Origin of the sequence: Paenalicyclobacillus macrosporangiidus (assembly GCF_900116805.1) — a bacterium.
Classification (GTDB): Bacteria; Bacillota; Bacilli; order Alicyclobacillales; family Alicyclobacillaceae; genus Alicyclobacillus_H; species Alicyclobacillus_H macrosporangiidus.
Genome location: NZ_FPBV01000002.1, coordinates 230,687 through 273,187 on the forward strand (window position 1 = coordinate 230,687; position 42,501 = coordinate 273,187).

38 protein-coding genes (1 of these 38 running past the window's edge) are annotated in these 42,501 nt (G+C 65.8%); 16 read left to right on the plus strand and 22 right to left on the minus strand.

What is annotated here, in order from left to right:
* On the plus strand, positions 1-1,086 hold the 3' portion of the coding sequence (locus BM357_RS03400; RefSeq protein ID WP_074949610.1) for an MFS transporter. The gene continues 216 nt to the left of window position 1, outside the view; only the last 1,086 of its 1,302 coding nucleotides appear in the window; its start codon lies off the left edge, out of view; its stop codon occupies positions 1,084-1,086.
* On the opposite strand, the gene BM357_RS03405 is transcribed toward BM357_RS03400, so the two are convergent.
* From BM357_RS03405 to BM357_RS03415, 3 genes are all read right to left on the minus strand, one after another.
* Positions 1,058-2,080, minus strand: a complete 1,023-nt coding sequence (locus BM357_RS03405; protein ID WP_074949612.1) for a zinc-dependent alcohol dehydrogenase family protein — start codon at positions 2,078-2,080, stop codon at positions 1,058-1,060. The two genes, BM357_RS03400 and BM357_RS03405, sit on opposite strands and share 29 nt — an antisense overlap.
* Positions 2,077-4,746, minus strand: coding sequence for a beta-mannosidase (locus BM357_RS03410; protein WP_074949614.1), 2,670 nt, complete (start codon positions 4,744-4,746; stop codon positions 2,077-2,079). The genes BM357_RS03405 and BM357_RS03410 overlap by 4 nt, the downstream gene beginning before the upstream one ends.
* A gap of 101 nt (positions 4,747-4,847) precedes the next feature.
* Positions 4,848-5,900 carry a carbohydrate kinase family protein gene (locus BM357_RS03415; RefSeq protein WP_074949616.1) on the minus strand — a complete coding sequence of 351 codons (1,053 nt, stop codon included), beginning with the start codon at positions 5,898-5,900 and terminating at the stop codon, positions 4,848-4,850.
* Between the two features lie 139 nt (positions 5,901-6,039).
* On the opposite strand from BM357_RS03415, the gene BM357_RS03420 reads away from it, so the two are divergent.
* Positions 6,040-6,699 (plus strand): CBS domain-containing protein, encoded by a 660-nt coding sequence (locus tag BM357_RS03420; protein WP_074949618.1) that lies wholly within the window; start codon positions 6,040-6,042, stop codon positions 6,697-6,699.
* Positions 6,700-7,004: 305 nt separating this feature from the next.
* Positions 7,005-7,385 carry a hypothetical protein gene (locus BM357_RS03425; RefSeq protein ID WP_074949620.1) on the plus strand — a complete coding sequence of 127 codons (381 nt, stop codon included), beginning with the start codon at positions 7,005-7,007 and terminating at the stop codon, positions 7,383-7,385.
* A gap of 322 nt (positions 7,386-7,707) precedes the next feature.
* Here the strand turns inward: BM357_RS03425 and BM357_RS03430 are convergent, their stop codons facing one another.
* The 8 genes from BM357_RS03430 to BM357_RS03465 all read right to left on the minus strand — a co-directional run bounded on the left by BM357_RS03430 (position 7,708) and on the right by BM357_RS03465 (position 15,640).
* Positions 7,708-8,187, minus strand: coding sequence for a hypothetical protein (locus BM357_RS03430; protein ID WP_074949622.1), 480 nt, complete (start codon positions 8,185-8,187; stop codon positions 7,708-7,710).
* A 65-nt stretch (positions 8,188-8,252) separates the two neighbouring features.
* A complete protein-coding gene (locus BM357_RS03435; RefSeq protein ID WP_245783813.1) occupies positions 8,253-9,611 on the minus strand; it encodes a M20/M25/M40 family metallo-hydrolase in 1,359 nt (452 codons plus the stop codon).
* A 17-nt stretch (positions 9,612-9,628) separates the two neighbouring features.
* Entirely contained in the window at positions 9,629-10,297 is a 669-nt protein-coding gene (gene sdaAB / locus BM357_RS19690) for an L-serine ammonia-lyase, iron-sulfur-dependent subunit beta (protein ID WP_217647660.1), read from the minus strand.
* Positions 10,294-11,271, minus strand: coding sequence for an L-serine ammonia-lyase, iron-sulfur-dependent, subunit alpha (gene sdaAA, locus BM357_RS19695; RefSeq protein ID WP_175511431.1), 978 nt, complete (start codon positions 11,269-11,271; stop codon positions 10,294-10,296). The genes sdaAB and sdaAA overlap by 4 nt, the downstream gene beginning before the upstream one ends.
* Positions 11,272-11,422: 151 nt before the next feature.
* Positions 11,423-12,307 carry a complex I NDUFA9 subunit family protein gene (locus tag BM357_RS03450; protein ID WP_074949638.1) on the minus strand — a complete coding sequence of 295 codons (885 nt, stop codon included), beginning with the start codon at positions 12,305-12,307 and terminating at the stop codon, positions 11,423-11,425.
* A gap of 406 nt (positions 12,308-12,713) precedes the next feature.
* Positions 12,714-12,908, minus strand: a complete 195-nt coding sequence (locus tag BM357_RS03455; protein ID WP_074949640.1) for a YbdD/YjiX family protein — start codon at positions 12,906-12,908, stop codon at positions 12,714-12,716.
* Positions 12,909-12,921: 13 nt separating this feature from the next.
* The gene (locus BM357_RS03460) at positions 12,922-14,988 is read right to left on the minus strand and encodes a carbon starvation CstA family protein (RefSeq protein ID WP_074949642.1); all 2,067 of its coding nucleotides are present in this window, start codon (positions 14,986-14,988) and stop codon (positions 12,922-12,924) included.
* A 175-nt stretch (positions 14,989-15,163) separates the two neighbouring features.
* Positions 15,164-15,640, minus strand: a complete 477-nt coding sequence (locus BM357_RS03465) for a flavin reductase family protein (protein ID WP_029421587.1) — start codon at positions 15,638-15,640, stop codon at positions 15,164-15,166.
* Between the two features lie 227 nt (positions 15,641-15,867).
* On the opposite strand from BM357_RS03465, the gene BM357_RS03470 reads away from it, so the two are divergent.
* Positions 15,868-17,082 carry a multidrug efflux MFS transporter gene (locus BM357_RS03470; RefSeq protein WP_074949644.1) on the plus strand — a complete coding sequence of 405 codons (1,215 nt, stop codon included), beginning with the start codon at positions 15,868-15,870 and terminating at the stop codon, positions 17,080-17,082.
* A gap of 215 nt (positions 17,083-17,297) precedes the next feature.
* On the opposite strand, the gene lhgO is transcribed toward BM357_RS03470, so the two are convergent.
* Both lhgO and BM357_RS03480 read right to left on the minus strand, forming a co-directional pair.
* The gene (gene lhgO / locus BM357_RS03475) at positions 17,298-18,518 is read right to left on the minus strand and encodes an L-2-hydroxyglutarate oxidase (RefSeq protein WP_074949646.1); all 1,221 of its coding nucleotides are present in this window, start codon (positions 18,516-18,518) and stop codon (positions 17,298-17,300) included.
* Entirely contained in the window at positions 18,518-19,345 is an 828-nt protein-coding gene (locus BM357_RS03480) for a FadR/GntR family transcriptional regulator (RefSeq protein ID WP_074949648.1), read from the minus strand. Before BM357_RS03480 ends, lhgO begins: the two co-directional genes overlap by 1 nt.
* 301 nt (positions 19,346-19,646) lie before the next feature.
* Between BM357_RS03480 and BM357_RS03485 the strand changes: the two genes are divergently transcribed.
* Positions 19,647-20,900 (plus strand): MFS transporter, encoded by a 1,254-nt coding sequence (locus BM357_RS03485; RefSeq protein WP_074949650.1) that lies wholly within the window; start codon positions 19,647-19,649, stop codon positions 20,898-20,900.
* Positions 20,901-20,988: 88 nt separating this feature from the next.
* Here BM357_RS03485 and BM357_RS03490 read toward each other — a convergent pair whose 3' ends face one another.
* Positions 20,989-22,185, minus strand: coding sequence for an ROK family transcriptional regulator (locus tag BM357_RS03490; RefSeq protein ID WP_074949652.1), 1,197 nt, complete (start codon positions 22,183-22,185; stop codon positions 20,989-20,991).
* Between the two features lie 212 nt (positions 22,186-22,397).
* Here BM357_RS03490 and BM357_RS03495 point away from each other — a divergent pair, with 212 nt between their 5' ends.
* The 4 genes from BM357_RS03495 to BM357_RS03510 all read left to right on the plus strand — a co-directional run bounded on the left by BM357_RS03495 (position 22,398) and on the right by BM357_RS03510 (position 26,657).
* Positions 22,398-23,519, plus strand: a complete 1,122-nt coding sequence (locus BM357_RS03495) for a sugar ABC transporter substrate-binding protein (protein ID WP_245783814.1) — start codon at positions 22,398-22,400, stop codon at positions 23,517-23,519.
* 118 nt (positions 23,520-23,637) lie between these two features.
* Positions 23,638-24,429: an ATP-binding cassette domain-containing protein gene (locus BM357_RS03500; protein WP_245783815.1), complete on the plus strand. Its 792-nt coding sequence runs from the start codon at positions 23,638-23,640 to the stop codon at positions 24,427-24,429.
* Entirely contained in the window at positions 24,426-25,637 is a 1,212-nt protein-coding gene (locus BM357_RS03505) for a sugar ABC transporter permease (protein ID WP_074949654.1), read from the plus strand. The genes BM357_RS03500 and BM357_RS03505 overlap by 4 nt, the downstream gene beginning before the upstream one ends.
* Positions 25,638-26,210: 573 nt before the next feature.
* Complete coding sequence (locus BM357_RS03510) at positions 26,211-26,657, plus strand: hypothetical protein (RefSeq protein WP_074949656.1); 447 nt, start codon at positions 26,211-26,213, stop codon at positions 26,655-26,657.
* 56 nt (positions 26,658-26,713) lie between these two features.
* Here the strand turns inward: BM357_RS03510 and scpC are convergent, their stop codons facing one another.
* From scpC to BM357_RS03540, 6 genes are all read right to left on the minus strand, one after another.
* The gene (scpC, locus tag BM357_RS03515; protein ID WP_074949658.1) at positions 26,714-28,228 is read right to left on the minus strand and encodes a succinyl-CoA:acetate CoA-transferase ScpC; all 1,515 of its coding nucleotides are present in this window, start codon (positions 28,226-28,228) and stop codon (positions 26,714-26,716) included.
* Between the two features lie 329 nt (positions 28,229-28,557).
* Positions 28,558-29,220: a LytR/AlgR family response regulator transcription factor gene (locus tag BM357_RS03520; RefSeq protein WP_074949660.1), complete on the minus strand. Its 663-nt coding sequence runs from the start codon at positions 29,218-29,220 to the stop codon at positions 28,558-28,560.
* A 50-nt stretch (positions 29,221-29,270) separates the two neighbouring features.
* Positions 29,271-29,822, minus strand: coding sequence for a dihydrofolate reductase (locus BM357_RS03525; protein ID WP_281245555.1), 552 nt, complete (start codon positions 29,820-29,822; stop codon positions 29,271-29,273).
* Positions 29,819-30,613 (minus strand): thymidylate synthase, encoded by a 795-nt coding sequence (locus tag BM357_RS03530; RefSeq protein WP_074949662.1) that lies wholly within the window; start codon positions 30,611-30,613, stop codon positions 29,819-29,821. Before BM357_RS03530 ends, BM357_RS03525 begins: the two co-directional genes overlap by 4 nt.
* A gap of 121 nt (positions 30,614-30,734) precedes the next feature.
* Complete coding sequence (locus BM357_RS03535) at positions 30,735-31,670, minus strand: alpha/beta hydrolase (RefSeq protein WP_074949664.1); 936 nt, start codon at positions 31,668-31,670, stop codon at positions 30,735-30,737.
* 344 nt (positions 31,671-32,014) lie between these two features.
* A complete protein-coding gene (locus tag BM357_RS03540) occupies positions 32,015-32,848 on the minus strand; it encodes an exonuclease domain-containing protein (protein ID WP_074949666.1) in 834 nt (277 codons plus the stop codon).
* 563 nt (positions 32,849-33,411) lie between these two features.
* Here BM357_RS03540 and BM357_RS03545 point away from each other — a divergent pair.
* Positions 33,412-34,677, plus strand: coding sequence for a Gfo/Idh/MocA family protein (locus tag BM357_RS03545; RefSeq protein ID WP_074949668.1), 1,266 nt, complete (start codon positions 33,412-33,414; stop codon positions 34,675-34,677).
* A gap of 125 nt (positions 34,678-34,802) precedes the next feature.
* On the opposite strand, the gene BM357_RS03550 is transcribed toward BM357_RS03545, so the two are convergent.
* A complete protein-coding gene (locus tag BM357_RS03550) occupies positions 34,803-35,237 on the minus strand; it encodes a PTS sugar transporter subunit IIA (RefSeq protein ID WP_074949762.1) in 435 nt (144 codons plus the stop codon).
* A gap of 201 nt (positions 35,238-35,438) precedes the next feature.
* Here BM357_RS03550 and BM357_RS03555 point away from each other — a divergent pair, with 201 nt between their 5' ends.
* Genes BM357_RS03555 through BM357_RS03565 form a run of 3 tightly spaced genes read left to right on the plus strand, consistent with a single transcriptional unit; the run spans position 35,439 to position 38,766 of the window.
* Positions 35,439-36,269 (plus strand): DeoR/GlpR family DNA-binding transcription regulator, encoded by an 831-nt coding sequence (locus BM357_RS03555; RefSeq protein ID WP_083430140.1) that lies wholly within the window; start codon positions 35,439-35,441, stop codon positions 36,267-36,269.
* Positions 36,266-37,318, plus strand: coding sequence for a 1-phosphofructokinase (gene pfkB / locus BM357_RS03560; protein WP_083430141.1), 1,053 nt, complete (start codon positions 36,266-36,268; stop codon positions 37,316-37,318). Before BM357_RS03555 ends, pfkB begins: the two co-directional genes overlap by 4 nt.
* The gene (locus BM357_RS03565; protein ID WP_074949672.1) at positions 37,315-38,766 is read left to right on the plus strand and encodes a PTS fructose transporter subunit IIC; all 1,452 of its coding nucleotides are present in this window, start codon (positions 37,315-37,317) and stop codon (positions 38,764-38,766) included. The genes pfkB and BM357_RS03565 overlap by 4 nt, the downstream gene beginning before the upstream one ends.
* A 100-nt stretch (positions 38,767-38,866) precedes the next feature.
* On the opposite strand, the gene BM357_RS03570 is transcribed toward BM357_RS03565, so the two are convergent.
* Positions 38,867-40,108 carry an aminopeptidase gene (locus BM357_RS03570; protein ID WP_074949674.1) on the minus strand — a complete coding sequence of 414 codons (1,242 nt, stop codon included), beginning with the start codon at positions 40,106-40,108 and terminating at the stop codon, positions 38,867-38,869.
* A 1,592-nt stretch (positions 40,109-41,700) separates the two neighbouring features.
* Between BM357_RS03570 and BM357_RS03580 the strand changes: the two genes are divergently transcribed.
* The 3 genes from BM357_RS03580 to BM357_RS03590 all read left to right on the plus strand — a co-directional run.
* A complete protein-coding gene (locus BM357_RS03580; RefSeq protein ID WP_245783816.1) occupies positions 41,701-42,003 on the plus strand; it encodes an AbrB/MazE/SpoVT family DNA-binding domain-containing protein in 303 nt (100 codons plus the stop codon).
* Positions 41,996-42,331, plus strand: coding sequence for a PIN domain-containing protein (locus tag BM357_RS03585; protein ID WP_074949678.1), 336 nt, complete (start codon positions 41,996-41,998; stop codon positions 42,329-42,331). Before BM357_RS03580 ends, BM357_RS03585 begins: the two co-directional genes overlap by 8 nt.
* 8 nt (positions 42,332-42,339) lie before the next feature.
* The coding region (locus tag BM357_RS03590) for a transposase (RefSeq protein WP_425426509.1) at positions 42,340-42,501 on the plus strand (162 nt) is incomplete at its 3' end.

Consider the following 42,501-nt stretch of genomic DNA (forward strand, 5'->3'; position numbering starts at 1 on the left):
CCGTACATCCTGCTCTCCCTGCCCGCCGGGGTGTGGGCTGACCGGCGGGATCGACGGCGGCTCATGCAGGGGGCGGACGCCGGCCGCCTCGTCCTTCTGGCGTCGATCCCGCTGTCCCAAGCATTCCTCGGCCATCCGCCGCTGCTCCTGCTGTACGCGGCACAGGCGGGGGTGAGCGCGCTGTCGGCGATCTTTGACGCGGCATACGGGGCGTGCCTGCCCAATCTGGTGTCCCCCAATCATCTGCCCGCCGCCAACAACACCCTGCAACTGGGCAGCTCCCTCAGCCGCACCGTCGGGCCGGTGCTGGCCGGCGCCGCCGCAGGCGCCATGGGGGCGGCGAATACCATCGGGATTGACGTGGCGACCTATGGGGTGTCCATCCTCACCCTGCTCTGCATCCGCCGCCCGTTTGCGAGCGCTCCCGCCCGGGTCCGGCGCGGATTCGCCAGCGAGGTCAAGGAAGGGATGGCGGTGGTGTGGCACATCCGCCCCGTGCGATACCTGTGCCTATTTGCCACCCTCATCAATTTGGTCGGCCCCGGGATGGACGTGGCCCTGTTGTACCGCGTCCAGCACGAGTTACGTCTACCGTCCCTGTGGGCCGGGTGGGTCATGACCGGGCTAGGTGCCGGGATGCTCGCCGGATCTCTCGCGTACCGCGTGCTCGGCGGACGCCTCCGGTCCTGGCTCAGCGCCTCGGCGGCGGGACTGGTCGTCCCTCCGTTGTTGCTTGCGTTCATCCGCACGCCCGTGTGGATGGTCGTGGTACAGGGGGCCATCGGCGTCCTGCTCACGGTCTGGAACGTCCAATCCGTCACCCTGCGCCAGACCCTCATCCCGGATGAACTGCGCGGGCGCTGCAGCAGCGTGTTCCGCCTCTTCGCCTGGGTGTCGATCCCGCTCGGCGACGCCCTCGCGGGCATCGTGAGCGAGCGCTGGGGCACCGGTGTCTACTTCCTGTGGGCTTGCGCTGTGCTCGGAGCGATGGCGGCCTGGACGCGGCGCGCAAACCTCGAGCTGGCGGTGGATTCAGGCGGAGGCCCCGCGCCACCCGTCACTCGAACACCAGCAGCCCCTTCGTGACGCGCAGCCCGCCGTAGCTCGCCAGCACGTCCGGGATCTCCTCCAGGCTGAAGCGGTGGGACACCAGCGGCGACACCTGGATCTTGCCGTCCCGCGCGAGGGCGATGGCCCGGGCGTGCGTGTCCGGGTTGATGAACGACCCCCGGATGGTCAGTTCTCGCGCGAACACGTCGTAGGGGGACAGCTGGACGGCGGTCGCCGGATCGGCCACGCCGAACAGCAGAACCTGGCCGCCTCGGCCGGCGCAGCGCAGGGCCGCCTGCATGGTCTCGGGACGGCCAACGCACTCCACCACCAGGTCCGCGCCGCTGCCGAACTGCTCTACCACCAGTTGCTCCGGCGGCACGTCCGCCGGGTCCACCACCAGGCGGGCCCCGAACCGTTCGGCCAGCGCGCGCTTGGCCGGGTCCGGTTCGCTCACCACGATGGGCGAAGCGCCCAGCCGGTCCAACAACTGCACCATCATGAGGCCGATGTACCCGCCGCCGATCACGAGCGCGGACTGGCCGGGATGCACACTCAACCGCTCGATGCCGTGCAGGCAGCACCCGAGCGGTTCCATCAGGGCTCCCTCGATGAAGGACAGCTCGTCGGGTAGCCGGTAGCAGTTGGCCGCGGGTACCGTGCAGAACTCGGCCATTCCGCCATCACGGGTGACCCCGACCGCCTGCAGGTGCTCACACAGGTGCTGGCGACCGTCCCGGCAGTACCGGCAGTGGTGGCAGTAGATATTCGGATCGACGGTCACCCGGTCCCCCGGCCGCAAGTCGCTGACCCCCGGCCCCACCTCGTCGATCACGCCGGCCACCTCATGCCCCAGGACGATGGGCGGGCGCACCTCGGCGGAGCCCGGTTTGCCGTGGTAGATGTGCACATCCGTGCCGCAGATGCCGCAGGCCCGCACCTGAACGCGCACCTCCCCCGGGCCCGGCTCCGGCGTCGGCAGCTCCCGCATCTCCATCTGCTCCTTCGCCACCAAAACCACAGCTCTCACGCTTCTCCCTCCCCATTCAACGCTCGCACCCGCAGCCGGTCCCACCGCACCGGTTGCCCATCCAGTGTGCGCACGTAAATCGTCCGTGCCTCCCCCGCCGGCAGGTCGAAGTGGTTGTCGCTGCACAGCACCATCGGCTGCCCGAAGTCGAGCGTGACCATCCGAGCGTGTCGGTCGGCGGTGACGGTGACGGCGCCCCCGTCGCCAGCCACGTGCCAGGTCAGGCGCGCCGCGGGCAGGCGCACGTCCTTCGGATCGCGGAAGTAGTAGAAGTTGTCCGGTGCCAGGCCGCGGGCCGACCGAACCCGCAGCACCACCGTCTCGGGCGAAGCGCCACCCGCACCGAGCATCTCCGCCTGCTCCGCCTCGCCCACGCACAGCGCCGCATTGCGCAGGTCCTGAACCTTGAACCGGCGCGCCCACAACACGCGCCCATTGAAGTCCAGCACCTCCGCCACCAGTTCGTCGGTGTACGGCATTCTGCCGTCATGGACGGCCCAGAAGGTGACTCGGCCAGAGGCTCGGCCCGACTCCCGATCCGAGTCCCGGTCCGAGTCCCGGGCCGCCCCGCGGTCAGGCACCCGCCCCGCTGCCTCAAACCGGGCGCACAACAGCACCGGGCGGAAGAAGCGCCGGGCGTACGAGTACGCCGCCTTCGGCAGCAGGTCGTAGTCGATGATGGACCAACTGGTCCCGGGCCAGCAGTCGTTCAACTGCCAGATGAGCGCGCCGCTTGTCTCAAACTTGCGCCGGCGGTAGTGCTCCACCCCGAACTTCAGGCCCTCCGCCTGGGTCAGCATGGAGAAATCGATGTACTTCTCCAGCGTGCGCGGCAGGCCCGTGAACCCTTCCATCATCCACAGGCCCTTCTCCGGATGCGTGTCCTTGTTCCGGTACGCCAGCGCCGGACTGTTCCACGCCAGCTCGTCTTCCGGGATCCACCGCGCCAGCGTGTGGCGGTTGGCGGCCGCGTGGATGCCGAACTCGCTGACGAAGCGCGCCTCGTCCTCGGCGTAATGGCGAAACGAGATCCCTTCCGGGCTGAAGTCGGTCCACTCGGGCTCGCCGAACCGGCGCGGATACACGTGGCCGTGCCAGACCTGCCAGTTGTGGCGGTCGCCTTCTTCGGCGGCGTTGTGATCGCTGCCGCCGTACGGGGAGCTCGGCCAGTAGAACCGCCCGGGGTCCAGCTCCGCCACCACCGCCGGGATGAGCTCATGGTAGATCCGCTCGCCGTAAAACGGCGTGTCGATCTCGCCGGTCACCCGCCCCCGCTCCCAGATCCAGTCGTTCTCGTTGTTGCCGCACCACAGGGCGATGCACGGGTGGTTGCGCAGGTGCGTCACCACATGGCGGACCTCCCGCTCCACCTCCTGCAAAAAGGGTTGGTTGAAATCTGGGTACAGGGCGCAGGCGAACATGAAGTCCTGCCACACCAGGATGCCGAGCCGATCGCAGGTCTCGTAGAACACGTCCTTCTCGTAGATGCCCCCGCCCCACACCCGCAGCATGTTCATGTGCGCTTCGCGGGCCAACTCGAGCAGGGCCAGGTAGCGGCTGTCGGGCGCCGATGCGACGAAGCTGTCCACCGGAATCCAGTTGGCTCCCTTGGCGAACACCGGCACCCCGTTGAGGACGAAGGTGAAGACCGGACGCCCCTCCGCGTCCCGGGTGCGCACCTCCAGCGTGCGGATGCCGACCTCCAGCACCCTTTGGTCCACCGGCGCGCCGTTTGCAGACACCTCCACCACCAGGCGGTACAGGTGGGGCTCTCCCAGGTCGTGGGTCCACCACAGTTTCGGCTCCCGCACCCGGAGGGTGGTCCCGAAGCGGCCAAACCCAGCAGGCTGCCGATGGGACGCCACCAGCGCACCGCCGTCCTCCAACCGAATGGACACCTCCAACGCGGGCGCCTCCGCGGTGGCCGCATCGACGAATTCGGACGCTCCGGAAACGCCGCCTTCGCGCTGCGGCTCAGGTTTCACGTCCCAGGACGCGACGGGCGCCACGTCCACCGCCACCTGCAGCGTGGCCTCCGCCTCGCTCGCTTCGAGCGTCCGCACCGCCACCGACGCCACGCGGGCCATCCGCCGACGCTCCAGCCGCACCGGCTTCCAGATGCCCGCGGTCACCAGTCGCGGCGCCCAGTCCCAGCCGAAGTGCATCTGGGCCTTGCGCACCCAGATGCGCTCCCCGCTGAAGCCGGACCAGAAGCGTGTGTCCTTGCCGTGCAGGCGCTGTGCCACCGGATCGAACCGGACGGCCAGGGTGTTCCGGCCCCGCACCAGGGCCCGCGTCACGTCGACGGTGAGGGGGACGAACATGTTGGCAGACTCCGCCACCTCGAGCCCGTTCACGTACACGGTGGCAAACGTGTCGAGCCCCTCGAAGACGAGCACAACCCGCTCATCGGGAAGCGGTTCCTCCTCGAAGGTGAAGGATGTCCGGTACCACCACTCCTGCTCCTCCACCCAGCGGCAGCGCTGGTCGTTGTCGCGGAAAAACGGGTGTTCAATCATCCGGTGGCGGATCAGGGTGGTGTGCACATCCCCCGGCACGTCGGCCAGGAGCCAGCCCTGGTCGTCGTCATGGGAACTGGCGACGTCCGAAGGATGCACGGCGCCGGGGGCGAACCCCTTTATCTTCCAGTTGTCGTGAATCCGCATGGCACCACCTCTCTAGGCTTACGGTAAAGGGCGGCCGCCGTCCGGGCGGCAAGCGAAAGCCAGCCACCGGCTCCCCCCTGCGCCCTCGCACCGTGCCGCCGTCAAAACGGCAAAGACTCGCCGATGCTGCGGAGAAACGCGTCGACCGCCGTCCGTTCCGGCATGGCGGGGATGCCGCCGGTCTTCGTGGTGGAGAGGGCCGCCACCGCGTTGGCATAGCGGGCGATCCGCTCCAGGGTGGATCGGTTCAGGCGGGATCGAAGGTTGGGATCCGAGAGATGCGACAGCACCCCGGCCACGAAGGCATCCCCGGCCCCGGTCGTATCGATAGCCTGCACCGCGGGCGCCGGGACATACCCCGTTTCCTGGTGAAACCGGTAGAAGCACCCGTCCTTCCCCAGCGTGACGAAGACGAGCCCGACACCGTATTCACAGAGCAGGTGCGCCGTTCCACGCTCGGGATCCGTGATCCCGGTGAGGAAATCCAGCTCTTCCTCCGACACCTTCAGCAGGTCCACCTGCGGGAGGCAGGAGAGGATGGTCTGCCGCGCCGCGTCCGGGGTGTCCCAGAGGGCGAGGCGGAGGTTCGGATCGAAGGACACGAACCGCCCGCAGCGCTTGGCGTGGGCCAGCGCCCGCAGGGTGGCGGTGCGCGCCGGGTCCCGCGTCAACGACACCGAGCCGAAATGGAACACCTGGGCGTTCAGGATGAGATCGAGCCGCACCTCGTCCGGCGTAAGCGTACTGTCCGCCCCCGGGTTCCGGTGGAAAGTGAAGCTGCGCTCGCCGTCGTCGCCGAGGTCCACAATCACGAGGGTCGTCGGGACCCCCTCCGCGTACACCAGACCCACGGTGTCCACCCCGCACCCTTTTAGCGTCTGTGCCACGAGGCGGCCGAACCGATCGCGGCCCACCTTCCCGATGAAGGCAGCCCTCCGGTTCAGCTTCGCCAATGCGACGGCCACGTTCGCGGGCGCCCCGCCGGGGTGGGCGGCGTAGACGGGAGACGCCGGCCAGGTGCCAGCCCCGGCGGCATCCCCGGGCGCGGGTGCCGAGGCCGCTTCACCCACCGGGCCGGCCTGAACGGCCATGCCCACCGTGCTCAGGGGCGCGAGATCTATCAACGCCTCCCCCAACGCAATCACGTCGTACATCTGCCTCCACCTTCCCGTTCCAGTACGCCCATCCGCAGGATTCCTCCATCCGCCACAACCGCCTGCGTCCGGCCAGTGGAAAAATGTCTGCGTTGCCTGTATTCTACCGTTATCGTGGGGTCTTAGGGAGGTTTGGCTGATGTTTATTCGCAATTGCCTGACGCCTCGGAGTGAGCTCACCGTGGTCTCCCCGGAAGAGACGGTGGCGTCTGCCCTGGCCAAGCTGGAGGAACACCTCAGCCTGCCGTGCGTTCGCGAGGACGACACCTTCGCCGGCATCGTCAGCAAACGCACCCTGTTCGAGGGGTTTTGCGCCTATCGGGCCACGGCCGGGGGCACCGATGCGTTCGCGTCCTTTCTGCAACAGCCCGTCGCACCGTGCGTGGACGACAGCATCCGGACGCTGACGCTTGACGATCCGTTCGAGTCCACGCTCGACATCATCATCCGCCATCCGTTTGTGCCCATCGTCGCCGAGGGGAAGCTCATCGGCATCGTCAAGCGCGGAGACATCCAACATGCGCTCGGCATCGCGTTTGCCATCGGTCAGCCGGCGGATCGGCTGCTCATCGGCGCGCCCGAGATGGAAGGCGCGCTGCACCGGCTCTTCAGCATCACCCACCGCCTCGACTTGAACATTGTCACCGCCGTCACGTTCGACGCCCGCCGGGACGCGCTCAACCGCCGCATCCTGCTGAAGGTCAGCCCCACCGGAGCGCTGGACCGGTTGGTGGCCGAATTGGAGCGCGCGGGATTCCAGGTGATCCAGGTGGCCCGCCACGAGGATACGGTCGCTTAATCCCGCCAGCCCGCCGGGGCGCCAGTGTCAAGGGGGGGGGGGGGCGCCCGACGAGACGGCCGACGGCTTCCCGAGGCGCCAGCATCAAGGAGGGCGCCCGCCGGATGGTGAGGGTGCCCCAGTGCGACGCTTCAGTGCTTGGGCTGCAGAGCCGTCGCTGTCCGTGTATGGGTGGGTGCTCGGAGGGCTGGTCAGGTGGCGACAACCGGCCGGTGAGAGCGCCGGGCAAGCGGACGCCCCGGCCTGAAACGGCCTGAAACGGATCGTTCCCCTTCCACGTCCATACGGAGAGAGGGGGCGAAGGCATGAAGCGGACGACATGGCTCATCCTCATGACACTCGCACTGACCGGGTGTGCGCCAGGTCTCTCGCCGTTGGCCAGTGGACCGGATTCCTCCAGCACCGCGGCGTCATGGGTCTATGAATTCGTAATTTGGAAAGGTCACACGTACAGGGTCACGGAGGAAACGGTGACCGAGGTCGGCCAGCCCATCGGGCAGGTGACCCAATCGTCGGACGACGAGACGACGCACCCGACCGGGACCTTCTCCAATGGACTCCCTGTCGGAACGCGCCTGTTCGCCATCCCGGGCGTGCCCACCGACGCCGCCCTTGCCGTCCAGACGAAGGAGGGTGGCTACGTCAAGGCGGTGGAGACGGGAGTGTACGAGGCGCATGGGTCGTGAAGGGGACCGGTGGGTGACCTGGGAGGATTTCTCTGTCACGGGGATCGTACCAGTGGCCGAGGCAACAAGTGCCTTCGGTGCGCGGTGCGGGGGCACGGAATGGAGGAGGGGCCTCCTGCGAATGCACGGGCATGCGTGAGTTATGGCTGAGCCAGGAGGTAACAACCAAATGGTTGCTACCGGGGCGGTGGATGGCGTGGATACGAAACATTTCGACGTTATCACGTGCCCGGCCACCGGGATAATGTGGCGAATTCGTCTTATTCCGGCTGACGACGCTGTCGACGGCCCCGAACGAGCCTCGATACATGCAATTTTGCCGCTATGAGTGTTCCGAGGCTTGGCGTAAATATGAATATGTCACTATCCCCGCACCGGGTCCGCGCGTTAAAAACAACGCCTGGGCAGTCAATGCACGAAGGGATCCGTAAACGTCCACGGGATCGTACAGGACACGTGCGGTCCACACGGCATCGCCCGTCACCGGCCACGTGTAGGTGACCTCCCGCGCCTTCGCCTCTTCCGCCGCTAAGGACGTGTAACTGATGCCCACAAACAGGCCGTGGTGAAAGAAAGCGTACCAGCGGTGCGGCACGTCACCGTGGAAGATGGCGCGCAGCTCCAGGTCCGATTCGGGACGATCCATCCCCTTCGCGGTCGACCCTTCCAACGCCACCGCGGCCAACCGATCTTCATACCGGGCCTGGAGTCGCGCGAGGACTTCGCTGGCCACGGTCAGACGATCCGCTGTGGAAAACGGCTTCGGCTTCCAGTCGAGGAAATCATCACGCGCGTCCCACACAGGCTCCCTTCACCCCCGGTTCGCCCGACCGTACCGCAGTCACTCGCGTCCTCAGCGCTCACCCTTCATCCGACGGTCCCGGCAAAACGCCCCAACGCGTGCAGCACGTGGCAGGTGCATCGGATGCCGCCCAAGAAGTTGTCGATCCCGATGTTCTCATTCGGCGAATGGTTCGCCTCGTCGAAGTTGGCGTACGGCACGATGATGGACGGCACGCCGAGCGTTTTCGTCCACACCGCGTCCGGGAGGCTCCCGCCGAGGCTCGGCTGAAGCACCGGTTCCATCCCGTACGCCGTGCGCACCGCCTCCGTGACCACCCGCACCACGTCCAGGTCCGCCGGCGTCCGCGACGGGCGCATGGCCCCCAGGTGGCGCACCTCCACGTCCGGGGCGTGGCGGCGAACGTGATCGCAGAACTTCCGATAGATGTCGTCCGGATCCTGGTCGGCCACGAGGCGCATGTCCATCTTCACCGTCGCCGTCGCCGGGATGATGGTCTTGCTGCCCTCGCCGCCGTACCCGCTGTGGAAGCCGCAGATGTTGAGCGTCGGCTCCAGCGACAGTTTGCGATAGTACGTGGGTCCGTCCAGATCCAGCGTCGGGTAGCCGATCTGTCTCGCCACACGATCCCGGTCGTACGGCAACGCCTTCAACAGCTCCACCTCCGCCTCCGTCGGCCGGCGGACGTCATCGTAAAAGCCTTCAATCAAAATGTGGCCGTCCGCGCCCTTCATCGTCCCGAGCAGGTGCACCAAGGTCCAGGCCGGGTTGGGGACGATGTTGCCCTTGTTGCCGGAGTGGTTGTCCCACGCCGCGCCCCGCGCCGTCAGCTCCACATACAGCATGCCGCGCACGCCGAGCAGGACAATCGGCGCGCCGCTGTCGTGCATCGGGCCATCCGAGGTGTAGACGAGATCGGTCCGCAGGAGATCGCGGTGGCGAGAAACAAACCCGTCCAGGTGCGGACTGCCCGTCTCCTCCTCGCCCTCCAACAGCACCTTCACGTTGACCGGCAGCTCCCCGAACGCGTCCAGGTACGTCTTGATGGCCAAGAGTTGGGCCATGAGCTGGCCCTTGTTGTCACCCGCCCCACGCGCGTAGATGCGGCCGTCGCGGACGGTGGGCTCGAAGGGCGGGGAGACCCAGGCGTCCAGCGGATCGGGCGGCTGCACGTCGTAATGTCCGTAGATGAGCACCGTGAACGCGTCCGGGTCCCGGATGCGCTCGCCGTAGATCATCGGGTACCCATCCGACGGCATGAGGCGGGCGTCGAGGCCGCACGATTGCATGAAGCGGACGATCCACTCGGCGCACGCCTCCATGCCGACGTTCTGCGTGCTGATGCTCGGTTGGCGAAGTAGGGTGAAAAGCTGTTCCAAGTATTCGCCGCGGCGTTCGGTCAACAAGGCTGAGACGTTCTGCACAGGTTCCCCTCCCATCGCTATGCCACGTACACCAACCGGATGTCGCGCAGCACCGGGATGGAGCCGCGCAGCGCCTGAACCAGGTCCTCCTGCACCGCCTCGTCGACCTCGCACACCGTCACGGCCTCCCCGCCGCGGCTGCGCCGCTCCAGCGCCAGGCGGGCGATGTTGTAGCCGCTCGCGTCGAGGATGCGCGAGACCGTCGCGAGGAAGCCTTTGCGATCCTCGTGGTACAAGATCAACGTCGGCCGCTCACCCGAGAACTTGAGCGGCAGCCCGTCCAACTCCTGCACCTCGACCTTGCCGCCGCCGATGGAACTGGCGAGCACCTGCACGGTGCGCGTGTCCCCCGTCGCCGTCACCAGCACCGTGTTCGGGTGCACCTGGCCGAGGTTGACCTTTGCGAACGCGTACTGCAGACCGTGGGAGGCCGCCACCTGCTCCGCATTCGGGATGTCCTCGCTGTCCGTGGGCAGCCCCAGCACCCCGGCCAACAGCGCGAGATCCGTCCCGTGGCCGCGGTACGTCTCCGCGAAGCTGCCCGCGAGCTCGAACTTCACCCGCCGCGGTGCCTCCCCCAGCACCTGCCGGACGATGTTGCCAATCCGCACCGCCCCCGCCGTGTGCGAGCTGGACGGCCCCACCATCACCGGCCCGATGATGTCGAACGCGCTCTGGTACTTCACGACGCATCCCCCCGATGGCTCTCGCCGGTCCCACCGGCGACGGCCGGCTCCCGGCACGCCGCCTCCGCCAGCGTGGGCCCCGCGTTCCGCCGGGCTGCGCGGTCACCGAACACCTTCTCGCGCAGCGCCTTGCCTGTCGGCGTGCCGGCGAGGCCGCCGATGCCCGTCTCGCGCAGCGACACCGGCATGTCCTTGCCGATCTCGTGCAGCACGGCAATCACCTCGTCCGGCGGGATGACGCTCCGCACCCCCGCCAGCGCCATGTCGGCGGCCGTCATCGCGGTGATGGCGTGCAGGCCGTTGCGCACGATGCACGGCACCTCGACCAGGCCGCCGACCGGATCGCACACCAGGCCGAGCGAGTTTTTCAGCGCCAGGCCCACCGCGTGCCCCACCTGTTCCGGCGTGCCGCCCGCCAGCTCCACCAGGGCGCCCGCCGCCATGGCCGTGGCCGATCCGACCTCCGCCTGGCACCCTCCGGCCGCCCCGGAGATGGACGCCGAGTTGGCAATCACGAGGCCAATCGCAGCCGCCGTCAACAGCGCCATCACCAGCTCCTCGCGGCGGTAGCGCCCGCTGTCCAGGGCCGCCACCAGCACGCCCGGGAGAATCCCCGCCGATCCCGCCGTCGGCGTGGCCACAATCCGCCCCATCCCGGCGTTGACCTCCGACACCGCGAGCGCATACGCCGTGGCCCGCAGCGTGTCGGGATGCACGAAGCTCTGCCCCCGCTGCAGGTACGCGTGCATCCGGTGCCCGTCGCCGCCGGTGATACCGCTTCGCGTCATCACCGGTTCGCGCGTGCCCTTGCGGACCGCTTCCTCCATGACGTCGAACTGGCGTGCCATGCGCGCCAAGATCTCCTCTTTCGTCCGCCCCGTCTGTTCCGCTTCCACTTCGAGCATCAGTTGTCCGATGGTCACGCCGCGCTCATTCGCCATCCGGATCAACTCGTGCAGATGTGTGAACGCCACCAATATCCCTCCAAGACGCCGCCGCCCCGCGCGGCCATCTCCAGCACCTGCCAGGCAGGGGCCGTCATGAATGCGTTCTCAGGGCGCCCCTGACGCGGCGCCCGTCACTCCTGCTCCATCCTAAGCCACGGGCGGGCGGAGAGCAATGGGGTCACCCCGGCAGGATCACGGTGAAGGGCACGGGCGCGAGATCGAAATCCCGGTACGCGGCATCCGGGTCCATGCACACGTTGCCTTCGAGCAGCATGGTCAGTTGGTCTTGGGTGAGGGGGAAAGAAGGAAACCGTTGGAGGATCGGAACCAGGGCCCGCATCACGCCAACGGGGACGCGCACCGTCCGCAGCGGCCGTCCAAGGGCGACGGCGATGCGGCGCAGAATGTCCAGGTAGGTGAGCACCTCCGGGCCGCCCAGCTCATACGCGGCGTCCCTGGGGGACACAACGGCCTGCGCGATGGCCCCCGCCACCGTCTCGACGGCCACCGGTTGCAGAGGGAAGCTTCCGTCGCCGATGACTGGCACCACCGGGGCGAACCGCACCAGGTCTGCCAGCTGACCGACGAACTCCGGTCCGGGGCCGCCACGCCCGAAGATCACGGACGGCCGGAAGATGGTGTGGCGCAGGCCGCTGGCGCGGACGGCTTCCTCGGCGGCCCACTTGGTCCGGTGATACGCGGACACGGCGTCCGGCCGCGCCCCGAGGGCGCTCATGTGCACCACCCGGCTGATCCCCGCCTGGCGGGCCGCGGCGAGCACGGCGCGGGTCGCATCCACGTGCATGCGCTGCATGGTCACGCCGCGGCGCGGCAGCTCGCGGATGATGCCGACCAGGTGCACGACGGCGTCGCAGCCCCACATGCCCACCGCGAGGGCCGCCTCGTCCGTCACCTCCCCGGTGACGATCTCCACGCCCGTCCGCCGCAGGGGCCGCGTCGATCCCGGACGCTGCAAAATGACCACCTCGTGCCCCGCTCGCACCAGGGCATTTACGACCGGGACGCCCACGTAGCCCGTCCCGCCTGTGACGAACACGCGCACAACCGCTCACCTGCCCCTGTGCCACACCGCGGCGCGCCCGGGGTCACCGGTCCGCCCGTCCCCTCCGCAGGACGCGCGGCCGAACCGGGGGACGCATCCCTGCGGGCCCGCCTGTGGCCGTTCATTCTCCTTGATTATGCCTGTTGTCAGACGGTTTTGTCGAGTGCGCCCGAATCCCGTGATCCCTGGCCTGCGCCAACCGCACGGCCGGCGTTCACAGGCTTCAGGAGAGACAAGGCAGAGACAAAGCGGCCATCCTCCGGAGCGGCGTGATGACGGATGGAGTAGAAAAGAAAGAGGGGGAGCCGCCGGCGTGTCTGACACGTCCCGGCGATCCCCCTGGTCAGGCGCTTCCCCCGGTCCCCGTCTGCCGCCCCCCGGGCGGACACGGTCGTTTAACAGCAGCTTAACAACAGCGGGTGACTTTGCCGCTCTCGTAGCGCTCTTTCAGGCAATACATGTAATATTCGCGTTCGGACATCGGCGTCTCCCCGGGATGCGCCTGGCGGTGATGCTCCAGGTACCGCTCATAGTTCGGCATCCCGAAGATGGTCTTGACGTGGGTGTTCAAACGTTTCCAGGCCGCTATCAGTTGGTTCATGACGCATCCTTCCTCACGCGTGAGCGGACGCGCCCTGCGCCGGAACGAACTCCGACTCTTGCAGGGCAATGCGTTCCTTCTTGAACAACACCTTATACCATATGCGCAGTGCTGCCAAGACGACCAGGACCACGACGGCGACAAAGACGAGGGTGACGATGGCGTCCAGGTGATCGTTGAACACGACCTCGTGCATCTGCCCCATGTCCTTCATCGGCGCGACCACCTTGCCGGCGTCGATGGACTTTTGAATCAGGGCGGCGTGCGCGTAGAAGCCGATCTTCGGATCGCCCGAGAACACCTTCATCAGGCCGGCGCCGAGGGTGGTGACGAGCAGCCAGACCATCGGCACAATCGTCACCCAACTGTAGCGCGCCTTGCCCATCTTGATGAGGATGGTCGTGACGACCGCGAACGCGATGCCGGCGAGCATCTGGTTGGCGATACCGAACAAGGCCCACAGCGAGTTGATGCCGCCGTACGGGTCCGTGACGCCCTGATAGAGGAAGTAGCCCCAGCCGGCCACCGTGATCGCCGAGGCGATAACGTTGAACCCGTAGTTGCGGGTGTTCGCGAACGGCTTGTAGACGTTGCCGATGAGATCCTGCAGCATGAAGCGCCCGATACGGGTACCGGCGTCGATGGTGGTCAGGATGAACACCGCTTCAAACAGGATGGCGAAGTGGTACCAGAATGCCATGAACCCGCCGAAGAAATGGGAGAATAGGCTCGCCATCCCGACCGCGAGCGTCGGCGCCCCACCGGTGCGGGAGAGCAGATTCTTTTCGCCAACCTCTTTGGCGAGATTGGTGATCTGATCTGGCGTCACCTGGAAGCCCCAGCTGCTGATGACGTGTGCGGCGTTCGCCACGTCCGTCCCGATGGCAGCGGCAGGCGAGTTCATCGCGAAGTACACGCCCGGATCGAGGGCGCAGGCCGCAATCATCGCCATGATGCCGACGCCGGACTCCATGAGCATGCCGCCGAAGCCGATGAAGCGGGCGTGCGATTCCTTCTCCAGCATCTTCGGCGTCGTCCCGGACGACACCAGGGAATGGAAGCCGGAGACGGCGCCGCAGGCGATGGTGATGAACAGGAACGGGAACAGCGGACCCGCGAACACCGGCCCGGTGCCATCGACGAAACGCGACACCGAAGGCATCTTTAGGTTGGGCAGGACCAAGAGAATGCCGAGCGCCAGCAGGAAAATGGTGCCGATCTTCAGGAACGAGCTCAGGTAGTCGCGCGGCGCCAACAGCAGCCACACCGGCAGGACCGACGCGATGAAGCCGTAGATCATCATCAGGATGGCGAGCGTTTGGCCGCTGAACGTGAAGTACGGGGCGAGCGACGAGTTGGCCACCGCCTGGCCGCCGATGAGCGCCAGGATCAACAGCACGAGCCCAATCAGCGAGCCTTCCAGCACTTTGCCCGGGCGGACGAAGCGCATGTACAGGCCCATGATGATGGCGATAGGAATGGTCATCGCGATGGTGAACGTGCCCCAGGGCGATCCTTTGAGCGCGTTGACGACGACCATCGCCAACACAGCGATGAGGATGATCATGATGAAGAAAATGCCGAGCGCGCCGAGAACACCGGCCACGGGGCCGATCTCGTCCTTGGCCATCTGGCCGAGCGACTTGCCGTTCCGGCGCATGGACCCCATCAGGACGACGAAGTCCTGCACCGCGCCAGCCAACGCGACGCCGATGAGAATCCAGAGGGTGCCGGGCAAATACCCCATCTGGGCGGCGAGCACGGGTCCGACCAGCGGACCGGCACCGGCGATGGCGGCGAAGTGGTGGCCGAACAGCACCCACCGGTTGGTCGGGACGAAGTCCTTCCCGTCGTTGATCACCTGTGCGGGGGTGGCACGGCCGTCGTTCAGTCCAAAGACTCGGTAACCGATGAATTTGCTATAAAACCGATAGGCGACCGCATACGTCACCACGGCGGCGACAATCATCCAGGCCGCCGACACGGTTTCACCGCGATGCCACGCCAAGGTGGCGAACGCGATGGCGCCGAGAATGGAGATCACGGTCCACACGGCGATTGAAACCGCTTTCTTCCCCAAAGTCCCCTTCCTCCTTCTTGTTTTTTTCGCCAATGAAAACTTGAAGACGGGTTCGCCCGGTTATGTAGATTATATTCGCTTTGTTCCGACATCACAATCAAGATTTTGAAAGGGCGCCGCCGGGGCCGACGGGGATGCTTCCGCACCCCCGCCTTCCGGTTGGCCGCGTCCGGCGTCAGCCTCCGTAGAACAGCCCCAGCTCGCGCAAGGTCAGCGGATCGCCCGTGCGGTGCACACCCGCGTCGACCACCTCGCCGACAAACAGGACATGGTCGCCCCGGTCCACCGTGTCGGTCACGCGGCACTCGAACCACGACAGCGCATCCTTCAGGATGGGGCTGCCGGTGGTGGCGGTGTAGAACTCCACGTCGCCGAACTTGTTGCCGACCCGGGAGACGGGTTTAAAGAATTGGAAGGCGAGGTCCTTCTGGCCGGTCTCCAGCACGTTCACGGAGAACACGCCCGACTCGCGGATCCCGTCGCAGGACGCGGTGCCTTTCTTGACACCGATGGCCACCAGCGGCGGCGTGAACGAGGTCTGGGTCACCCAGTTGCCGGTGAACGCGTTGACGTCGTCCCCCACCTTGGTGCCAATGACGTACAACCCGTACGTGATGCCTCGCAGTGCAGTCTTCTTCGCTTGTTCGTCCACGCTGAACGCCTCCTTCTTCTCACGGATTCGCGCCCGGCGCCCGCATGGCGGCGCAGGGCACCGTGCATCCGGTGTGGCGGATGCTCGTGTCACCATGATAGTCCAAAGGGCGGATTCAAATCACGCCACCCCGTCCGGCCGCTGGGTCAAACCTCTCTTGCCGTCGGAAGGGTTTGCGGGTAATATCATTCGTGATCTGAAATTTTCCCGGATTGAAGTGATTCGCCATGCCGTTATGGAAAAGAAATCTGTTTGTGTGTTGGTTCGGGTGTTTTGCCACCACGGCCGGGATGAGCCTCATCGTGCCGTTTCTGCCGCTGTACATCCAGTTGCTGGGCGTGCACGACACCGCGGCCGTGGAGCGTTGGTCCGGGCTTGCGTTCGGATCGACCTTCCTGATGTCGGCCATCGTCTCCCCCATCTGGGGGCGCATCGCCGATCAAAGGGGACGAAAACTGATGCTCTTGCGGGCGAGCCTCGGCATGGCGATCATCTGTTCGCTGATGGGGTTCGCCCACAACGTTTATGAACTCACGGCGCTGCGGCTGCTGATGGGATCGGTCTCCGGCTACATCGCGGCGGCGATCACGCTGGTCGCCACGCAGACCCCCCGTGATCACGCCGGATGGGCCCTCGGCACCCTCTCCACCGGCACGGTGGGCGGTAACCTCATCGGTCCCCTGGTAGGCGGATACCTGGCCGAGGTCATCGGGTTGCGCAACGTCTTTTTCGCCACGGGCCTCATGATGTTCGTCGCGTTCCTCATCACGTTGTTCCTCGTCAAGGAGGCATTCAAGCCGTCGAAGAAGGCGTCGGTCCCCTGGCGAGAGGTGTGGCGCATGGTCCCGAACCCGCGGGTGGTGGTCACGATGATGGCATCCACCTTCGTCCTGCAACTCGCCATGATGTCCATCCAGCCCATCGTCACCGTCTACGTCTCCCAGTTGACCGGCCCGTCGCGCCACATCGCACTCATTGCCGGCTGTGTTGTGGCCGCCGCCGGGATTGCCAACGTGTTGGCCGCCCCGTGGCTCGGCAAACTGTCCGATCACGTCGGCCCCCAGCGCGTCCTGGTGGTCTGCCTGGTGATTGCGGGCCTGGTGTTCATCCCGCAGGCGTTCGTCACCTCGCCGTGGCAACTGATGGGGCTGCGCTTTCTGCTCGGCCTGGCGAGTGCCGGCCTGTTGCCGTCCATCAACGCAATCGTCAAACGCAGCGCACCGGAAGCGCTGTCCGGCCGCGTGTTCGGCTACAACCAGTCGGCCCAGTACCTCGGCAACATCGGCGGCTCCATCCTGGGTGGCCAGATGGCAGCCGCGTTTGGCATTCACTATGTATTCTTTTCCACCGCCGCGCTGATGTTGCTCAACGCCCTGTGGGTGTTCACCAGCACGCGGGATCGCCACAATAAACACCGCGCCGTCCCGCACCCGTCCGTCTAACCAGGGTTGTGGTACCTGCGAGGAGCCCATCATAGGCCGGATAAGTGGGAAGATCGGATCATTGGGCTCGTGCGAACCGTCGGGATCGACCCTGAAGCCAAGTTTTGCGGTCACCGCGGTGGGAGGCCGTTACCGTGTGAAGAAACGACGGCACCAGAGAGGCCGCTCCGGACCCCACAGCCGGCAGGTGCACGCCTTCCTGGTCCACCCAGATTTTAGATCGCGTGGGACACGGCGGGCGCGACATACTCAGACGCGATGTATTCGCCGATGCACAGCGACGCCGTCGCAGCCGGAGACGGTGCGTTGCACACGTGCACCACCCGCCCCTGCCGAATGACGGCAAAGTCGTCCACCAGCTGGCCGTCTCGGGTGAGCGCCTGGGCGCGGACCCCTGCCGGCGCAGGACGCAGGTCGTCCTCCGTGATCTCGGGCATCAGGCGCTGGACGTTGCGCACAAACGCACGCTTGCTGTAGGAGCGGATCATCTCCGCCACGCCCTGCCGCCAATACTTGCGAGCCAAGCGGCGGAAGCCCGGGAAAGTGAGGGATTCACCGAGATCGCGCACATTCACGTCCCACTTCGTGTACCCTTCGCGCCGGAACGCGAGTACCGCGTTCGGCCCTACGTCGACGCGCCCGTCTATCATCCGCGTGAAGTGCACACCGAGAAACGGGAAGTTGGGATCCGGCACCGGGTAGATGAGATTCCGCACCAGGTGGCGCCGCTCCTCCGACAGCTCGTAGTATTCCCCACGAAACGGCACGATGCGCACCCCCGTGTCGACACCTCCCAGCCGGGCGATCCGGTCGGAAAACAACCCCCCGCAATTCACCACCAGCCGTGCGTGATATTCAGCCGTCTGCCCCCGGTCGCCTCGGGTTTGCACCACGACACCGTCGCCACGCTCGACGAGGCCGACCACCTCTTGCCCGAGCCAGATCTCCCCGCCAGCCTGGCGGATGTCGTCGGCCAGTGCCTCACACACCTGACGATAGTTGACGATCCCCGTCATCGGCACGTGGATGGCGGCCACGCCCCTGACGTGCGGCTCCAGCTCACGCAGCTCGTCCTGGCCGATGAGCCGAATCTGAAGGCCGTTGTCGAGGCCGCGCTGATACAGGCGCAGTAGCCCTGCCCGTTCCGACTCGTCCGCCGCCACGATGACTTTGCCGCACACCTCGTGGGCGATGCCATGCTTCCGGCAGAACGCCACCATCCGCCGGTTGCCTTCCCGCGCCAGGCGGGCCTTGAGGCTGCCCGGTTTGTAGTAGATCCCAGAGTGGATCACGCCGCTGTTGTGCCCCGTCTGGTGCTCACCCACCCGCGGCTCCTTCTCCACCACGGCCACGCGCTGCCTTGGCTCCCGCTGTATCCACGCGTGTGCAGTGGCCAGACCGACAATGCCTCCGCCCACAATCACGACATCGTACATCATGCTTCATCCTCTCCGCTGTAAGTACCTTTCGTACGCGCCCGGGGCGCCTGGACGGGAGGCTCCTGTCCCTGGGGCGACGCCGGGGGCGCACCTGCCTGTACCTCCTGTGCACGAGGAACAGTGCGGGTGACGAGGCGGACGAGCTTGCCTCGCACGTTCTCCAGGTGGTCTACCATGGCGGTGCGGGCTGCGGCGGCATCATGCTGCCGAATGGCCGCCACAATGGCGGCGTGCTCGTCCGCCACCTGGCGGACGCGTTCCGCGTCGCCCTGGTTCTTGCCGAGCGTGTAGGCCATGCCTTCTGCGACGAGATCGGAGATGCGGTCCATCAACTCCACCAACACCGGGTTCTGCGTGGCTCGCGCGATGGCCCGGTGCAGCCGAAGATCGCTGTTTGCCCCGGTCCCGTGCGCAGAGACCTCGTCCCAGTACGCGGCCAACGCTTCCTCCATCTGGCGCACGGTCTCCTCATCCGCGCGGGCGGCGGCCAACTCGGCGGCTCCCGCCTCGAGCAGGATGCGCACCTCGAGCAGATGAAGCGCGGCTTCCGGAAAATTGAGGAGGGACGCTGCAACCGGGGGAATGTAGGTGCTCACGTCCACCTGTCGCACGAAGCTGCCCTCACCGTGCCGCACCTCGATGATGCGCGCTGCAGCCAGCACGGACAGCGCCTCGCGAATGCACATCCGGCTCACACCGAACGCCTCCGCCAGATCCTTCTCGGACGGAAGGCGCTTTCCCGGCGGGTACTCGCCGCTTTGGATCATCGCCTTGATGCGGTCGACGACTACGTCGCTCAACCGTGATCGTGGGATTTTCTCCATCTTTCTCCTCCTTTCCGCTCGTCCCACGTACTGGGTGCGCACTGATGCCCACTGTACCGCGTATGGCGTCCACCATACCCCGTGGACAAACATCAACGGGATAACCCTCACTTCTCACCCGGCGCTATTGACATCCTTGTAAGCGCCTTCTATGATTTTACTTGTCAGACAACCTGATGACCCGGTCACTAGGTATCATAGCAGACGTTTTGTGGATTGAAAACCGCGATCGAAAACCGCGGAACAGGTCACCAGGTGGAACGTCGGACACAAGATCTACAAACGGAAGGGAGCGGTCATCATGAGTCAACCTGCCCTGTCGCGCCCGCTTCAAGCGGACATCGAGCCGCGCACGCATTTCCGGTGGTGGTTCGCCGTCGCATTGTGGTTCTTGCTCTTGGTGTCTTACGTAGACAGGACCAACATCTCCATCACCGGGCCATTGATGGTGAAGGATCACGTGGTCACCAACGCGGGTCTCGCGTTGGCGAACAGCTTGTTCTTGTTCATGTACGGGCTGTCCAACATTTTCGGCGGATACCTGGGTGACCGGCTCGGGCCACGGAAAGTCGCCGTCATCGCCCTCACATGGTGGTCGCTGATGACATTGTTCACCGGACTGGTTTGGAGCACAGCGGCACTGGTGCTCTCGCGCGTCCTGCTCGGCCTGGGCGAAGGTATGCACTGGCCGATGAACTCCAAGTGGGTGAAGGCGTGGTTCCCACCGCGTGAGCGTGCACGGGCGAACATGTTCTGGGAGTTCGGGCTGACCGTTGGACCCATTCTCACCGGTCCGCTGATCACGTGGATGGTGCTGTCGTTCGGATCGTGGCGCATCCCGTTTGTGGTGTTGTTCGTGATCGGCATTGCCGTCATGTTGCCCGTCGTGTGGTTCGTGGCCAAGGACAAACCGGAAGAACACCCGCGCGTCTCCAGGGCGGAGCTGGCCTACATTCAGTCGGGTGCGCGTGAAGAAGATGTCGCGATGCGATCCGTTACGCTCGGCGAGATCTTCCGCAAGGCGGATTTCTGGCTGCTGCTGCTCAATTGGTCGGGTATGGCGACGGTGTTCTACGGCATCCTGTTCTGGCTGCCGAAGTACCTGCTGACGGTAAGGCACATCACCCTGCACAACACAGGTATTTGGTACATGCTGCCGTACATCCTGATGACCGTGTGCCTGGTCATCACAGCGGTGCTCAGCGACAAGTGGATGAAGCGTTCCATCTTCGCTGGGGTCGCCACCCTCATCGCAGCGCTGGGCTTGTTCCTCGGGACGCACGCCACCAATCTCACCGTCGCGATGATCCTCATCTCCATCTCCAGCGCGATGAACGGCGTGGTACTGCCCACCATCTGGAGCTCGTTGCAAAAGATGTTCCCGAGCCAAAACGTCGGCGTCGGTGCCGGCTACCTGAACGGTTTGGAAAATATCATCTCCGCCATCGGGACATACATCCTCGGCATTTCGTTCGCCGTCGGCTTCCCGTACCTCATCATCTTCGCCGTGGTCGGCGGCATCAGCGGGCTCATCCTGGCGGCGCGCGGGTATTGATCGAATTTCACATGAATGGCCCGGCGCGGGCCGTGTACATGCGCGGGTGCCTTCCTTTGAGGGCACCCGTTTTTGCGTTTCCGCAGCATCATCCCCCGCCCGCGACGTCGCCCGTCCGCAGCAGCGTCTCCTCGGCGACAATGCCGGCGGCACCGACGGCCTGGACGCTGGCCTCCGCCATCGCAAGGCGCACGTCCCGCGCGACAGGCAGGGTACGTGCCCGCAGGGTGTGCTCCAGCTCCTCGCGGACGAACCGCTCCGATGCCGCCAGGCGGCCTCCAATGACGATCAACTCCGGGTTCAAGGCATTCGCGATATTGGCCAAGCCGACCCCCAGGTAGTGGCCGACGTGGGCGAAGGCCCGGACGGCGTTCTCGTCTCCGGCCTGCGCGCGTTCGAGCAGCCGCGGAACCACGTCGAAGCCGGTGCAGCGCAGGCCGGGATCCGTGCGCGCGTACACCTCGTTCCACAGCGCCAGCAGCGCGCTCTCCGAGGCGTATTGCTCCCAACACCCGCGGTTGCCGCAGGAGCAGCGCAGACCCATGGGATCGATGGTCATGTGCCCGTACTCGCCGGCGAGCCCCGCGATTCCCCGGTACAACTGCCCGCCCAGCACCAATCCCGCGCCAATGCCGATGCCGACGTTGACAAACACCAAGCTCTCGACCGCCGGATGCGCACGATACATGGCCCAGGCGCCGCAGTTCGCGTCGTTGTCGATGAACACGGGAATGTGAAATTCGGACTGGAGGATGTCCGCGAGGGGCAGATCGCGAATGCCCATGTTCGGGATGTAGTGGATGTACCCGGTCCGGTAGTTGACCAGCCCGGGCAGCGAGATGCCGATCCCGATGACCCCATGGGGGCTCTTCGGCGCCTCGTGGATCAACTGCCGAATGGAATCCGCCAACTGCGACACCAGTTCGTCGCTCGACATCGACGCGGGTTCCATCGGGAGCAGGCGTTCCCAGGCGACCTCGTGATCGAGATTGCACAACACGAGCCGGACCGAGTGAATCTGCACATCGACCCCGATGCTGTATGCCGCGTTCGCGTGAAACTGAAGACGGATGGGCCGCCGGCCGCCCGTGGATGACCCGGGACCCGCCTCCACCACAAACTGCTCCTCCATCAGCTCTGCCACCAGCGAAGAAACGGTGGCCTTGTTCATTCCAGTCGACTCCGACAACGCCGCCCGTGAGATCCCGGGATGATTGCGGATTGCGTTCAACACGGTCAGTTTGTTGCGCCTCCGCATCTCCGCGGCGTCGATCACCATCGCCATCCTCGTCCCGCCCTCCCAGGTTCGTGCGTCCGCGCGGACCGAAGGAATCCATTCCCGTCTTGCGTCCTCACGAGCGCCGCAAAAATGGTGATTGAAATCCGCCGAAACAAAGTTTATTCTATAAACAAAGTTGGCGCAACGCCCTGGCATCCAGTTCGGCTTGTTCTTTGGTTGTGCCGCTTAAGTAAGCGATTTCAAAAGGGGGATGTCACGTGTTCCAGAGGAAGACCAAGGCCACCGCGATGGCCCTCCTGCTCGCCCTTCCGCTTGCCGTCAGCGCCTGCGGGCAGAGCGGCGGCAATACCGGCGGATCGGCGGACAACACGGCGGGCACCAACACGACCGGCAACAACACCGGAGGCTCCTCGTCCGGCGGCGCCACCATCGCGCTGCTCCTGCCGGAGACGGCCACCTCGGCGCGCTACGAGACGCAGGATCGCCCGGACTTCGAGCAGACGGTGCAACAGCTCGCGCCAAACATCAAGGTGATCTACAACAACGCCCAGGGCAACGCCACGACGCAGCAGCAGCAAGCCGAGGCCGCCATCACCAACGGCGCCAAGGTCCTGGTGCTCGATCCGGTCGACTCCAAGGCAGCCGCGGCCATCGTCAACGAGGCCCAGCAGGCGGGCGTCAAGGTGATCTCGTATGATCGCCTGATCACCGGCGCCAACGTCGACTACTACGTCTCCTTCGACAACGAGCAGGTGGGCCGGCTGCAAGGCCAGTACATCGCCGACCACACGCCGAAGGGCGGGACGGTCGTGATGATCAACGGCGCGCAGACGGACAACAACGCCCTCCTGTTCGCCAAGGGTGCCCATGATGTCCTCGATCCGCTGTTCAAGAACGGCACCCTCAAGAAAGGCTACGAGACGTACACGCCGGACTGGCTGCCCGCCAACGGCCAGCGCGAGATGGAACAGGCTTTGACCAAGCTCAACAACAAAGTGGACGGGGTGCTGGCGGCCAACGACGGCCTCGCCGGGGCGGTCATTCAGGCGCTGCGCGCCCAGGGCCTCGCCGGCAAGATCCCGGTCACCGGCCAGGACGCGACCGACGCCGGGTTGCACAACATTCTGCAAGGTCTGCAATCCATGACGGTGTACAAGGCGGTCAAACAGGAGGCGGAGGCGGCCGCGAAACTGGCCGTCGCCCTGGCGAACGGCCAGCAGCCGGAGGCCGGCCTCGTCAACGGCAAGGTGAACAACGGCGCCGAGGACGTCCCGTCCGTGCTGCTGACGCCGGTGGTGGTGACGAAAGATAACATCCAGGACACCGTCATCAAGGACGGGTACACCACCATGGACAAGATCAACGCCGCCAAGTCGTGATTGGCTGAGCCGTGATCGGCCACGTCGTCACGGTGACCGCATGCTGACTCGTCCGGGGGCGCCCGGCCTGGTCCCCACTGGGGACCAGGCCCCCCCGGCGCTTTTGGGAGGGAGCGTCATGCAATCCATGGCCCGGCCGGCACCTGACGCCACGCCGGTGTTGCGCGTCGAGCACCTGCGCAAGTCGTTCGGCGCGGTCCAGGCCCTGACGGACGTCTCGCTGGACGTCTACCCCGGCGAGGTGGTCGCCCTCGTCGGAGACAACGGCGCCGGGAAGTCGACCACCATCAAGATCATCTCCGGGGTCGAGACGCCGGACGAAGGCCGCATCTTCGTGGACGGCGAGGAGGTCCGCATCGACAGCCCGGCAGCGGCGGAGCGGTACGGCATCCAAACGGTCTACCAAGACCTGGCCCTGTGCGACAACCTCGACATCGTATCGAACCTGTTCCTCGGCCGGGAGATCACCCGCCCGCTGGTGCCCCCCTTCCTGCGCCTGCTGAACAAGTCGGCGATGGAAGAGAGGGCCAAACCGGTCCTCGACAGCCTCGGCATCCGGCTGCCGGCCCTGTCCACCCCCGTCGCCAGCCTGTCCGGCGGTCAGCGGCAGACGGTGGCCGTTGCGCGAGCCGTGCTGTGGGGATCCAAACTGGTGCTCCTGGACGAGCCGACCGCCGCGCTGGGCGTCGCCCAGACCCGCCAGGTGCTGGACCTCATCCTGCGGTTGAAGGACAAGGGGCTCGGCGTGATTGTCATCTCGCACAACATGCACGACGTGTTCCAGGTGGCCGACCGCATCGTCGTCCTGCGCCTCGGCCGCACGGCCGGGGTGTTTGACAAGGCATCGGTCACGCGGGAGCACGTGGTGGCCGTCATGACAGGAGCAGCGGCGGAGGTGAACGGCGCATGAACCCAACGGCGAACCCGCCGGCCGTGGAGAAGGAGCGGAAATCCGTGAGCCTCCTCGACGCCTGGCGTGCCCGGATTCGATCCGGCGAACTCGGTCTCATCCCGGTCCTCATCGGCCTGGCCGTCATCTGGCTGGTGTTCCAGTCCATCAACGGCCACTTCCTGAGCAGCCGCAACCTGTCGAACCTGGTCCTGCAGATTGCGACCATCGGCATGCTCGGCGTCGGAGAGACTTTTATCCTGTTGCTCGGCGAGATTGATCTCTCCATCGCCGCCGTCAGCGGCGTCGCGGCCGGGGTGCTGGTGCAGCTCTCGGTGGCCGGGGTCAGCGCTTGGCTCGCCATTCTCGCCGCCGTGCTGACCGGCGCGGTCATCGGGCTGTTCCAGGGCTGGTGGGTCACCTACGTCGGCGTGCCGTCGTTCATCGTGACGCTGGCGGGGTCCCTCGGCTACCAGGGCATTCTGCTCGCCATGCTCGGTCAGGAGGGGACGGTGCCCATTTCGGACAAGTTCCTGCTGTCCATCGAGTCGTCCTACCTCCCCGCCTGGCTGAGCTGGGTGCTCGCGGCCGCGGTGGTCGCGGGCGTGGCGTGGAACGTGTCGCGGACGCGGCAGGATCGATTTTCCCGCGGGCTGGACGCGGCGAGCGGGGCTTCTATTGGCATGCGGATTGCCCTGACGGCCATCGTCGCGGCCATCGTGGTCCTGGTGATGGACAGCTACCGCGGCGTACCGGTGATGGGCCTGATCCTGCTCGTGTTCGTGGTCTTCTTCGGCTTCGTCCTGCAGTCCACCCAATTCGGCCGCCACGTGTACGCGCTCGGCGGAAATGCGGAAGCGTCGCGCCGGGCGGGCATCCCCGTGCGCACCATCCGCATGGCGGTGTTCACCCTGGCCTCGGTGATGGGCGCCATCGGTGGCATCCTCGGCGCGTCGCGCCTGGGCTCGGCGTCGCCCGCCTCCGGCGGCGGCAACCTCCTGATGGATTCCATCGCGGCGGCCGTCATCGGCGGCACGAGCCTCTTCGGCGGCCGCGGCAGCGTGTACAACGCCCTCGCCGGCGCCCTGGTCATCGGCAGCGTCGAGAACGGCATGGACCTGTTGAGCGCCCCCTCCAGCACCAAGTACATGATTGAGGGCGGCATCCTGCTCATCGCGGTCACCATCGACACCCTCACGCGCCGCCGTCGCCAGCGTGCCGGGCGGTAAGCCGCGACGCTCGGGTGAGGCGCGATGGACGGCCGCGCGGTGGCCGGGACGTGGCCGCCCGCGGCCGCGTGGCCGCGTGGCCGGGATGTGGCGGCCAGTGGCCGGGACGTGGCCAGGACATGGCAGCCAGAAGCCGCACCGGCAGACGGTGGGGCGGGCCCGAGCGGGCCCGCCCTTTCCTCTCTCCTGCGGTTCATCGAAGTCCGCTCGCCCTGGGGGCGCGGAAAACGGTGGAGGAGCGGCGGGATCGACCGACCGGCCCCCACCCCTGGAGGCGCGAGAAGCTATCGGGGGGCGGCGCGATCGACCAGCCGGGCCCCCGGTAACATCGAAACCGTTCGTAAGGCCCAGCGGAGACGCGCCGCGAGCGCGGCACGGGCCCCCGGTAACATCGAAAACCAGGGACACACCGCAACGCGCGCCCGGTGACCCGGGCCTCCGCTTCAGACACCCCATGCACACGGGCCCTCAACCGAGTAAAATGGATGGCGTCGCGATCCCGTTGTCCCGCGGGATCGACAGGCGCATCGAGGGTATGCGGCAGCGCATCGCCCCGCAGCGAGGTGACCACGTGTGCAGATTGAGTTGACCAGAGAGCAATACCGGCATCTTCTCGTCCTCATGTTTCTCGGCGAGTGGCTGGTGAACGGTACGCAGATGGACGAATCCCGCCGCCGCGCCATCCAGGAGACGGCGGATTACATTTACGCGATGGCCAGCCAGTTCGGGGCCGAAGACTGGGTGGAATTCTGCGACGAGTGCGGCGTGCACCACGCCAACCAGGCGATGGAGGACGCGCTGTTCCCCATCATCGACGAGTATGACGAGGAGACCTTCTGGGATGTGCTGTCGCATCACCTGGCGTATCGCGACGTGATGACCCAGGCGGGGCCCGATCAGGAGTTCACCAAAGAGATGGAAATGAAACTGTGGCGCCGCAAGGAGCAGTATGAGCAGGAATTTCAGAAACACGGGCTCGATCACGTCCGTCTCGTCTTCCACGGCGGCAAGCGGAAGTGAAAGAGCCCGCCCGAGTGGGAAACAGGAGTGGGGGCCCATCGGCCCCCACATCCGCCTCAATCCGCGAACATCGCGATCCGCTGGCGCATGTCCCCCGTCTCCCTGTAGCGCACGTGCCAGCCAAACGCCTCCTCGAGCAGGTGCGGCGTGTTCCCTCCGCGGGCGTCCGCCCGGCGCAGGTAGTCGCGCAGCGCGTCCTGGTAGTCCGGGTGCGCCAGGTGATCCACGATGGCTTTCGCCCGGGCCCGGGGCGGCAGCCCGCGCAGGTCGACCAGGCCCCGCTCCGTGACCAGGACGTCCACATCGTGTTCCGTGTGATCGACGTGGGAGACGAACGGCACCACACACGAGATGCGGCCGTCCTTGGCGGTGGACTTGGTGACGAAGATCGACAGCGCCGCATGGCGGGCGAAGTCGCCCGACCCGCCGATCCCGTTCATCATGTGCGTCCCCTGCACATGCGTCGAATTCACGTTTCCGTACACGTCCACCTCAAGCGCCGCGTTGATGGCGATCACGCCGAGCCTGCGCACCACCTCGGGGTGGTTCGAGATCTCCTGCGGGCGCAGCACCACCTTGTCCCGGTACCGCTGAAAATTCGCCAGTACGTACCGGTGCATCTCCTCCGACAGCGTGAAGGAGCAGGACGACGCCGCCTTCACCACGCCCGCGTCGATGAGCTCAAACGCCGCATCCTGCATGACCTCGGTGTACACTTCCAGGTCCCGCACCGGCGCCGACTTCAATCCGGCCAACACGGCGTTGGCCACCGAACCGACACCGCTCTGCAGCGGGCCGAACCCTTCCGGCAGCCGGCCGTGGCGCACCTCATGCTGCAGGAACTCCAGGATGTACCCGGCCATCCGCTCCGTCTCCGCGTCCGGCTTCGTGAGCGCGGACGGCGTGTCGCGCTCCTCTGACACCACCACCGCGGCGATTTTCTCCGGTGGGCAGGGGATGTACGGTGTGCCGACGCGATCGCGCACCCCCAGAATCGGAATGGGCCCCCGGTGAGGCCGAGCCTCCGGCGTATAGATGTCGTGCATCCCCTCGAACTCGGCGGGGATGGACGGATTCAACTCCACAATCACCCGTTTCGCCCGCTCGACGAACACCGGGCTGTTGCCCACCGAGGTCGTGGGGATGATGCCGCCGTCCTCCGTGATCGCAGCCGCCTCGATGATGGCCAGGTCGATGTCGCCCCAGTACCCGGCGCGGACCCATTCGGCCGTCTCGCTCAGGTGCTGGTCGACGTATCCCGTCTCGCCGCCATTGATGGTCCGGCGCAGGGTCGCGTCGCTTTGGTAGGGCGCGCGCAGGCTGACGAGATCGTGCGCGGCCAGGAGCGCGTCCACCTCACCGAGCGAAGCTCCGGACAACAGCCGGATGCGCAGGTGCTCGCCTGTGCGCTCCACCCGCCGTACGAGCGCTTTCAAAACCGCCTTGGCGTCGCCCGATTTGGTGAATCCGCTGACACCGATGGTCATCCCGTCCTGGATCCAGCCCTGCACGTCGTCCGCCGCGGCGACGCGGGATCGGACGGCGGCGTTGCGGATGCGCGCCTCCAGCATACCGATTCCCCCTTGGATGTGTATGCGTGATGGCCTGTGCTCTCTCGATGGCCCTGTGCCCCGTGTAAGCGCATACGCGATTCTTGTACACCTATCGTACGCCGAATGCCGGAGGCTTGTCCCGGGTTGCGGATACAACGCCGTATTTCGCGATGAACGTGGGATATGGGGGATGAATGGGGGTATTGGTGGATGTGAAGGAGGGGGTTAGGGGGGGAGGTGGCCCCGGAACGGCTCCGGCCCCCCTGGAACCGTCGCAGGTCAGACCGGGCTTGGGCGGAGCGGCTCGCGTCAGCGCAGGAGCGGAGCCTGAGCCCGGTCCGACCGTCTTAAAACCCCAGAACCTCGCGCACGCGGCGAGTGCAGCCGTGGGCCACAGGCAGGCGTTGTCCGAACGGATGGCGCATTTCCACAATGAGCGCACCGTGGATATCCCGGGAGATGGTCTGGATCCAGCGGATGTTGACCAGGTAGGACCGGTGGATGCGCAGGAACATTCCTTCGGGCAACTGGGCTTCCAGCGCGCTCAACGTGTGGATGGTGGTGAATTTGCCCTGCGGGCTGTGCAGCCAAGTCCGCTTGTCGTAGCTCTCGAACCAGGCGATGTCCTCCACCGGAATGGGCCGCCACACCTCGCCGTCCCGGCCGACGATCACGCGCCGCGGCGACACCGCCCGCGGAAACTGCTGGGGCAGGATGACGACGAGCGCCGCCCGCTGCCCCTCCGGCGCATGCAGCGGATAGCCCTTGCCATGGTAGGGTACCCCGTAGACCTGCTCGTCCACGTCCGTCTCCACGGGGCGGCCAGACTGCATCACGTGCGCCGCCACACTGCCCGTGCGCACCGGGTCCCCTGGCTTGAGGCGGATGTCCCATTCGCCCGGCCTGTAGCGGACATACCGCTCCTCCACCGCCAACGCCACCGACGCAGCCGGCGGGATCCACTCCGCGAGCACCTGTTCAATTTCCGACAGGACCGGCACATCCTTCATGGTTGACGCCCCCACCTGCGGGAATCTGTCCACCTTCAGTATAGTGGACGTCATACCGGCGGCGTAGAGCCAAGGGATGGAAAGGCGCCGTCGATCCGCTCGTACACCAAAAACCGGTGCGGGTACGGATTGCGTTCGTCCACCACGCCCTCGCGGGCATCGATCAACCGGAACGCCGACCGGTCCCACTCCGGGAAGAAGGTGTCGCCGTCGACGTCGAGATCGATCTCGGTGATATACAGCCGCTTCGCCCTCGGCAAGAACAGGCGGAACACCTGCTCGCCGCCGATGATGAACACCTCCTCGGCCGGCGCAGCCGCGTCCAACGCCAGCGTCCGCTCCAGCGCCTCCAGGGAGCGCACCACCTCGACGCCGTCGGGGGAAAACGCGGGATCGCGCGAGAGCACCACGTTCCGGCGGTCCGGCAGCGGCCGCCCGATGGACGCGTACGTCCGGCGGCCCATGACCACCGTGTGGCCCAGCGTGAGGCGCTTGAAGTGGCGCAGATCGGCCGGCAGGTGCCAGGGCAAGCGGCCGTCCTTGCCCATCACCCGGCCTCGCGCATATGCCACCAGCAGGCTGCATCCGGGCGCGCCCGTCACACCGCCACCTCCGCCCGGATGGGCGGGTGCGCCTGGTATCCGATGATCTCGATGTCGTCGTAGTCAAAGTCGAAGATGGAGCGCACCGCCGGGTTCAGGCGCAACCGCGGCAACGGGTAGGGTTCCCGGCTGAGCAACAGCTTCACCTGTTCCAGGTGGTTGAGGTACAGGTGCGCGTCGCCCAGGGTGTGGATGAACTCGCCGACCTCCAGCCCCGTGACATGCGCCACCATGTGGGTCAGCAGGGCGTAGCTGGCGATGTTGAACGGCACCCCGAGGAACGTGTCGGCGCTGCGCTGGTACAGCTGGCACGACAGGCGCCCGTTTGCTACGTAGAACTGGAACAGCACGTGGCACGGGGGCAAGGCCATCTCGTCCAGCTCCGGCGGGTTCCAGGCGCTGACCACCAGACGCCGCGAGTTGGGATTGCGCTGGATCTCGTCAATCACCCAGCGGATCTGATCCACCGTCTTCCCGTTCGCCCCGGCGAAGGCACGCCACTGTTTGCCGTAGATGGGACCGAGATCGCCGTCTTCCCGGGCCCACTCGTCCCATATCGTCACCCCGTGTTCCTGCAGATAGCGGACGTTGGTGTCGCCGCGCAAGAACCACAGGAGTTCATAAATGATGGATTTCACGTGCAGCTTCTTGGTCGTGAGGAGCGGGAATCCCTCGCGCAGGTCAAAGCGCATGTGGTGCCCGAACACGCTCAGGGTCCCGACGCCGGTCCGGTCGTCCTTGCGCACGCCCTCGCTCAAGATCCGCCTGCACAAATCGTGATACTGGCGCATCCTCATACCTCCCTCTCGGCCGACGGGGTGGCGACGACGCGCCGCCCGCTCGTCCACCATGGTACCACAGGACAGCAGTACCACGGTGGTGTCACCGGATGGTCCTGGGGTCGCTCGCCCCCTACACCCGCTCCCGCATCCAGGCGATGGCCCGCTCCATCACGTGCCGCTTCTTCTCCCCGTGAAAGAGGCGGTGCCCCACACCGGTAAAGGACTCGTACCGCTTGTCCCGCACCGGGAGGCCGTCGAAGAATTGGCGGATAGCGAGCGGGTCCACCAGCGGATCGTCCTCGCCGCACAGAAGAAGCGCAGGCAGGCGAAAGTCGAGGGCCCTCTCCAGTGCCTGTGCCCCGTTTTGCAACAGTTCCACCAGCCAGCGGGCGGTGTATTCCATGGTGCACAGCCGATCCCGCCGCTCCCCGGCACCCGGCACACAGTGCCCGAGGTCGGGCAGCCAGCGCGCCAGGCGGGGCCAGGCATCCAGTCGAATCCCGAACCCGGGCGCGAACCGGGCCATCACGCCGGCGAGGTGCCGGATCGCACGCGGGATGCGGACCCGGAGGCGCAGCGCCGGCGCGGACAGCACCGCACCCTGCACACGGTCCGGATACTCCTGGGCGTAGCGGATGGCGACGGTCCCGCCCAGGCTGTGGCCCACCAGATACACCGGCAGCCCCTCGTGGACCTGGCGAACCCAGGCGACGACACCATCGAGATCGCAGAGGTATTGGCGGAAGGAGTCGACGTGCCCGCGGCGGCCGGAGGAGAGGCCGAAGCCGCGCAGATCAATGGCATAGACGCCCAGACCGGCGGCCGCGCACGCGCGCGCGAACTCGACGAACTGGCCCGAGTGCTGCCCGGCCCCGTGGATGATGATGAGGATCAACCGCTGCACGGGCGGCAGCAGGAAGCGGAAGAAGATGTCGGCATCCCCCACACGCAGCCGGCCACCCTGGCTCCAGCACCGCGGCGGCCGGAAAGACAGGGGACGGGCCCGTTGTTCCACGCCTGTCTCCGATGTCATCCGCTCCTGGTTGACGTCCATGGCGAAAGCCATTGCCTCCCTCTCCGCGCGCTCATCGCTGGGACGGCGCAAAAATGCCGTCCATACGATTCCCCGGCGGCTGCCCCGGCATGCGCGTGGAGAGCGGTGGGGCGGCGAAGACGTGGAAGCGTGATGGGGCGGCGGGAGGGCGCGGGGCGGCGAGGCATGATGCAGCGAAGGCACGGTGGTCCGGCGGGAGGAGCGGTGGGGTGGAAAGTCCGATGGGGCGGCAGGAGAGATGGCGGAGGGGCCTTCTGGGGCTTCGAAAGAAAAAGTGTGTGTCGCGTCCTCATCCGTGGACACACGGCAGCAGAGCGCGACGGTCATGTGCATGCTTTTACGTCAACTGGAATCCGTCACCGTTTCTTTGAAGCTTTCCTGGCGATGAGAATGACAAAGACAATCAATAATACGGTCGTGTACGGAAACGAAACGAGGCATGCGATCAATGCAGCAGCCAGTACGCCAAAAATCGCATAGGGAAGCCATTTGCGTCTTGGCTGGTACAATGGATTCGTGTCCGGTGGCCGATCCGCCGATGGTTGCTCCAACGGCTCCAGCGAAGCGGCCGGTTCAGCAGATGCACGCTTTGAACCAATGAACAATACTTCCTGTTCACGTGGACGCGGCAGAGCTCGATGATTCACGATCTCAAGAAAGTATCTTGTGCCATCCCCAGCATCTTGATTCAGGAGTTCAATCGCATATTTGACATCGGAGTCGGCCCGGTGAGCCTTGTCCACTTTGATCCCATGTGCCTCAAGCAGCTTCTGCAGTGCCTTCGTTTTAAATCCCTTCGCTGCCCAATTCACGTGCCTCATCGAACATTTCCATTTCTTTTCAGATGCCCACGGAAAGTCATAGATTAGGAAACCGCGATCGAAGGTCGCGTTGTGCGCGACAAGAAATTCCGCCGGCTCGATGATGGAGTGGATGCGCGCATGATCAAATCTCTGCCCGGCCACATCCTCGTTCGTTATTCCGTGAATGCGGGTGGCTTCCCGCGGGATATCCCCACTGGGTTCCTGGAATCCGGTGTACGAATCCACAATCTCCAGAATCTCTCCAGTATCCCGCTTGAAACGAAAAAGGGCCACCGAGAGCTGGATGATCTCGTCCACCCCAGCTCGGAGTCCCGTTGTTTCGATATCGATAAAAGCCGCCAGACCTTCCGGTGGTTTTTTCGCCATGTGTCCATCCCATTCCGCATGCATGATGTGCCGAGATCAGTATATCGTGACGAGCGCCTCTGGTTCTGCGAGTCGCGCCAGTTCCTCGACCATGACACCCTTAAGAACGCCACTACACCAGGGTGCGTCATCTTGAGGTTACTATATTTGGGCAACCAAATCCCGTTGTTAAGGTAACATTCGACGACAGAGTCCAATGGGATTGGTTGGTAGCGGTCGGGGTACTGTAATATCGTCGGGCCCCAGTGGGGGTTTGGACAAACCAGTCTCTCCCGAGCCAGTCAGTCCGTACAAACCGGCCGCCTTCCAATCTGCCCATCCGCGTCCCCGGCAGCCCATCCCCTTATAATAAGGGCGTAACCAATCCGCACAGACGGGCGCCAAGCGGGGTACCCCTGCGCGGCCCGTGTCCGGGTCCTCCCGCACAGCCCGTGCTCCCGGGTGATGCGGCCCAGCTCGGCCTAGCTCGGCCACCCCGAAGCAAACCCGGTTGCCCCCAGGGCCGCCGTTCATCCCCGCCCCACTTGAGCCCGCCTGTGGGCGTAGGAGGTGTCCCGATATCCATGCAAGCCAACGAAGCGGTGCGGCAGCCCGCACAGTCCAACCACACCGCGCCCCTGCGCATCGGCATCGCCGGCGCCGGCGCCTTCGCCGTGTTCCTCGCCGAGAGCCTCGCGCCCCTGCCCGCGTGCCGGCTCGTGGCCGTGGCCGGACGGACCCCCGCCAAGCGGCAGGCGGTGTTGAACGCCTGGCGATCCCGCCGGCCCCCCACCCTGATGCCCACCGATCCGGAGCCCACCATGTTCGACGACGCCCGCGATCTCGCGGTCGCCGAGGGGGTGGACGCCGTACTGATTGCCACGCCGCCCCACCTGCACGCGCCGCTGGCCGAAGCGGCCATCGCCGCAGGCAAGCATGTCCTGCTCGAAAAGCCCGGCGCCCTGCGGGCCGCCGACCTGCAGCGGGCCGCCGACATGGCCCGCGAACGCCAGCGGGCGCTGCTCGTCAACCTGGTCATGCCGCACAGTCCCATCGTGCAGGCCGTTCAGGCCCTGATGACCGCCGGCGCCTTGGGCCCTGCCGACATGGCCGTGCTGCACAACCAGGTCCATCAGGTGCAGGACGGCCACTGGTTCTGGGATGCCCGGCAAAGCGGCGGCATCCTGGTGGAACACGGCGTCCACTTCTTCGAGGTGGGCCGGCGCTGGTTCGGCCAGCCCGTCGCGTGGCACGCAGGGGCCGCCGCAACCGATGCAGCCGTCGCGGCTCAGGTCTCCCAAGCCGACGCTTCTGTCCCGGCTCGGGTGTGGGCGACCGTGATCCACGAAGGCGGCGGAGCCCAAGTGCCTGTCCACTACTACCACGGCTTCGTCCGGCCCCAGGAGGTCCCGGAGGACACCGCGTGGCAGATCCTGTGCCGTTATGGCCGCGTGAACGTGTACGGGTGGGTGCCGACGCGGCTCGAGATTGAGGGGACCGTGCCGGCAACGCTGGCCCCCGCCGTGGAGCAGATCCTCGACGCCCTGCCGCTCGAGCCCTCCATCGAGGCCATGTCCGGCTTCCACAACGCCGTCCAAGCGCTGACGCAGGCCGGCGCCGCTGGCCATCCCGCGCCGTCCCCGGACTCCCGCGTCCCTGTGCGGCGTGTCGTGGAACTGCGGGATCGACAGGGTTGGTACACCGCCCTTGTGCAGGCGCGCTTTCTCGATCTCCTCCAAGCCGCCCGCCAACCGGGCTTCCGCGGCCTCGTCACCGCCGAGGACGCCATCGCCGACCTGGCCCTCGCCGAGGCGTGCACGAAGGCGTGCGCGATCCCGCTCTCGCCCTGACCCCGCCCCGGCGCCCGCATCACCCGCCCCGGGGCCCAACTCCCCGGTCATCCCCCGGCCCCAAATGCCCCAAATTCACGAAAGGCGGCGCACCGCCCGGGCACGCCGCCTCCATTTCACCGCGCTTACGCCAGCTCCCGCTGCACAAATTCCGCCAGCGCCGCCTCGTCCTGAATCGACTTCACCTGCGCCACGAAATCCTCGTGCATCAGCTTGCGCGCGAGCTTCGCCAGAATCTGCAGGTGCTCCGCGTGGCTTTCCTCCGGCACCAGGATGAGGAACAGCACCGATACCGGCGCCCCGTCCATCGCCTTCCAGTCGATCGGCCGCGCCAACCGCCCATACAGCAGCGCCGGCTCGCGCACCCCACTCGACTTGCCGTGCGGAATGGCGATCCCGTTGCCGAACCCGGTCGTCCCCTCCTCCTCCCGGTGCAACACCGCCGCCACCACCGCATCCACGTCCGCCACCTTGCCCAGCCGTTGCGCCTGCTCGACCAGGTACTGCACCGCTTCCCGCTGCGATTCCGCCGGCACCTCGAAAAACACCTGCTCACGCATCAGCACGCCGATCCCTCCCCGAATCCTCTTCCCGTCCGAACCGCGCCCGGACTGCCGGCCCGCGGAATGCCGGGAATGGACATTCTGTTGAATTGACACCCCGTATGGTACACTCTAAAATGAGCACAATCAAGCACAAACGAGCACAAAAACGCGCACTCACGACCTCGAAAACGCATCCAATGCACCGCGTCCAAGGAGGTGGCTCCCGTGTTCGCCGACGAGCGCAAGGCGCGCATCCTCGAATCCCTAAACGCCCAGGGGCGCGCGACCGTGGCCGATCTGGCTCGCCGATTGGGCGTGTCCGCGTCGACCATCCGGCGTGACCTCCAAGATCTCGAGACCCTCGGCCTCCTGCGGCGTGCCCACGGCGGCGCCGTTGCGGCCCACGTGGCCGCCTTCGAGCCGTCAGTTCAGGAAAAGAATGTTCAACACCCTGCTGAAAAATTCGCCATCGGGCAAGCCGCGGCGCGGTTGGTGAATCCGGGGGACACCGTCCTGATGGACGCCGGGACCACCACGTTGCAGGTCGCGCGGCACCTGTCCGCGCCCGTCACCGTGATCACCAACAGCGTCGACGTGGCGCGAGAGATGAGCGATCGTCCGGGCGTGCACCTGATGCTCGTCGGCGGCGAGCTGCGCCCCGCCACCGGCGCCCTCGTCGGCCCTTGGGCGGAGGCTGCGCTCGCGCGCGTCCATGTGGACATCCTGTTCTTAGGAGCCAACGGGATAGATCCTGCACGCGGCATCACCACCCCCCATCCCCTGGAGGCGGCGGTCAAGGCGGCGATGGTGCGATCCGCCCGCCGGATCATCCTGGTGGCCGATCACAGCAAATCCGGCCAGGTCTCCCTGATGCAGGTGTGCACCCTGGGCGAGGTGGACACGTGGGTCACGGACCAGGCGCCCCCGCTTGACATCGCGGCGGCCTGCCAATCGCTCGGCGTGGAGGTCCTCGTCGCGCCGCCCGCGCCGCTGCCGGCCGATGGGGAAGATCGCGGAGAGAGACAGACAGGAGAGATGCATGCATGACACACCCAGATGTACCGACGGGCGGCGTGACCCCCGCGGCACGCGTGAACGCGGGCCCCGCGCAGGCCCCCGCCGAACGCGGGCACGAGACCCCTGGGGAGACATCCGGACCCCCCCGTGTTGTGACCGTGACCGTCAACCCGGCGGTGGACCTGTTCCTCGAGGTCCATCGCCTCACGCCGGGCACCCTGCACCGCGTACCCACCCCGCGATTGGACGCGGGCGGCAAGGGCATCAACGTCGCCAAGGCGCTGCGCGCGTTCGGCGTGCCGGTCGCGGCCACCGGCTTCCTCGGGGGATCGCGCGGGGCCTGGATCCGGGAGGTGTTGGCGGGGATCGGCGTGATCGACGAATTCGTCTCGATCCCGTCGGAGACCCGCCTCAACGTCAAAGTCGTGGACTCGGCAGGCCAGCTGACGGAGCTCAACACCCCTGCCCCGCCGTTGCCCGAAGCCGCGCGGCAGGCGCTCGCGGACCGAATCCATCAGATCTCCTTCCCGGGCACCTGGGTGGCGTTCTGCGGCAACCTGCCTGCCGCCTTCCCGGCCGGGTGGTACCGGGAGCAGGTGGCGCGGGCGCGACGGCGCGGCGTGCGCACGGTGCTCGACGCGAGCGGTGAAGCCCTGCGCGAGGGCGTTGCCGCCGGGCCGGACCTGGTGAAGCCGAACCGGGACGAGCTGGAGCAGTTGGCGGGCCACCCTGTGCGGTCGCGCGAGGACGCTCTGGCGGCGGCCCGCCGGCTGCACGAGGCGGGGGTGGGCACCGTGATTGCCTCCCTCGGCGGCGACGGGCTGGTGGCGGTGAGCGCGGCGGGTGCCGTACAGATCCGCGTGCCGCGCGTGCCGGTCGTCTCGGCGGTCGGCGCGGGCGACACGGTGGTGGCGGCGTATCTGGCGGCGCAGCTCCGGGGTCTGCGCTTTGTCGAAGCGGTGCGGTTCGCGGCCGCGGCCGGGACGGCGGCCGTGATGCAGAGCGGATCGGGCCGGCCCAAGATGGCGGACATCGAGGCGCTGATGGACAAGCTGGAGATACAGGAGGGCATCGCATGAAGCGGATTGTGGCAGTGACGGCCTGCCCGACGGGGATCGCGCACACGTACATGGCGCAGGAAGCCCTGCAGCAGGCGGCCAAACAGATGGGCTTTGACATCAAGGTGGAGACGCAGGGCGCAGCGGGCGTGGAGAACCGGCTGACGGACGAAGACATCGCCGCGGCGGACGCGGTCATCATCGCCGCCGACAAGAAGGTGGACCTGGACCGGTTCGCGGGCAAACGGCTGTTGGAGACGTCGGTCTCCAGCGCCATCAAGGACGCGAAGGGGCTGATTGAGGCCTCGTTGGCGCAGCCGGTGTTCGGCGCAGGCGGCGCGGGATCGAACGCGGCGCAGTTCGCGGGCCAGGCGAGCGCGGACTACTTGGCGCGGGTGCAGCAGGGAAAGGCGGAGAAGAAGGCGCAGATGCCGGCGGTGTACCGGCACCTGATGAACGGCGTGTCTCACATGCTGCCGCTGGTCGTCGCGGGCGGGATTTTCATCGCGTTGTCCTTCGCGATCGACATCGAAAATAAAGCGCCGCTGGCGCAGGCGTTCATGAACATCGGCGGCGGCTCGGCATTCGCGTTGTTTGTGCCGATCCTGTCGGCGTACATCGCCATGTCCATCGCCGATCGGCCGGGGCTCGCGCCGGGCCTGGTGGGCGGCTGGATCGGCACGCAGGGCGCGATGTACGGCCACCAGGGGGCCAGCGCGGGGTACCTGGGCGGCATCCTCGCCGGCTTTCTCGCGGGCTACGTGACGAAGTGGCTGCGCGACGCCATCCGCCTGCCCCGCACCCTGGAAGGCATCAAGCCGGTGCTGCTCCTGCCGGTGTTGTCCGTCGGCATTGTCGGCCTGCTGATGATCTACGTGATCGGCCGGCCGGTGGCCTGGCTGATGCAGGCGATGACCAACGGATTGGCGCACATGGGCGCCACGGGTTCCGCCGGCCTCGGCCTCTTGCTCGGCGCGATGATGGCGTTCGACATGGGCGGCCCGGTCAACAAGGTGGCGTACTTCTTCGCGGCCGGCCTGGTCGCGACGCACACGCCGGTGGCGGAGACCATCATGGCCGCAGTGATGGGCGCGGGCATGACGCCGCCGCTGGGTCTCGCCTTGGCGACGTTCCTCAACGGCCGCAAGTTCTACCGTGAGGAGCGCGACGCGGGCAAGGCGGCGCTCATCCTGGGGCTGTGCTTCATCACCGAGGGGGCCATCCCGTTTGCCTCCAACGACCCGCTCCGGGTCATCCCGTCCATCATCGCCGGCTCTGCGGTGACCGGGGCCCTGACCATGCTGTTTCACTCGACTCTGCCGGCTCCGCACGGCGGCGTGTTCGTCTTCCCGCTGATGGGCAACCTGGGCCTGTACTGTGTGGCCATCGTGATCGGCACTGTGATCACCGCACTGCTCACGCTCGCCTTGAAGCGCCGCGTGGACAACGTGGAGGGTCAGGAGGCCTGAGGCAACTCGATGGACAGGGCGGGCCATGGGCCCGCCCTTCCTTTTTATAAGGCGGCCCCCACGGCCCGCCCTTGTGCGCTACAGCCTGCTGCTTCCCACGTCACACCGTTTCCGCCCACAGCCCCCGGCGGAGGATCGGCACCGTGCGGCCGTCGCGCGTCGTCGCCTCCACATCCAATTGATCCGAGCCAATCATGAAATCCACGTGCACCAGACTGTCGTTGAGGCCGTACGCCTCCCAGTCGCTCTGGGCCAACGACTGGCCGCCCTCCACCAGCGGATACGCCTTCCCGATGGCCAGGTGGCAAGACGCGTTCTCGTCGAACAGCGTGTTGTAGAACAGCACACCCCGCCGCGCAATCGGCGAATCCGCCGGCACCAGGGCCACCTCGCCCAGGTAATGGCTCCCCTCGTCCGATTCGATCACGCTCCGCAACGCATCCCCGCCCACCTTCGCGTGGTACTCGACGATGCGCCCGTTCTCGAAGCGAAGCTGAATGCCGTCGATGAGGGAGCCCGCGTGATTCAACGGCATCGTGCTCGACACCACGCCGTTGACGCCCGTCTTCAGCGGCGCTGCGTACACCTCTTCCGTCGGGATGTTGGCGACGAACTCCACCCCCTGCGGCGTGCGGCTCCCCGCGGCTTTCCAGTAGTGGCCCGGATGGAACTCAATCGTCAGGTCCGTCCCCGGCCCCTTGTAGTGCAGCGACCGGATGCCGAGCCCGTTGATCCAATCGGCCCGCCGCCGCAGGTCCGCCAGGTGCTTCTGCCAGTCGGCCACCGGATCTTCCCCGTCCGCCCTCGCGCAGGCCAGGATGGCCTGCCACAAGGCCGGCACCCGCTCCGCCTCCGGCAGGTTCGGAAACACCTTGTCCGCCCACGCCTGCGTCGGCGCCGACACCAGGGTCCAACTGTATTCGTCGTTCGTCCGCCGATCGTTGAACGGCTTGAAGATACTCGTCAGCGTGCGGTCGAATTGGGTGACGCGCGCGTGATCGATCCCGCTGTACAATTCCGGATCCGACGCCGGGATGGCAATGAAGGCCGCCCCTTCGGCCGCCAGGCGCTCCACCCACGCCGCGCGGCTGCGGGCGCGCGCTTCCCAGGTCGCCACGTCCCCGCGGCGGACCGTCTCCCGGATCCACGCCTCGTCGCCCCAGTCCACCTCCACAAAGCGAGCCCCTGCCTCGTAGGCCACCTCCGTCAGCAGGCGGGCGAACTCGGCATGCTCGGGGTACACCTGCCGCTTCCCGTAGCCAATCACCAGGTGTTGGCCCCGCTGCAGGTTCACCCCCACCTTCACCGCCAACTCCGCGTATTTTCTCAGTTGCTCTCGCACCGCACGTCACTCCTCTTTTCGGCACCAGGAAGTACCAAGATGCGTATACAGTCGCGTCTTCTTATCGTAGCCGAAACGGAGCCGGAAAGCGAGTTCCCGCGATCACTCAGCTAAAATCTTACCGAGAGGAGGTCGGCACACTCACAACGAAATCTTACCGAAGGGATCGCGGTGCGGATGTCCATGGAGAGTCGCCGAGAGTACCTGAATGCAATGCGGGTCCGGTATCTGAAGGCCGCTTCGAGACAGGAAAAATCCCGAATATTGGATGAGCTGGAGGCAACACTTGGATACGCTCGCAAGTATGCGATTGCCGTGATGAAGCCTAAGCCAGACCACGACAGGCCCCGTACAAAGCGCAAGCGTCCTCTTCGGTACCTGGATGCAATGCCGGTTGTACAGGTCGTTTGGGAAGCGCTGGACTATCCTTGTGCGGAACGCTTGCACCCCGTCCTATTGGCCACTGCCGAGCAGCTGGCTAGACACGGGGAGATCCAACTCACACCGGAACTACGCCGTCAACTGCAGGCGATCAGCCGTGCGACGTTGGCCCGCCGTATCGCCAAGTGGAGCAAACCCGGCGCCAAGCATGTTCCATCTGGGAAACGTCCCTCGAGGCCGCTCTGCGGCGCATCTTGGCTGCATGGCCCTACGATGTGTGGGGCATACACTCCGACAACGGCTCGGAGTTTATCAACAACCACCTGACGCGCTTTGCCAAGGCACGCGACCTGTCATTCACGAGGAGCCGCCCATATCACAAGAACGACAACGCCCATGTGGAGCAGAAAAACCGTTTCCTGATGCGGGAAATCGTCGGTTACGAACGTTACGACACGCCTGAGCACGTGTCCTGGCTAAACACCGTCTACGCTTGGCTCGATGTATACGCCAACGCCTGCCTGCCTATGCGTAAGGTCGTCCGCAAGACGCGGGAAGGCGCCCGGGTACATAAGCGGTACGACATCGCCAGAACACCGCTGCAGAGGGCCTTGGAGTCAGGTGTCATCACTGAGGACAGGCAACAGCCATGGGCGGACTGGGCGTCGTCACTGAACCCCTTACAGCTCCGCAGGCAACTCGTGACCCTTCTGGCCCAGGGGCCAGAAGGGGCGAACGTAACGCCCGTTCCAGTCCCCACACCTGTGTGGACAACAGACCAAACGAGACATAGCCAGGCACACTGACAGAAGGGCGCTTAGGGCCTGTGGATTCGATGGACAACTCTACGAGTTGCCCACAGCTCCACAGGCCCTGCAAAGGGGGAAGCCGCTTCGCTCCTCCCCCTTTGGCCTTCGGCCATTCACCCCCTCCCACCCCATCCACGTACACGAATGGGGGGATAGGGTTAGATTTATAAATGCGTTAGCCATCTGCCTTCGGTAAGATTTTTAAATGAGTTGACACGGTTCCGTCCCCACCGTGCGGCCGGGCGATGGCGCCGTATTCCATGACCGCGCCAGCGTGTATGACGGACTCTGTTACGAGTTGTGTCCAGCACACGGATCATGGACATGTAATAAAGGTAAGACAAATCAATGATTGTAAAGAAATGTGGATTTCGATTTACTTTCACGAGGAGGTTCATTACGATGGACATACAGAGCAGAGGGGTGATGCACGTGACGGCGGTGGCAAAAATCTCCCAGAAAGGACAGGTCGTGATCCCTGCTGAGATCCGTCGAGTCCTGAACGTACACGAAGGAGACCGGCTGGTTTTCCAGGTGAATCCCGACGGGAGGGTTGAGATAACGGGACTTCCGTCCATGCGCCCGGAGTCCGTCATCGGCATTTTGCCGTACTCCGGCGAGATGCCTGACCTTCAAGAGTTGAAACGTAAGGCGCGCCAGAGGAGAGCTGAAAAGGTCTTGCAAGCGGGGCGGGAAGATGAATGACCATAAATGGATTGACACCAACATCATTGTACGCGCAGTGACCGGGCATCCACCGCATATGGCTGCGTCATTGCCGCCCATTCTGAACCAAGCCGCCAACGGACAGGTGAATTTGATAGTCCCCTCCGTGGTCGTGGCGGAGTGCGTGTATGTTCTCGAGGGTCTCGGTTACTCAAGGGGCCAGGTCGCGTTTGGCTTGCGGGCATTTTTCGGTCTGGAGGGCGTGACCCTGGAAGAGCAAGCTGTCATCCTGACCAAAACTCGGCCGCCGCAAGCCCCGGGCTTCAGCTCTGGGGATAAGGCGGCCAAAGCTTTTGTTCTTGATTAGATACCTTCATGTTGTATAATATTCTCATGGAGTACAAATCCAATCGAAACGTTGTGTATTCATGCAAATACCACGTTGTCTGGTGCCCAAAGTATCGTCGAAAGGTTCTGGTGGGCGGTGTGGATGAACGGCTCAAGGAAATCCTCCAGGCCGTAGCGGAAGAACGCCAT

Bases quoted from the DNA above. Each gene is read 5' to 3' on its own strand.
- BM357_RS03425 (WP_074949620.1), top strand. From the start codon at position 7,005: ATGAAGCGGACGACATGGCTCATCCTCATGACACTCGCACTGACCGGG.
- BM357_RS03455 (WP_074949640.1), bottom strand. From the start codon at position 12,908: ATGAACCAACTGATAGCGGCCTGGAAACGTTTGAACACCCACGTCAAG.
- BM357_RS03480 (WP_074949648.1), bottom strand. From the start codon at position 19,345: ATGGAGAAAATCCCACGATCACGGTTGAGCGACGTAGTCGTCGACCGC.
- BM357_RS03420 (WP_074949618.1), top strand. From the start codon at position 6,040: ATGTTTATTCGCAATTGCCTGACGCCTCGGAGTGAGCTCACCGTGGTC.
- BM357_RS03580 (WP_245783816.1), top strand. From the start codon at position 41,701: ATGGACATACAGAGCAGAGGGGTGATGCACGTGACGGCGGTGGCAAAA.
- BM357_RS03485 (WP_074949650.1), top strand. From the start codon at position 19,647: ATGAGTCAACCTGCCCTGTCGCGCCCGCTTCAAGCGGACATCGAGCCG.
- BM357_RS03565 (WP_074949672.1), top strand. From the start codon at position 37,315: ATGAAGCGGATTGTGGCAGTGACGGCCTGCCCGACGGGGATCGCGCAC.
- BM357_RS03410 (WP_074949614.1), bottom strand. From the start codon at position 4,746: ATGCGGATTCACGACAACTGGAAGATAAAGGGGTTCGCCCCCGGCGCC.
- BM357_RS03585 (WP_074949678.1), top strand. From the start codon at position 41,996: ATGAATGACCATAAATGGATTGACACCAACATCATTGTACGCGCAGTG.
- BM357_RS03490 (WP_074949652.1), bottom strand. From the start codon at position 22,185: ATGGCGATGGTGATCGACGCCGCGGAGATGCGGAGGCGCAACAAACTG.
- BM357_RS03500 (WP_245783815.1), top strand. From the start codon at position 23,638: ATGCAATCCATGGCCCGGCCGGCACCTGACGCCACGCCGGTGTTGCGC.
- BM357_RS03530 (WP_074949662.1), bottom strand. From the start codon at position 30,613: ATGCGCCAGTATCACGATTTGTGCAGGCGGATCTTGAGCGAGGGCGTG.
- BM357_RS03470 (WP_074949644.1), top strand. From the start codon at position 15,868: ATGCCGTTATGGAAAAGAAATCTGTTTGTGTGTTGGTTCGGGTGTTTT.
- BM357_RS03520 (WP_074949660.1), bottom strand. From the start codon at position 29,220: ATGAAGGATGTGCCGGTCCTGTCGGAAATTGAACAGGTGCTCGCGGAG.
- scpC (WP_074949658.1), bottom strand. From the start codon at position 28,228: ATGCTGGAGGCGCGCATCCGCAACGCCGCCGTCCGATCCCGCGTCGCC.
- lhgO (WP_074949646.1), bottom strand. From the start codon at position 18,518: ATGTACGATGTCGTGATTGTGGGCGGAGGCATTGTCGGTCTGGCCACT.
- BM357_RS03505 (WP_074949654.1), top strand. From the start codon at position 24,426: ATGAACCCAACGGCGAACCCGCCGGCCGTGGAGAAGGAGCGGAAATCC.
- BM357_RS03540 (WP_074949666.1), bottom strand. From the start codon at position 32,848: ATGGCGAAAAAACCACCGGAAGGTCTGGCGGCTTTTATCGATATCGAA.
- BM357_RS03535 (WP_074949664.1), bottom strand. From the start codon at position 31,670: ATGGCTTTCGCCATGGACGTCAACCAGGAGCGGATGACATCGGAGACA.
- pfkB (WP_083430141.1), top strand. From the start codon at position 36,266: ATGACACACCCAGATGTACCGACGGGCGGCGTGACCCCCGCGGCACGC.
- BM357_RS03415 (WP_074949616.1), bottom strand. From the start codon at position 5,900: ATGTACGACGTGATTGCGTTGGGGGAGGCGTTGATAGATCTCGCGCCC.
- BM357_RS03550 (WP_074949762.1), bottom strand. From the start codon at position 35,237: ATGCGTGAGCAGGTGTTTTTCGAGGTGCCGGCGGAATCGCAGCGGGAA.
- BM357_RS03545 (WP_074949668.1), top strand. From the start codon at position 33,412: ATGCAAGCCAACGAAGCGGTGCGGCAGCCCGCACAGTCCAACCACACC.